Source organism: Pseudomonas kitaguniensis, from assembly GCF_009296165.1.
Taxonomy (GTDB): domain Bacteria; phylum Pseudomonadota; class Gammaproteobacteria; order Pseudomonadales; family Pseudomonadaceae; genus Aquipseudomonas; species Aquipseudomonas kitaguniensis.
In genome coordinates, this window is record NZ_VUAZ01000049.1 from 1 (window position 1) to 51,898 (window position 51,898).

Below are 51,898 nucleotides of genomic sequence, written 5' to 3' on the forward strand. Positions count from 1 at the left end.
GTTGGGTCAGTCAACTCATGTATCAACTGTAAAAACTGCTATCGGGAGCAAGCCCCCTCCCAACAAAAAGCAAAAAAAGCAGTCTGCCATGTATGCAAAACCCGCCCTTGATCTGCTTCAACCACTCAGGCCGGCTTCCGGTCCTTTCAAAAGTGACTCGCTGTAAGAGCGGAACCGATACAAACCATCACCCAGACAACGGATATGTACGAAAATCCAAAGAACACATCGAACCCGCTTGCTGCGCGAAAGCGCCACATCAAAGATCCAATCCAACCACTCAGCGTCCTGACAATAAACGGCAGCAATGTTAGCGTGCTTACCATTCTTCAGTAGTCGATGAGCCCGCCTGCCATGAAAAAGACCGTCCTCGCCTTCAGCCGCGTCACCCCGCAAATGATCGAACGCCTGCAACAGGATTTCGACGTCATCGCCCCGGACCCCAAGCGCGGCGACCTCAACGCTCAATTCAACGAAGCCCTGCCCCACGCCCACGGCCTGATCGGTGTAGGCCGCAAACTCGGCCGCGCGCAGCTCGAAGGCGCGAGCAAGCTTGAAGTGGTCTCCAGCGTCTCCGTAGGCTACGACAACTACGACGTAGCGTACTTTAACGAACGCGGGATCATGCTCACCAACACCCCCGATGTACTCACCGAAAGCACCGCCGACCTGGCCTTTGCCTTGCTGATGAGCAGCGCGCGCCGCGTGGCCGAGCTGGACGCCTGGACCAAGGCCGGCCAGTGGAAAGCCAGCGTCGGCGCGCCATTGTTCGGCTGCGATGTACACGGCAAGACCCTCGGTATCGTCGGCATGGGCAACATCGGCGCAGCCGTGGCCCGGCGTGGGCGACTGGGTTTCAACATGCCGATCCTGTACAGCGGTAACAGCCACAAACCCGCGCTGGAACAGGAACTGGGCGCGCAATTTCGCAGCCTCGACCAATTGCTGGCCGAGTCGGACTTCGTCTGCCTGGTGGTGCCGTTAAGCGAGAAGACTCGCCACCTGATCAGCACGCGCGAGCTGGGCCTGATGAAGCCCGGCGCAATCCTGATCAACATTTCGCGTGGCCCGGTCGTAGACGAACCGGCGCTGATCGAAGCCCTGCAAAGCCAACGCATTCGTGGCGTCGGACTAGATGTGTATGAGCAGGAGCCGCTGGCTGAGTCGCCACTGTTCCAACTGAGCAACGCCGTGACCTTGCCGCATATCGGCTCGGCCACCCATGAAACGCGTGAAGCCATGGCCAACCGCGCGTTGCAAAACCTGCGCAGCGCCCTGCTCGGCCAGCGCCCGCAGGACCTGGTGAACCCGCAGGTGTGGAAAGGCTGACACCACCACTTCCAGGCGAATGATCGTTCCCGTGCTCTGCGTGAGAACGATCAGTTGCGCTGGTGACAACGATCATCAAATCCGGTTAAAGCCTGGCGCTGACAAGTCGATAACCCTCTATAGATTGTCTTCCCTGATCCACAGAAGGTTTTTATGTCCACCACCAAAGCCCGCGCAGACTCACTCTCGCTTCTGCTGTTTACCTTGCGCAGCGGCAAGCTGATGGCCATCAATCTGTTGAAAGTCAGCGAAATTATCCCCTGCCCACCGCTGACCAAGCTGCCGGAGTCGCACCCTCACGTCAAAGGCATCGCCACCCTGCGCGGTGCGTCGCTGTCGGTGATCGACCTGAGCCGCGCGCTGGGCGAAATGCCCTTGGAAGACCCGAACGGCGGCTGCCTGATCGTCACCGATGTCAGCCGCTCCAAGCAGGGCTTGCACGTGCAAGCGGTGAGCAAAATTGTGCACTGCCTGACCACCGACATTCGCCCGCCGCCCTATGGCTCCGGCGGCAATCGCTCGTTTATCACCGGTGTTACTCAGGTTGAAGGCGGGCTGGTGCAGGTGCTGGACATCGAAAAGGTTATCCACGGTATCGCGCCGGCCCCGATTGAAGTGGCGCCGACCGACCTGACCATGGAAGAGGCCGAAGTGCTGGGCAACGCGCGAATTTTGGTAGTAGACGACAGCCAAGTGGCCTTGCAGCAATCGGTCCACACCTTGCGCAACCTCGGCCTGACGTGCCACACCGCCCGCAGCGCCAAGGAAGCGATTGACGTGCTGCTGGAATTGCAGGGCACTGTCGAGCAGATCAACGTGATGGTATCGGACATCGAAATGTCCGAAATGGACGGTTACGCCCTCACCCGCACCCTGCGCGAAACCCCGGATTTCCAGGAGCTTTACGTGCTGTTGCACACCTCCCTGGACAGCGCCATGAACAGCGAAAAAGCCCGCCTGGCCGGGGCCGACGCGGTGCTGACGAAGTTTTCCTCGCCCGAACTGACCAAATGCCTGGTGATTGCTGCGCAGACCGTGGCGCAAAAAGGCCTGTAAACAGTGGCGGAGTACTTTCAACTGTTGCGCCGCGACCTCACCGGCAGCCTGCCCGCGCCGCAGTGGCCGGCGGGTACTCGGCTGGCGCATTACCGCGACGAACTGGCCCCGGCGATTCATGCCGTGTTGCGCTTGGGCGAGGCGCAAGGCGGCGGCCGTGTCGCCAGCCTTGAGCAATGGCGCCAACGGTTCCTGACCGATGCCGAGTTCGACCCGACGCTGTGCCTGGTGGCCAGTCATGGCGACGGCATTCTTGGCGTCGCGCACTGCTGGACCAGCGCGTTTATCAAGAACCTGTGCATACACCCCGCCGCGCAGGGCCAAGGGCTGGGCCGCGCGTTGTTGCTGCAGGCTTTTGCGGTGTTCAAGCAGCGCGGCGAACCGTGGGTCGACCTCAAGGTGCGCGAAAGCAACGCGCGCGCCCGGCAACTGTACGAAAGCGCGGGCATGGTGTTTGTGCTGCGCGACCGGATGCCCGAGGCCTGACCGTCGCTGGCGCATAACTTGCTTGCCAAGTGTGTGAGCAGTGCGAAGAGGTAAAAACCCGTCACTGTTCAAGAGTGCCCTCTGACCTTGCCTGGTGACAGAACCTCCATGAACACTCATTTTTCCTGCGTGGGTTGCGGCAAATGCTGCACCGACCATCATGTGCCACTGACCCTCGAAGAGGCCCGCCAGTGGGCGGCGGACGGCGGTAACGTCATCGTTCTGGTGGAAGGTTTTCTGGGCACCGGCCTGGGCTTGCCCGTGCAACAACGCGAACACGCGCAGCGGCGCTCGGTGGTTGTGCCTTGCGGCAGCGCCGAGGCGTTTGTGGCGATTACCTTTGCCGCCTACAACACGGGGCGCTGCCGGAATCTTGACGAAGACAACCTGTGCCGCATCTATGAACGTCGCCCGCTGGTGTGCCGCATCTACCCGATGGAGATCAACCCGCACATCCCGCTCAGCCCTGCCGCCAAGGACTGCCCGCCGGAATCCTGGGAACAAGGCCCTGCGCTGATCGTCGGTGGGCAATTGGTGGACCTGGAGTTGGCTGACTTAATCAGCCGCTCACGCCAGGCCGACCGTGACGACGTGCACACCAAGGAGGCGGTGTGCGCCTTGCTGGGTATTCGCACCACGGCGCTCAAGGGCGACGGGTTTACCGCGTACCTGCCGGACATGCACGCGTTTGCGCAGGCAATCGAGTTGGCCGCTGACCAGCCGAGCGTGGCCAATGAGTGGGTGTTCCACGTCTCCGGGATGGACATCGCCGAACAATTGCTCGACGCCGGGGCGCAGCTTGCCACCGAGGTGCCGGCCAACTATGCGTTTATCTCGTTGCGCGCCGCTTAACCGGCGACGGGCCCAGGTAAGCCAGGGTAATGGCCGCGTATTTGCCAGTGTCTTTCAAGCGTTGCAGTGCCTTGTTCAGCGCCGCGGTCAGTTCAGGGGTGGCTTTGCGCGTAGCACTCGATGTTCAGGCCTGCGAGTTCACCTTGGGCGTCGTGGAATTTAAGGGGCGGTACATCCGCCTCGACCCCGAAGCGTATTTCGGGCCGCAGGTTATCGGCTGGGGGCGCAACCGCGCAGCCCGCACCGACCAGTAAAATCAGAAAAAACGTCGTCAGTGTCAGCAGTTGTCTTGCCGTAGTCATATACCCGTCCAATGCCAAAGTAGTGTGAGGCATGCGGGCCACGTAACGCATGGCCAAAACGCCGCAGACGTTTTAACAAGCACTGGCCGGTCTTTAACTGCGACTCGCCTGTTTAGTTCGTAGGCAAATTCCCAAAGTAGGGGTAGACGCGTTAGCGCCCTGGTGGCGTTTGCCGCCGTTAGCCATCGCTGGCTTCCAGTCGGTAGTGCGCAAGAATTCGCTGGTACTCGCCGCTGTGCATGAGTTGTTCCAGCGCATGGTTAAGTTGATCGCGCAGCTCGGTATCAGGCTTGCGCAGCGCAATCGCCACGCCGTCGCCAAGCAGATCAGCCGACACCGCCGGGCCCAGAAAGTCGAAATCCTGGCCTTCAGTGGTGTCGAGCAATGCCTGGCGGATTTCTACGGTGCCTTGCAACGTCGCATCGATATGGCCCGCCACCAGGCTGCGAGCCAGTTCATCGTTGAGCCAAAAGCTCTGGATACTCACGCCGGACGGCGCCCAGTGGGATTGAGCAAACGCTTCACGGTTGCTGCCCAGCAGCACGCCGACGCGCTTGCCTTTGAGCGAGCGCACGGTCGGCAGCAACCCTGATGTTTTGCGCGCCACCAAGCGGGTGGTGAACGGATAAAGATTATCGGTGAAATTCACCCGTTGGCGCCGCCTCGACGTGGCGGCTATGCCCATGATTGCATCGAACTGGCGGGCCTCCAGGGCTGCAAAATTTTCCACGACAACCTGATCGACCCAGGTACAGCGCACGTTGAGCTGTTGGCACAAGGCATTGCCCAAATCGATGTTCAAACCCACCAGCTGACCTTGCTGATTACGGCTTTGAAAAGGCGGGAATTGCGCGGCGACCGCGAAACGCAGGGCGCGCGGTGATTCTTCAGCTGTCGCAGGGGCGCAAAAAACAGCGGCCAGGACCAATAAGGCAGGCGCAACAGAGACCCGTACTAAGACCACAGCGAACATCCTTTTCCAGAAAGACCAGCGTCACCACGCCCCGGCCCCAAAAAACCGGGGCGAAGCCAATGTGATGCAAGCTTTCTAGAACCGACCGTAGCGCTACAAGCAGAATTATCAGCAAGCGTTGTAGGCAAATGCCGATACGGTGTACGGATTTTTAGCCTCAGCGTTTACCCATCGAACGGCGAGTACCCGGCGGAGCCATGCCTGGCGACTTGGTATGGCCGTTTTTAGCGCCATTTTTGTACCGGGGCTGGGCGGCATTTTTGGCCCCGGCCAATTCACCCGGTTTGAACGGAAACTTGAACGCCGGGATCTCGGCTTGTTCAACGCTTGCAGCGTCGGCCGGGTCGACGAGGTCGGTCGCTTCAACAGGCGGTTGTGTCGGGGAAGTCATAAGGGCTCCGGCGCAGCTATAGGTGTAAAACCGCGAGTATACCGGGGCCGGGGCTGCAAGCGGTAAGCTTCAAGCGACAGGTTAACAACGTTAGCTGTCACGGCTGTCAGTTAGCCGTCACGATCCTGACCGGCTTATAGCGCTATAAAGCACTCATACACATTCTAACTTGCGGCTTGCAGCTAGAAACCTGCAACCGCGCCTACGGCGTAATCCCATGCACATTCAACGCAAAACTGCCCTGATAGTGGGTGTCGTCGTGGTAGTGGCGATTGCAGCCTGGGCACTGACCCGGCCGGCCAAGACCAAACTGGCGGCGCCCACCGCGATTCCGGTACGCGTGGTCAGCGTTACGCAACAGGACGTGCCGCGGTTTGTCAGTGGTATCGGCTCGGTGCTGTCGATGCACAGTGTGGTGATTCGCCCGCAAGTCGATGGCATCCTCACCCAATTGCTGGTCAAGGAAGGCCAACAGGTCAAGGCCGGCGACCTGTTGGCGAGTATTGATGACCGTTCGATCCGCGCCAGCCTCGACCAGGCCAAGGCGCAACTCGGCGAAAGCCAGGCGCAACTGCAAGTGGCGCTGGTGAACCTCAAACGTTACAAGGAACTGAGCATCGACAACGGCGTGTCGAAGCAGACCTATGACCAGCAACAAGCGCTGGTCAACCAACTGAAGGCCACGGCGCAGGGCAATCAGGCGGCGATTGATTCGGCTCAGGTGCAGCTTTCCTACACGCAAATTCGCTCGCCGGTCACAGGTCGCGTCGGCATTCGCAATGTGGATGAAGGCAACTTCCTGCGCATGAGTGACGCCCAAGGCCTGTTTTCCGTGACGCAAATCGACCCGATCAGCGTCGAGTTTTCCTTGCCGCAACAGATGCTGCCGACCCTGCAAGGCCTGATCGCGGCGCCTGCCCAGGCCAGCGTCGATGCCTACCTGGGCGCCGACACCGACGGCCAGACCGGCGACTTGCTCGGTGAAGGCCACTTGAGCCTGATTGACAACCAGATCAGCTCCAGCACCGGCACCTTGCGCGCCAAGGCTGAGTTCACCAACGCCTCGCAGCGCCTGTGGCCGGGGCAACTGGTGACCATCAAGATTCAAACCGCCCTCGACAAAAATGCTTTGGTAGTGCCGCCGACCGTGGTGCAACGTGGCCTGGACACGCATTTTGTGTACCGGGTAAACGCTGACAAAGTTGAGGTGGTGCCGGTGCAGGTGGTCTACCAGAACAGCGACCTGAACATCATCAAGGGCGTGCAAGCCGGCGATGTGCTGGTCAGCGATGGCCAGTCGCGCCTCAAGGCCGGTGCCCAGGTCGAAGTGCTCAAGGAACCGCCGCAGGTAATTCAGACCGTCGATGCCAAGGTGCAACGATGAGCAGCCGCCTTTCGCCGTCCGCCTGGTGCGTTGACCACCCGGTCGCCACCCTGCTGCTGACCTTTGCCCTGGTGCTGTTGGGCGCCATTGCCTTCCCGCGCCTGGCCATCGCGCCTTTGCCGGAAGCGGAGTTCCCGACGATTCAGGTCAGCGCGCAATTGCCCGGCGCCAGCCCGGACACCATGGCGTCATCCGTGGCAACGCCGTTGGAGGTGCAATTCAGTGCCATCCCCGGCATGACGCAAATGACCTCCAGCAGCGCCTTGGGCTCCAGCCTGTTAACCCTGCAATTTACCCTGAGCAAAAGCATCGACACCGCAGCGCAGGAAGTGCAGGCCGCAATCAATACCGCGTCCGGCAAGTTACCCAGCGATATGCCGAGCCTGCCGACCTGGAAAAAGGTCAACCCGGCAGACAGCCCGGTGCTGATCCTCAGCGTCAGCTCAAGCAGCATGCCCAGCACCGAACTGAGCGACTACGTAGAAACCTTGCTGGCGCGCCAGATCAGCCAGATCGACGGTGTCGGCCAGATCAACATCACCGGCCAGCAGCGCCCGGCGATTCGCGTGCAGGCCTCGCCCGACAAACTTGCGGCCATCGGCCTGACCCTGGCTGACGTGCGCGTGGCCATCCAGCAATCCAGTTTGAACCTGGCCAAGGGCGCGATTTACGGTGAGAACAGCGTGTCGACGCTGTCGACCAACGACCAGTTGTTTCACCCGGATGAATACGCCCGGTTAATCGTTTCCTACAAAGACGGCGCACCGGTTCAACTGCGCGACATCGCCAAAGTCGTTAACGGTTCGGAAAACGCCTACGTGCAGGCCTGGTCCGGCGACACGCCGGGGGTCAACCTGGTGATTTCGCGCCAGCCCGGCGCCAACATCGTCGAGACCGTCGACCGTATTCAAGCCGAGCTGCCGCGCCTGCAAGGCATGTTGCCAGCCTCGGTGCAGGTCAGCGTGTTGACCGACCGCACCAAGACCATTCGCGCCTCTTTGCATGAAGTGGAAGTGACCCTGCTGATCGCCATCTTGCTGGTGGTGGCGGTGATGGCGCTGTTCCTGCGCCAGTTGTCGGCCACGCTGATTGTGTCCAGCGTGCTCGGCGTGTCGCTGATCGCCAGCTTCGCGCTGATGTATGTGATGGGCTTCAGCCTCAACAACCTCACGCTGGTCGCCATCGTGATCGCGGTGGGGTTTGTGGTGGACGATGCCATCGTGGTGGTGGAGAACATTCACCGCCACCTGGAGGCGGGTTTAAGCAAACGTGAGGCGGCGATCAAGGGCTCCAGCGAGATTGGTTTTACTGTGGTGTCGATCAGCTTCTCGCTGGTGGCGGCGTTTATTCCGCTGCTGTTCATGGGCGGCGTGGTCGGGCGGCTGTTCAAGGAGTTTGCGCTGACCGCCACCTCGACCATTTTGATTTCGGTGGTGGTCTCGCTGACGCTGGCGCCCACCCTGGCCGCGCTGTTCATGCGCGCGCCGACCCATCCTGTTCACGACAAACCGGGTTTCAGCGAACGCCTGCTGGCCGGTTATGCGCGCAACCTGCGCCGCGCGCTGGCGCATCAGCGCAGCATGCTGGCGATTTTTGCCGTGACCCTGGCACTGGCCGTGGTCGGCTACGTGTTTATCCCCAAAGGTTTCTTCCCGGTCCAGGACACCGGTTTTGTGCTGGGCACCAGCGAAGCGGCAGCGGATGTGTCGTACCCGGACATGGTCGCCAAGCACAAGGCGCTCGCCGAGATCGTCAAGGCCGACCCTGCGGTGGAGGCGTTTTCGCATTCGGTGGGCGTCACCGGCAGCAACCAGACCATCGCCAACGGCCGCTTCTGGATCGCCTTGAAAGACCGTGGTGATCGCGACGTGTCCGCCAGCCAATTCATCGACCGCATCCGCCCCCAACTGGCGAAGGTGCCAGGGATCGTGCTGTACCTGCGCGCCGGCCAGGACATCAACCTGAGCTCCGGCCCCAGCCGCGCTCAGTACCAATATGTGCTTAAAAGCAACGACGGCCCGACGCTGAACACCTGGACCCAGCGCCTGACCGAAAAATTGCGCGCCAACCCGGCCTTCCGCGACTTGTCCAACGACCTGCAACTGGGCGGCAGCATCACCCACATCAGCATCGACCGCCAAGCCGCCGCGCGCTTCGGCCTGACGGCGACCGACGTTGACCAGGCGCTGTACGACGCCTTCGGCCAGCGCCAGATCAACGAGTTCCAGACCGAGATCAACCAGTACCAAGTGGTGCTGGAACTCGACACTCAGCAACGCGGCCGTGCCGAGAGCCTGAACTACTTCTACCTGCGCTCACCGCTGACCAACGAAATGGTGCCGCTGTCGGCAGTCGCCAACGTCGACCCGCCAACCGTGGGGCCGTTGTCCATCAGCCATGACGGCATGTTCCCGGCGGCCAACCTGTCCTTCAACCTGGCGCCCGGCGTGGCGTTGGGCGATGCCGTGATCATGCTCAACCAGGCCAAGAACGAAATCGGCATGCCGGCCACTCTGATCGGCTCGTTCCAGGGCGCGGCGCAAGCGTTTCAGAGCTCATTGGCCAGCCAGCCGTGGCTGATTCTGGCCGCGCTGGTGGCTGTCTACATCATTCTGGGTGTGCTGTATGAGAGTTTTGTGCACCCGCTGACGATCATCTCGACCTTGCCCTCGGCGGGCTTGGGCGCGCTGATCATGCTCTGGCTGCTGGGCCAGGACTTTTCGATCATGGCGTTGATCGGGCTGGTGCTGCTGATCGGTATCGTCAAGAAAAACGGCATCCTGATGATCGACTTCGCCCTGGAAGCCCAGCGCGTGCGCGGGTTGCCGCCCGAGGAGGCGATTTATGAGGCATGCGTCACACGGTTTCGGCCGATCATCATGACCACCCTCGCAGCGTTGCTCGGTGCGGTGCCGCTGATGCTCGGTTCCGGGCCAGGCGCAGAACTGCGCCAGCCGCTGGGTATTGCCGTGGTCGGCGGCTTGCTGGTGAGCCAAGCGCTGACGCTGTTCACCACGCCGGTCATATACTTGTACCTGGAGAAGTTTTTCCACAGGCCCAAACCAGCGCTGGCGCTGACGACCACACATTGAGGCTGAGGCCCCGCCCTGGAGCAAAAGGCTCATGCGAGTCCTGATTATTGAAGATGAAGAAAAAACCGCGGACTACTTGCACCGCGGCCTGACGGAGCAAGGCTACACCGTCGACGTGGCGCGCGAAGGCGTCGAAGGCCTGCACCTGGCGCTGGAGAACGATTACGCAGTGATCGTGCTCGACGTGATGCTGCCCGGCCTCGATGGCTTCGGCGTGTTGCGCGCATTGCGCGCGCGCAAGCAGACGCCGGTGATCATGCTGACCGCCCGCGAGCGCGTGGAAGACCGCATTCGCGGCCTGCGCGAAGGCGCTGACGATTATTTGGGCAAGCCGTTTTCGTTCCTCGAACTGGTGGCGCGCCTGCAAGCGCTGACCCGCCGCAGCGGCGGCCACGAACCGGTGCAAGTCACCGTCGCCGACCTGTGGATCGACCTGATCAGCCGCAAGGCCAGTCGCAACGGCGTGCGCCTGGACCTCACCGCCAAAGAGTTCTCGCTGCTCAGCGTGTTGGCGCGGCGCCAGGGTGAAATTCTGTCGAAAACCTCGATTGCGGAAATGGTCTGGGACATCAATTTCGACAGCGACGCCAACGTGGTCGAAGTGGCGATCAAGCGCCTGCGCGCCAAACTCGACGGGCCGTTCGAAGAAAAACTGCTGCACACCATTCGCGGCATGGGCTACGTACTGGAAAGCCGCCTGCTGCAGAGCCGCGTGCTGGAGAACCACAGTGGCGGCTAACTCCATCGCGCTGCGCCTGAGCGGCATGTTCACGCTGGTGGCGCTGCTGATCTTCGTATTGATCGGCGGCGCACTCTATCAACAGGTCGACCGTGGCTTGGGGTTGTTGCCGGGCGCCGAGTTGGATGCGCGCTACAGCGTGCTTGAATCCTCGGTCAGCCGCTTCGGCACGCCGGAGCATTGGGTGAAGATCAAGGCCAAACTCAAGCTGTTGGGCGAGGAAGACAAGCGCATCCGCTTCTGGGTGGTGAGCAGCGATCCGAACTACGAATACGGCAACCCTGATGCGCAGATACGTGCGTTCGCCGAAGGCCCGACCGGCAAGCGCGATTTGCGCCTGCCGGAGCGTGAATACCCGTTCAAGGTCTTGGTGAGCCAGTTCCCGGCCAAAGACCAACGCCCGCCGCTGCGCTTTATGATCGCCATCGACACCGAAAACTTCCGCGCCACCCAGCACCAACTGCTGATCGCGTTGATCGGCCTGGCGTTTGTCGGCGTGGTGCTGGCGGCGCTACTGGGGTTTTGGGTCTCGCGTATCGGCCTCAAGCCGCTGAGCAAACTATCGGACGAGGCGCAGAAACTCGCGCCGCCAAAACTCTCCGGGCGCCTGCAATTGTCGCCGCTGCCGCCGGAGCTGAGCCAGTTTGTCAACTCGTTCAACGCCACGCTCGACCGCGTGGAGCAGGCCTACTCGCGCCTGGAGTCGTTCAATGCCGACGTGGCTCACGAACTGCGCTCGCCACTGACCAACTTGATCGGGCAGACCCAAGTGGCGCTGACCCGTGGCCGTTCGGCCGAGCATTATTTCGAGGTGCTGCAATCCAACCTTGAAGAGCTGGAACGCTTGCGTTCGATCATCAATGACATGCTGTTCCTGGCCAGCGCCGACCAGGGCAGCAAGGCGACCAAACTGACGCAAAGCTCGCTGGCCGATGAAGTGGCGACCACGCTCGACTACTTGGATTTCATCCTGGAAGACGCCCAAGTCAACGTGCGGGTAAACGGTGATGCCTTGGTGCACATCGAAAAAGCCCACTTGCGCCGTGCGCTGATTAATCTGCTGAGCAATGCGGTGCAGCACACCGCGCCGGGGCAGGTTATCGAGGTGAACATTGACGTGCGCGAACGTCAGGTGACGATTGGCGTGACCAACCCCGGCGAGCAGATTGCCAGCGAGCATTTGCCACGGCTGTTTGAGCGTTTTTATCGGGTGGATGCGTCGCGCAGTAACAGCGGGGCGAACCATGGGTTGGGGTTGGCGATTGTTAAAGCGATTGCGTTGATGCATGGCGGGGACGTGTTCGTGCGCAGTGAGAGCGGCGGTAATACCTTTGGCATTACCTTGCCGGTGTAGCTGAGCTGAATCACAGGGCCGAACTCAGTCAAAAATGCTCCCAGCATTGGCGCTGCATTCATCAGGTAGAGCCCCATTCCTTTCAGTCTGACTGTTGCGATTTGGGCAACAGTCATTATCTTGTTACACTCCGCCCCCGCCGCTCAACTGCTTGATTTTCAAGCAAGCATGAGCGCGACGGCAAAGACAGCTTCCGCTTGCTCGAATCCACATCGACTGAATCTTAGGGCTCTAACCTGGGATTCCGTCTCAAAGCCGCTGACTCAAGCGGCTTTTTTTTGCCGCAAAAAAAGGCCAGGCACACCCCCACGACATTGGCCGTTTTCGATTGATCAAAGGAGCTCCCCCAGTGAAGAACTCGCTGACGTTAACCCCACTATTCCTAGCGATCACAGCAATTATCGCCCCCCTCGCCCACGCAGCAGACGCCGCGCCGGCCGACGGTTTTATCGAAGGCTCACACCTGACGATCAACACCCGCAATTACTACATGAACCGTGACCGTCGCGACATTCATACCGATGACAGCAAAGAGTGGGGCCAGGGCTTTCTCGGCACGTTCACATCCGGCTACACCCAAGGCACAGTCGGCTTTGGCTTGGACCTCAACGCCATGCTCGGCCTGAAACTCGACGGCGGTGGCGGCACCGACGGCTCCAGCATCCTTCCCTACGGCAGTGGCAACGGTAAAGCACCGGGTTCGTTCTCGACCGCAGGCGGCACCTTGAAAATGCGTGCCCTGGACACCGAGTTGAAGGCTGGCGACCTGTTCCTGAATAACCCGGTGATCGCCGGCGGCATGACGCGCATGTTGCCGCAGACCTTTCGTGGCGTCAGCCTGACCAACCACAGCTTTGACGGCTGGATGTTCGAAGGCGGCCAGGCCAGCTTCACCAAGCTCTACAACCAGAGCGGCCACCGGCGCATCGGCACCAGCTACGGCGCGCTGCCGAACACTGCCGACAGCCAGCACCTGAACTGGGCTGGCGTGTCTTTCAGCGGCCTGCCGGGGCTGACCAGCAACCTGTATGCCTCCGAACTCAAGGACGTGTGGCACCAGTATTACTACGACTTGGATTACACCTACGCGCTGAACGACTGGGTAAGCCTCAACCCGGGCCTGCACTACTACCACACCCAGGACACCGGCCAATCGCTGCTGGGCAACATCGACAACAACACTTACAGCCTGCATTTCACCGTGGGCGTGGGCAACCACAGCGTCACCGCCGCCTACCAGCGGGTACACGGCGACACGCCGTTCGACTACATCACCCAAGGCGACAGCGTGTACCTGGACAACTCCCAGCAGTACTCGGATTTCAACGGCCCCAACGAGCGTTCGTGGAAACTCAAGTACGCCTACGACTTCGCCGGCCTCGGCGTGCCTGGGCTGACGTCTGCCGTGTCGTATATCAGCGGCAAGACCGACCTCACCAAAGTCGACCCCAACAGCCGTGGCTACAGCACGTGGTACAGCGCTGATGGCAAAGACGCCAAGCATTGGGAACGCGACATCGACGTGAAATACGTGGTGCAAGGCGGTAAGGCGAAGAACTTGGCGGTACGCCTGCAGTGGGCCGAAAACCGTGGGAGTAACGGCTATTCGGCGGTGGACCGGGATGTGGATGAATACCGGGTAATCGTGGACTATCCGATCAACGTGTTCTAAACCGCGGCGGTTTCTTGCAAAGCAGTGAATCAATTTTCGTCGCGTAGAACTAAACTGCCAGCATCTTCACTGCTGAAGTCTGCGCGATGAGTCAACGCCCTGCTCGTACACCGCCTGCACTCCCGGAAATTCTGCTGATTCTGGGCAGTGGCCTCACTGTCATCGTGATTGTGATTATCGTCGCGGCGTTGCTGATTCGTGAACACGCCAGCACCCTGCGGGCGGCCACGCGCTCAACCACCAATATTGCCCAACTGATCAACGCCGATGTGCTGCGTAACGTCGAGCTCTACGACCTTGCCCTTAAGGGACTGATCCAGGCAAAACAACGCGAAGACTTGTCGCAGGTGCCCGCCGACATCCAGCACTTGGTGCAATTTGACCTCTCTACGGCTGCGCCCTTCAAGGGCGAAGTGCTGTTGCTGGACGCGAATGGCGCGGTCGCCGCTGATTCATCTACCCTCAAGCCCACCTCGCGCAACTTTGCCAACCGCGATTATTTCCAGGTACACGCAAATGACGCGCAGGCGGGTTTGTTTATCAGCCGACCGTTCAAGATCCACTGCGATTGCGAGCAGGTCTGGCGCATCGCATTCAGTCGTCGCGTGTCTGGCCCCAACGGTGAATTCGCCGGCGTTGCAGTGGCGACCATGCGCCTGGCGTACTTCGACCAGCTATTCAGCAGCCTCACCATTGGCAACGGCAGCACCGTGAACCTGCTGAGCAGCAACGGCATTCTGTTGGCCCAGCAGCCGCTGCTCGAACGCGACATGATCAACAAGGACCTCAGTGATCGGCCGAACTTCAAGCGCATGCTGCGTGAAGGCAGCGGGAGCTTCCAAGCCATCTCGACCACCAGCGGCAAGGAACGTTTTTACACCTTCACCACGGTCGGGGAGCTGCCGCTGATAGTGGTGGTGGCGCTGTCCAGTGAAGACGTACTCGCGCCCTGGAAGCGCGCCACTTGGCTGACCAGCGGGGCCACCGGCGTACTCTGCGTTGGCCTGTTGTGGTTAACGTGGATGCTGCGCCTTGAGCTGCGCCGCCGCCATCGTGCCGAACAGGTGCTGTCAGAACTGGCAGCCACCGATGCCCTGACCGGCCTGGCCAACCGTCGCACCCTTGATGAACGCCTGCGCCTGGAATGGGACCGCGCACAGCGCTCGACTGAGCCAATGGCGCTGTTGATGATCGACGTGGACCACTTCAAAGCCTTCAACGACCGCCATGGTCACCACGGTGGCGACGAGGCATTGCGCACGGTTGCCCAGGTGATCGGCAGCAATATCCGCCGCCCCGCCGACCTGGCCGCGCGCTATGGCGGTGAGGAGTTCGCAGTGGTATTGCCGCATACCGACCTGACGGGTGCCTGGGTGATCGCCGAGCACATCCGCAGCAGTGTCGAGCTGTTGCCACTGGTGGCCGACGCTGAACGGCCGATTACCGTGAGTATCGGCATGAGCATCTGGGAGAAACACAGCCGCACGTCGTTGGAGGCGCTGCTGCTGAGTGCGGATCAGGCGCTGTATGAGGCTAAACGCAGCGGGCGCAATCGGATCGTCGACGCAACGACTGCGTGAATCAGGCACCCGCAACGTGTGGCGAGCCCCAGTGCATGAATTTTCGGCAATAAAAAAAGGCCACCCGAAGGCAGCCTTTTAAAACTAAAGAAAAGAGAGTTGTTACTTACACCGCCGCGACGGGACGCATGTAAGAGATCGGTGCGGTGCTGGCATCTTCGAAGGTCACGACTTCCCAAGCGTCTGTCTGAGCAATCAACTTGCGCAGCAGCTGGTTGTTAAGGGCATGGCCCGACTTGAAGCCTTTGAACTCGCCTATCAGGCTATTGCCCAGCAGGTAGAGGTCACCGATTGCATCGAGGATTTTATGCTTCACGAATTCGTCTTCGTAGCGAAGGCCGTCTTCGTTCAGTACACCATCCGCGTCGACCACAATGGCGTTTTCAACGCTGCCGCCGAGTGCGAGGTTGTGCTTGCGCAGGTACTCGATGTCACTCATGAAACCAAAGGTACGGGCGCGGCTAACTTCTTTTACAAACGAAGTGCTGGAAAAATCCACGCTTGCACTTTGCACGCGGTCACGGAATACCGGGTGATCGAAATCGATCTCAAAGCTCACTTTAAAGCCTTCGAACGGGACGAAGGTGGCGCGCTTGTCGCCGTCTTCTACTGTCACTTCCCGCAGAATGCGAATGAACTTCTTGGCTGCGTCCTGTTCTTCCAGGCCGGCAGATTGAATCAAGAATACGAAGGGTCCAGCGCTGCCATCCATGATCGGGACTTCGGACGCGGAGAGCTCGACGTAGGCGTTATCGATGCCCAGGCCAGCCATGGCCGAGAGCAAGTGCTCCACCGTGTCCACTTTGACGTCACCGTTGACCAACGTGGTCGACATCGTGGTTTCGCCAACATTTTCCGCGCGAGCAGGAATCTGCACCACAGGGTCCAGGTCGGCACGAACAAACACGATGCCGGTGTCGACAGGTGCAGGTTTGAGGGTCAGGTATACCTTCTCCCCGGAGTGCAGACCTACACCTGTGGCACGGATAATATTCTTCAGGGTGCGTTGTTTAATCATGGCTTGGACCGCTTGAGCGCAAATTGCGAACTGGTATCAACAAAGGCTGGCGATAATAGCAGACCAGACCTTTGCTGAACACCAATCACCTTCATAGCCCTGATACATTCCATCAATCGGCCTGACGACGCAGGAATGCCGGGATGTCCAGGTAATCCAAGTCATCTTGTGGATTCGGGCTACGCGAGGCCGCAGCACCGGCCTGAGCCTGGTTGCGCATCACGGTAGGGCGGTCCAGATCACGGTAGTTAACCGACGGCAGTTCCTGGCGCGAAGGCGCTGGAGCGGCAGCCGATTGGCTGGCGTGGCTGTTGTGGCCGGTGTGAACGGTATTGTCGATAACCTTCACAGGCTTCTCGATTTTTGCGCCCAGGCCGGTAGCAACCACGGTCACGTGCAGCTCGTCGCGCATGTCCGGGTCGATAACGGTGCCGACCTTGACCATGGCGTGCTCGGAAGCGAAGGCTTCGATGATGCTACCCACGTCGGAGTACTCACCCAGGGACAGGTCAGGGCCGGCGGTGATGTTCACCAGGATGCCGCGTGCACCTTGCAGGTTCACGTCTTCGAGCAACGGGTTGCGAATCGCAGCTTCGGTGGCTTCACGTGCACGGTTAGGACCGCTGGCGCAGCCAGTGCCCATCATCGCCATGCCCATTTCGCTCATGACGGTACGTACGTCGGCGAAGTCGACGTTGATCATGCCCGGGCGCTTGATGATGTCGGAGATACCGCGAACGGCACCGGCCAGTACATCGTCAGCCTTGGCGAAAGCCGACAGCAGGCTGGCGTCCTTACCCAGAATGGTCAGCAGCTTCTCGTTGGGAATGGTGATCAACGAGTCGACGCTTTCAGACAGCAGACGGATGCCTTCGTCGGCGATCTGCATACGCTTGCGGCCTTCGAACGGGAACGGACGCGTCACGACAGCAACGGTCAGAATCCCCATTTCCTTGGCCACTTCGGCAATGATCGGGGCTGCACCGGTACCGGTACCGCCGCCCATGCCGGTGGTGATGAACACCATGTTTGTGCCTTGCAGCACTTCAGCAATACGCTCGCGGTCTTCCAGCGCGGCTTGACGGCCGACTTCCGGGTTGGCGCCAGCGCCGAGGCCCTTGGTCACCGCAGTGCCCAATTGCAGGATGGTCCGCGCGCCGATGCTTTTCAGCGCTTGGGCATCAGTGTTGGCGCAGATGAATTCAACGCCTTCAATGTTGCTCTTGACCATATGGTTGACAGCGTTGCCGCCGCCACCGCCGACACCGATCACTTTGATGACCGGGCTTGCCGGGGATGTTGTCTACGAGTTCGAACATGTTCCCTCTCCTTTCGTTATCTCTAGTTTTTTCGCCTACTGCTTTTTGGTGTTGCGGTGTCGCGGTAAATCTTTAGAAATTGCCTTTGACCCAAGCCTGCAGCCTTTCGAACAACGGCGCTTTCGCTTCGTCGTCGCTGCGGTAGCTGTCACGGATGCTCGGGCCCGACAGGGAAATGCCGTCGGTCTGCTTTTGCAGCCCGTACAACAGCAAGCCCACGCCGGTCGAATAAATCGGGTTGCGCACCACATCGCCGAGGCCTTTGACGCCATGCGGAACGCCCAGGCGCACCGGCATGTGGAAGATTTCTTCGGCCAGTTCGACTGCGCCTTCCATCTTCGAGGTGCCACCGGTCAACACGATGCCGGCCGGGATCAAATCTTCGTAGCCGCTGCGGCGCAGTTCAGCCTGAATCAGCGTGAACAGCTCGTCGTAGCGTGGCTCGACCACTTCGGCCAATGCCTGGCGCGACAGCTCGCGCGGCGGACGATCGCCGACGCTTGGCACTTTGATGGTTTCACCGGCACCGGCGAGTTTGGCCAGGGCGCAGGCGTAGCGAATTTTGATTTCTTCGGCGTACTGGGTCGGGGTACGCAGCGCCATGGCGATGTCGTTGGTGACCTGGTCGCCGGCAATCGGGATCACCGCGGTGTGACGAATCGCACCCTCGGTGAAGATCGCGATGTCGGTGGTGCCGCCGCCGATGTCGACCAGGCACACGCCGAGTTCTTTTTCGTCGTCGGTCAGTACCGAGTAAGCCGAGGCCAACTGCTCAAGAATGATGTCGTCGATTTCGAGGCCGCAGCGACGCACACATTTTTCAATGTTTTGCGCAGCGTTGACGGCGCAGGTCACCACGTGAACCTTGGCTTCCAGGCGTACGCCCGACATGCCCAGCGGCTCGCGAACGCCTTCCTGGTTGTCGATCACGTAGTCCTGCGGCAGGGTGTGCAGCACGCGCTGGTCAGCCGGGATCGCCACGGCCTGGGCGGCGTCAAGCACGCGCTCAAGGTCGGCCGCGCTGACTTCGCGGTCGCGGATCGCCACGATGCCGTGGGAATTCAGGCTGCGGATATGGTTGCCGGCAACGCCGACGAACGCCGAGTGAATCCGGCAACCGGCCATCAGCTGCGCTTCTTCAATCGCGCGCTGGATCGATTGCACGGTGGACTCGATGTTCACCACCACGCCCTTCTTCAGGCCACGGGACGGATGCGTGCCAATACCGACGATTTCGATCGTGCCGTCTTCCCCGACCTCGCCCACCAGCGCCACCACCTTGGAGGTGCCGATATCGAGACCGACGATCATTTTGCCGCTTTGCACGTTTGCCATGGGTCCTGCCTCTTCTTAATTCTTCGCGACAGCGGGTTGCGCTGCCGTGGGCGCAGCCGGTTCACGCCAGCCGACGGCAAGGCCGTTGGCGTAACGCAGGTCGACGCTCGCAATGTTCGTAATCTGTTCTTTCAAGGTCTTGTCATAGATGGCAATAAAGCGGCGCATCTTTTCCACCAAGCGGTCGCGTCCCAGCAACAACTCGATACCCGGGCCGGAACTGCCTGCCCCGGTGGTCAAAAACCAGCTACCCCGTTCACGCAGTTCCAGGCGTGCAATGGAGAAGCCCAGCGGCCGCAGCATCTGGCTCAAGGCCTGGTACTGCTGCATCACTTGCTGTTGCGCCCGTTGCGGCCCGAACAACTGCGGCAGGTGCTCGTAGTTGGCCAGTTCACGCGGGGTGAACGCCTGGCCCTGGTTGTTCAACAGCGCCTCATCACCCCAACGGGCCACGGGCAGTTGTTCTTCCAGGCGGATCGTCACTTGGTCCGGCCATACGCGGCGGACTTCGGCGTGAGCGATCCACGGCATCTGTTCCAGCTCTGAGCGCATACCGGCCAGGTCGATGGTGAAGAAGCTCGCCGCCAGGTACGGGCCGATACGCTGCTGCACCGCTTGCTGGCTGATGTAACTCAAGTCGCCCTGCACGCTGATCTTGGTGATCGGGCGGTCGGCATACGGCAACAAACGCTGTGCGCCTTCGTAAGTACCGAAGCCCAACACCACCAGCAACACCGGCCAGAACAGCGCTTTGATAAAACCAAAGTTGGCTTTGGGCAGGCGCGCCGACATCGGCTCTTTAGCCACCATTCGGCTGGCACCCCGTGGCACCGGCTTGCGGCCGGGTGCTTGTGGGGGCTGATGACGAAGCGATGCGCCGTTCATGTTCTTAGCCTCTAGGCTCAATGCTTGCCGCTAGAATCGCCAGCACCAACTGCTGGAAATCCAGACCGGCTGCACGGGCTGCCATGGGTACCAGGCTGTGGTCGGTCATGCCGGGAGCAGTGTTGACTTCAAGGAACCAGAAATTCCCTTGCTCATCCTGCATCACGTCTGCCCGCGCCCAACCGGCGATACCCAGCGCCTCACAGGCTTTCGCCGTGAGGTCCATCAATTCCTGTTCCTTGTCTGCGTCGAGGCCACACGGAATCCGGTACTGAGTATCGGAAGCCACGTACTTGGCGTCGTAGTCATAAAAGGTATGGGGCGTGCCCAATGCGATAGGCGGCAATACCTGGCCACGCAGGGTGGCGATGGTGAACTCGGGACCTTGAATCCACTGTTCCACCAACACTTGCGAATCATAGGTACTTGCCGCTTTCCATGCGTCGATCAATTCGGCGGCCGAGTTCACTTTGGCCATGCCGATACTGGAGCCTTCATGGGCTGGTTTGACGATCAAAGGCAGGCCCAGTTCCTTGGCTGCAGAAATACAATCGCCTTCGCTGCACAGAACACTGTGACGCGGTGTAGGAATGCCCAAACTGTGCCACACCTGCTTGGTGCGCAGCTTGTCCATGGCCAGTGCCGAGGCAAGAATGCCGCTGCCGGTGTAAGGAATACCGGCGCACTCCAGCAAGCCCTGCATGCTGCCGTCTTCACCGCCACGGCCGTGCAGAATAATGAAGGCGCGGTCGATTTTTTCAGCTTGCAGGCGGGCGAGAAAATCATCGCCCACGTCGATACCGAACGCATCCACGCCGCCGCTCAGCAGTGCTTCAAGCACCGCATTGCCGGACTTGAGCGACACTTCGCGCTCAGCGCTCTTGCCGCCGAACAACACCGCCACGCGGCCGAAATCGGCAGGCGTGATAGTGGAAAACAGGCTGTCGTAATTCATGCTCATTTCGACGTCCCCTGCACAGCTGCGAACAACGGGCTCGCGAGCAATTTAGGCGCAAGGCCGCCGATGTCGCCGGCGCCCTGGCACAGCAGGATGTCACCGGCGCGCAGCAACGGCTTGACGATCGGCGCCAGGTCTACACCACGCTCGATGTAGATCGGGTCCAACTGACCACGCTGACGGATGCTGTTGCACAGCTTGCGGCTGTCGGCACCGGGGATTGGCTCTTCACCGGCCGGGTAGACTTCCATCAACAGCAGCACGTTGGCATCGGCCAATACATTGACGAAATCGTCATACAGGTCGCGCGTACGGCTGTAGCGGTGCGGCTGGTAAACCATCACCAGGCGGCGCTCCGGCCAGCCACCGCGTACGGCTTTGATCACCGCGGCGACTTCGGTTGGGTGGTGACCGTAATCGTCGACCAGCATCACGTCGCCGCCGTCTACCGGCAGTTGGCCGTAGACCTGGAAGCGACGGCCGACACCGGCGAAGCGCGACAGGCCTTCGACGATGGCTTCATCACTGACGCCTTCATCGGAAGCGATGCAGATGGTCGCCAGGGAGTTAAGTACGTTGTGGTTGCCCGGCATGTTCACCGACACATCCAACGGCTCGCGGTCTGGGCGCAGCACGGTGAAGTAGGTTTGCATGCCTGCCTGGCGCACATTGATCGCGCGCACGTCGGCGTCTTCGCTGAAGCCGTAAGTCACGGTCGGACGTTTCACCAGCGGCAGAATTTCGCGCACCACCGGGTCGTCCAGGCACACCACGGCCAAGCCATAGAACGGCAGGTTGTGCAGGAACTCGACGAAGGTTTTCTTCAACTTGTTGAAGTCACCGTCGTAGGTCGCCATGTGGTCTTCGTCGATGTTGGTGACCACCGCAACCATCGGCTGCAGGTGCAGGAAGCTCGCATCACTTTCATCGGCTTCGGCGATCAGGTAACGGCTGGTGCCAAGCTGGGCATTGGTGCCCGCGGCATTCAGACGGCCACCAATCACAAATGTCGGGTCCAGACCACCGGCGGCGAACACCGACGCGATCAGGCTGGTGGTGGTGGTTTTGCCGTGCGTACCGGCGACGGCGATGCCGTGGCGATAGCGCATCAGCTCGGCGAGCATTTCGGCACGCGGCACCACCGGAATACGCCGCTCAAGGGCAGTCGCGACTTCCGGGTTGGAGGTGTTCACGGCGCTTGAAACCACCAGTACATCAGCTTCGGCAGCGTTCTCGGCACGGTGGCCGATGAAGATGTGTGCGCCGAAGGTTTTCAGGCGGTCGGTGACCGGCGACTCTTTCAAGTCAGAGCCGGACACCTGGTAGCCGAGGTTCAGCAGTACTTCGGCAATCCCGCACATGCCCACACCGCCGATGCCGACGAAGTGGATGCGACGGATGCGGCGCATTTCCGGCTGTGGCATGGCTTTCTGATTCTCAACCATGGGCCACCTCCAGGCAAATATCGACCACGGTGCGGGTTGCGTCAGGTTTGGCCAGGCGGCTTGCGGTGCTCGCCATGCTGTTGAGTCGTTCCGGTTGCATCAAAACCTCGGTCAGGCGTGCCGCCAAATCAGCGGCGCCAGTCGTTCTTTGCGGCAGCAGGAAGGCAGCGCCCTCCCCGGCCAAATATTCGGCGTTGCGGGTCTGGTGATCGTCGATCGCGTGGGGCAAAGGCACCAGCAAGGACGGCAGACCGGCGGCGGCCAGTTCACTGACGGTCAGCGCGCCGGAGCGGCAAACCACCAGGTCGGCCCAGCCATAGGCTTGGGCCATGTCTTTGATGAAGGGCTGCACATTGGCCTCAACACCGGCTTCGCGATACCGCGTTGCGGTGACTTCAGCATGCTGCTTGCCAGCTGATGGAACACGTGCGGACGCACTTCCAGCGGGAGTTGCGCCAGCGCTTCAGGCAGCAATTTGTTCAAAGGCTCGGAGCCCAGGCTTCCGCCCAGGATCAACAAGTGCGCCTTGCGCCCGACCAGTGCTTCACGGGCGATGCCCATGAACAGTTCGGTACGCACCGGGTTACCGGTGGTGCGCAATTTGCCCGAGGCGCTAAAGGTCTTCGGAAACGCTTCACACACCCGCGCGGCCAACGGCACCAGCAAGCGGTTGGCGGTGCCAGCGACGGCGTTCTGTTCATGCACGATCACCGGCACGCCGGCGAGCTTGGCCGCCACGCCACCAGGGCCGGTCACGTAACCGCCAAAACCGAGCACGCACACCGGCTGCAATTGGCGAATCACTTTGCGCGCTTGCCACACGGCCTTGAGCAACACAAACGGCGCCTTGAGCAGGGACAATTTGCCCTTGCCACGCAGGCCGGTGACGTTGATCAGGTGCAGCGGCAAACCAGCGTTTGGCACCAACTCGTTTTCGATACCGCGCGGTGTGCCCAACCAGTGCACGCTGTAGCCACGGTTCTGGAATTCACGCGCGCACGCCAGGGCCGGGAACACATGGCCCCCGGTGCCGCCCGCCATGATCAGCACGTTAGCGCCCATGGGTCGGCTCCTCGGCGAAGTCGCTTTCGCTGAACTCCATCTCTTCGCTGCCCAAGTGGGTTCGACTCTCCCACTCGATGCGCAGCAACAAACCAAGGCACGCGCAGCAAATCACCAACGAACTGCCGCCGTAACTGAGGAACGGCAAGGTCAGGCCCTTGGTCGGCAGCAGGCCGACGTTCACACCGATGTTGATCAGGAACTGGCCGATCCACAGGAACGACAAGCCGTACGCCACGTACGCGGCGAAATACTGTTTGGCCTTCTCGGCCCACAAGCCGATGTACATGCCGCGTACACACACGAACACGAACAGCGCGACGGTGCACAGCGAACCGACTACGCCGAGCTCTTCGGCGAGTACCGAGAACACGAAGTCGGTGTGCGCTTCCGGCAGGTAAAACTGCTTCTGCACGCTGTTGCCCAACCCCACGCCCAACCATTCGCCGCGACCGAAAGCGATCAGCGCCTGGGTCAACTGGTAGCCGGAACCGAACTGGTCGGACCACGGGTCGGTAAAGGTAATCAGGCGGGCCATCCGGTAGGGTTGCGCCTGCACCAGCACCGTCACGGCGGCCACGGCCAACACCACCATCAAGGTGAAGCGGAACAGGCCCACGCCACCGAGAAACAGCATCGCTGCGGCCGCGCCCATCATCACGACGGTGGCACCGAAGTCGGGCTCCATCAGCAACAGGCCGGCCATTGGCAGCAGCACGATGAACGGTTTGAAAAAGCCCATCCAGCTTTCGCGGACTTCTTTCTGGCGGCGCACCAGGTAACCGGCGAGGTAGATCACCACGAACACCTTGGCGATTTCCGATGGCTGTACGTTGAACGCACCGAAGCCGATCCAGCGCATCGAACCGTTCACCTCGCGCCCGATGCCCGGCAGGATCACCATGATCAGCAGGCCGAACGCACCGATCAGCATCAACCAACCCAGGCGCTGCCAGGTGGCGATGGGAATCATCATGGTGACAATGCACGCACCGAGGCCAATCACCAGGTACACCAAGTGACGGATCATCATGTACAGGGTGTTGCCCGACTGCACGGCGGCCACTTCGGAGGACGCGAGGTGATCATCACCAGCCCAAGGCCAAGCAGCGCGAGGCAACCGGCAAGCATCGGGAAATCAAGGTCGATGCCACGCCCGGTGATGATCGGCGACGGGTACGGCTTGATGATATTTCTGAAATTCATGCCAAGGCCTCCACGGCGCGGGCGAACAGCTGGCCGCGCTCTTCGTAGTGCTTGAACATGTCGAAACTGGCGCACGCCGGCGACAGCAGCACCGCATCGCCGGGCTGAGCCAGGGCTTTGCAGTGGGCAATTGCATCGTCCAAAGAGGTCGAGCGAATTTGCGGCACGGCGTCGCCGAGGGCGGCAGCGATCAAATCGGCATCGCGGCCGATCAGCACCACAGCGCGGCAATGCGCAGCCACAGGACCTTTAAGGTCCTTGAAATCGGCGCCTTTGCCGTCGCCACCGGCGATCAGCACCAGCTTGCCGTCGATGTCGGCACCCAAGCCTTCGATGGCAGCCAATGCGGCGCCGACGTTGGTGGCTTTGGAGTCGTTGTAATAGCTGACGCCGTTGAGGTCGCGTACCCATTGGCAGCGATGCTCAAGCCCGCCGAACGTGCGCAAGCTGGACAGCATGGCATCGAACGGCAGGCCGACGGCATGCCCCAAAGCCAAAGCCGCGAGGGCGTTGGACTGGTTATGCGCGCCACGGATTTTCAGCTCGCGCACCGGCATCAGGTTCTGGAATTCGAAGGCCAGGTATTTCTCGCCGTTCTCTTCGCGAATGCCGAAGGCTTTGAAGTCGGGTTTGCTCAGGCCGAAGGTCCAGCACGGCAGGCCCTCGCCCATCAACGGACGGCTGAGGGCATCCTGACGGTTGACCACCACTTGCCGGGCGCCACGGAAGATCCGGTGCTTGGCCAGGTGATAAGCCGGCAGGCCGCTGTAGCGGTCCATGTGGTCTTCGCTGACGTTCAACACGGTGGCCACTTCAGCGCCGAGGTCATGGGTGGTTTCCAGTTGGAAACTCGACAGCTCCATCACGTACAGCTCGACGTCGTCACTCAGCAAGTCCAGCGCCGGTGTGCCGAGGTTGCCGCCCACCGCCACGCGCTTGCCGGCCGCAGCCGCCATGTCGCCAACCAGTGTGGTCACGGTGCTTTTCGCGTTTGAACCGCTGATGGCCACAATCGGCGCCTTCGCGTTACGCGCGAACAGCTCAATATCGCCGGAGAGCTTCACGCCACGCGCCGCTGCAGCTTGCAGAGCGGGTGTCGCCAGGGCCAGGCCAGGGCTCACGTAGAGCTCGTCGGCGCGGCACAGAAACTCGACGTCCAGTTCGCCACAACGCACTTCCACGTGCGGGTAGTCACGGCGCAGCGTGACCAGCTCCGGTGGATTTTCCCGCGTATCGGCCACGGCAAACGACGTGCCCCGGTTCGCCAGGAAGCGAACCAGGGACATGCCGCTCTTGCCGAGGCCGACAACGATGCGGAAGTGGTCTGAAGCGATCAGGGACACTCGTTTCTACCTCAGTTTCAGGGTGGCAAGGCCGACCAATACCAGAATCACGGTGATGATCCAGAAACGGACAATCACGCGCGGCTCAGGCCAGCCCTTGAGTTCAAAGTGGTGGTGAATCGGCGCCATGCGAAATACCCGGCGCCCGGTCAATTTGAAGGAGGCCACCTGGATGACCACCGACAGGGTTTCCATCACGAACACACCGCCCATGATGAACAGCACGATTTCCTGGCGGACGATCACCGCGATGGTGCCCAAGGCTGCGCCCAGCGCCAGTGCGCCGACGTCGCCCATGAAAACTTGCGCCGGGTAGGTGTTGAACCACAGGAACCCGAGGCCGGCACCGATCAGCGCGCCGCAGAACACAATCAGCTCACCCGCGCCCGGTACATATGGGATCAGCAGGTATTCGGCGAATTTCACGTTACCCGACAGGTAGCAGAAAATGCCCAGCGCACCGCCGACCATCACGGTCGGCATGATCGCCAAACCGTCGAGGCCGTCGGTCAGGTTGACCGCGTTGCTGGAGCCGACGATCACAAAGTAGGTCAGCACCACAAAACCAATGCCCAGCGGGATGCTGGCGTCCTTGAGCATCGGGATGATCAAGGTGGTCTCGACTGCGCTCGGCGCCGTCGTGTAAAGGAAGATCGCGGCGGCAAGGCCAAACACCGACTGCCAGAAATACTTCCAGCGGCTTGGCAGCCCTTTGGAGTTTTTCTCGATCACTTTGCGGTAGTCGTCCACCCAGCCGATGGCGCCGAACAACAGGGTCACCAGCAACACCGTCCAGACGTAACGGTTGTGCAAGTCAGCCCAGAGCAAGGTGCTGATGCCGATGGACGACAGGATCAGCGCGCCGCCCATGGTCGGGGTGCCGGATTTGGACAGGTGCGACTGCGGGCCGTCATTACGAACCGATTGACCAATTTGCAGGTTCTGCAGGGTGCGGATCATCCACGGCCCCAGGAACAGCGACAGAGACAGCGCGGTCAGCACACCCAGAATCCCGCGCAGGGTCAGGTACTGAAAGACCGCAAAGCCTTTGTGGAACTGTTGCAGATACTCAGCCAGCAGCAGCAGCATTAATGTTTCTCCGTACTTGAGCCACACAAAGCCGCGACGACGTTTTCCATCACCGCGCTGCGCGATCCCTTGATCAAAATAGTGGTGTGTGGGTCTTGCTCAGCCGCACTCAGCGCCTGAATCAACTCGGCTTGGGTCGCAAAATGCCGCGCACCCAGGCCGAATGCATCAACCGCGTGTGCCATGTTCGGGCCGACCGCATACAGGGCGTCGACCTTATCGCTGGCGTAGGCACCGACTTCGCGATGGCCTTGCTCAGCCCAATCGCCCAGCTCGCCGATGTCACCGAGTACCAAAACCTTGCGCCCGGCAAACGTTTTGAGCAGGTCAACAGCGGCATTAACCGAGGACGGGTTGGCGTTGTAGGTGTCGTCGATCACGCGCATGCCGTTGCTCGCCAGTTGCGCGACCGTGCGGCCCTTGACCGGCTGCACCGCGCCCAAGCCGGTGGCGATACCGAACAGCGACACACCCAGGGCGTGCGCAGCAGCAGCGGCGGCCAAGGCATTGGCGACGTTATGGTTGCCGAGCAAATTCAGTTGCACGTGTTCGTTACCTTGCGGGGTGTGCAAGGTAAAGGAGGGGCAACCACGCGCATCGACGGTGACAGCCGAGGCGTGAACATCAGCCGCCGCGTTGAGCACGGCAAACGTCAAGACCTTGCGCCCGGCGGCGCGTACACGCCAGGTTTCGAAAGCCTTGTCGTCGAGGTTCAATACGGCGGTGCCCGAAGCATCAAGGCCTTCAAGGATTTCGCCCTTGGCTTCGACGATTTTTTGCGGGCCGCCGAACTCGCCAACGTGCGCAGTACCGGCGTTGTTGATAATTGCTACGTGGGGCTTGGTCAGCGCCACGGTGTAGGCGATTTCGCCGACGCGCGAAGCACCCAGCTCGATAACCGCCGCCGTATGCTCCGGGGCCAGTTCGAGCAGGGTCAGCGGCGCGCCGAAATCATTGTTCAGGTTGCCACGGGTCGCCAATACCGGCCCACGCGTACGCAGAATACCGGCCAGCAATTCCTTGACCGTGGTTTTGCCGCTGGAGCCAGTGACTGCCGCAACCGGCTTGTTAAAGGCGGCGCGGTTCAGTGCACCGAGTTGCCCAAGGGCCAGGCGAGTGTCGGCGACCAACAATTGCGGCAAGGTCGAATCTGCCACTTCACGCTGCACCAATGCGGCGGCGGCACCTTTGGCGGCGACTTCATTCAGGTAGTCGTGACCATCGAAACGCGGGCCTGTCAGCGCGACAAATAATTGCCCCGGCTGGATGTTACGGCTGTCGATACTGACGCCGTCGAAGCTGCAATCGCTCGACACTACGCGGCCGACAGGGCCTGGGTCAGTTCGCTGAACTTCATCGCTTTAAGCATGGGCAAGCTCCCAGGCAGCCAGGGCGCGCTCGGCCTCGACCAGATCGGAGAAAGCCTGGCGTTCGCCGTTGATTTCCTGGTAGTCCTCGTGGCCTTTACCGGCCAGTACCACCACGTCATCGGCGCTGGCGCCGGCGATCAGTTGGGCAATGGCTGCGCCGCGACCGGCGACGAAGGTCACCTTGGACGCATCGTTAAAGCCTGCACGAATGTCGTCGAAAATCTGGCTTGGGGCTTCGCTGCGCGGGTTGTCGTCGGTCACCAGCACGCCATCGGCCAAACGCTCGACAATCTCGGCCATCAATGGGCGTTTGCCGCGATCACGGTCACCGCCGCAGCCGAACAGGCAAAGCAATTTGCCCTTGGCGTGAGGGCGCAGGGCTTCGAGGACTTTTTCCAGCGCGTCCGGGGTGTGCGCGTAATCGACCACCACCAGCGGCTGGGTGCCGCCACCCAAACGCTGCATGCGACCGACCGGGCCTTCGAGCTTGGGCAGCACACGCAGGATTTCATCCAGCGCGTAATCCAGGCCGAGCAGCGCGCCGATGGCGGCAAGCACGTTGCTCAGGTTGAAGCGCCCGAGCAAGGTGCTGCGCAAGTGATGCTCGCCTTGTGGCGTAACCAACGTGGCGCGCACGCCTTCGTCGTTAAATTGGGCTTCGCGGCAATACAGATAAGCGCTGGCGTCTTCCAGGCTGTAGCTGATCAGGCGCGCCTCGCTGTCTTCGGCCGCCAGCTGCGACCGAATGCGTCATCGAGGTTGACCACTCGGCACTTCAAATCATTCCAGGCAAACAGCTTGGCCTTGGCCGCGGCATAGGCCTGCAGGGTGCGTGGTAATCCAGGTGGTCGCGCGACAAGTTGGTCATCACCGCCACGTCAAAGGCCAAGGCCGTAACGCGCCCCTGGTCGAGGCCGTGGGAGGAGACTTCCATGGCGACCGCCTTGGCACCGGCCTTTTTCAGGTCGGCCAGGGTGGCTTGCACCGCAATCGGGTTGGGCGTGGTGTGCATGCCGCTTTGCAGCGCGCCATAAAAGCCGGTGCCCAGCGTGCCGACAATGCCGCAGTGCTGGCCCAGCAGGTCAAGCGCTTGCGCGACCAGTTGGGTCACACTGGTTTTGCCATTGGTGCCGGTCACGCCCACCAGGTTCAATTGACGGCTCGGGTCGCCATAAAAACGCCCGGCAATATCCGACAGTTGCGCCGCCAGGCCTTTGACCGGAATCAACGGCACGTCGGTGATCGGCAGCACGGTGGCGCCTTCCACTTCATACGCCACTGCCGCCGCACCGCGTTGCAACGCATCGGCGATGTGCGCACGGCCATCGAACTTGCCGCCAGGCACCGCCAGGAACAGGTCACCGGCGCGTACATTACGGCTGTCCAGGCTCAACTCGCGAATCAGCAGATCGCGGCCGGCATGTGCAAAAATCTTGTTCAAGCTAAGTGACATCAGCCGCGCCCTCCATTGGCTTTGGCAGCAGCGGCCGGTGGCCCGGCGTTCGCCTGTTGAGTCGGCGGCAGGTTGTCCGGCGTGATGTTCATCAGGCGCAGGGTGCCGGACATCACTTTGCTGAACACCGGCGCCGAGACCAGGCCACCGAAGTAGCCGGCCTTGCTCGGCTCATCAATCACGACCACGATGGCGTAGCGCGGGTCGCTCATCGGGCCGAAGCCTGCGAACAGCGAACGATAAGAGTTTTCGGCATAACCCTTGGTGCCCACCGAGGTTTTACGCGCGGTACCGGACTTGCCTGCCACGTGATACGCCGGCACCTGCGCACGGAAGACGCCGCGCGGTGCTTCGATCACTTGTTGCAGCATGCCTTGCATGGTCTTGGCGACGTTTTCCGGAATCACCTGGGTGGCTTTCGGCGCTTCGTCTACGTGGATCAGACTTAAAGGAACCATCCGACCGTTATTGGCCAATACAGAGAAAGCATGCGCCAGTTGGATCGCGGTCACCGACAGGCCGTAGCCATAGGACAGCGTGGCGGTCTCGGCTTTTTTCCAGTCGCGGTAGTTCGGCAGGTTGCCCACGCGCTCCCCCGGGAAGTCGAGACCGGTGGGTTGGCCCAAGCCGATTTTCTGCGCGAGGTGGTAAATGGTTTCGCCACCAATATCGAAGGCGACCTTACTCATGCCGACGTTACTGGAGTTGATCAAAATACCGGTCAAATCGAGCACCGGGCCTTCGGTACGCGATACGTCGCGAATGGTGTATTTGCCCAACTGCAGCGTGCCTGGGTACACCTCGACTTTGTCGCTCGGCTTCCAGCGCCCGGTTTCCAGAGCGGCACTCATGGAGATGGCTTTCATGGTCGAACCTGGCTCAAACACGTCGATCATTGCGCGGTTACGCATCATCGCCGGTTGCAGGTTGCGACGGTTGTTCGGGTTGTAGGTCGGCTGGTTGACCATGGCGAGGATCTCGCCGGTCTTCACGTCCATGATCACCAGGCTACCGGCCTTGGCACCGTTCTCGATGATCGCGTTACGCAGCTCGCGGTTGGCCAGGTACTGCAGGCGCAGGTCAATCGACAACGCCAAGGGCTTGCCGGCCTTGGCGTTTTTGGTGACTTGCACATCCTTGATCAGTCTGCCGCGCCGGTCCTTGATGACCTGCCGTTTGCCAGGCACACCCGCCAGCCATTCATCGTAGGCCAGCTCTACACCTTCGCGGCCATGGTCATCAATGTCGGTAAAGCCGACCATATGCGCGGTGGTTTCACCGGCGGGGTAGAAACGACGAAATTCCTCGATGCCATAGACACCGGGGACTTTAAGGTCGAGCACTTGTTGGCCCTGCTCAGGCGTGAGCCCGCGAACCAGGTAGATGAACTCTTTGTTGGCCTGGGCTTCCAGGCGCTCGGCCAAGGCTTTTGGGTCCTGGCCCAACGCGGAAGCCAGCTGTGGCCATTTTTCCTTGGCGGTTTGCAGTTCCTTGGCGTTGGCCCACAGCGTGGTCACCGGCGTGCTCACGGCCAGCGGTTCGCCGTTACGGTCGGTGATCAAACCGCGGTGCGCAGGAATCGGGATATGCCGCAGGCTACGCGCGTCGCCCTGACCGATCAGGAAGTCACGATCGATCACTTGCAGGTCAATGATGCGCCAGGCAATTGCGCCGACCATCAGCGCCAGCAGGCCGATCATCAGGCGGAAGCGCCACGGGTAGAGTGCACCCTCAAGTTTCATCATGGCGCCACCATGCGAACGTCGGCGGCGCTTGGAATGTGCATCTTCAACTGCTCAGTCGCCAGCACTTCAATGCGGCTATGCGCGGTCCAGGTGCTTTGTTCGAGAATCAGCCGACCCCATTCCGCTTGCGCTTTGTCACGCACGCTCAATTCCCCATAGAGGGTATTGAGCAGTTGGCGGTTGTAGTGGGCGCTGTAGGACACCGCAATCGCGGACACCAGCACGCCGACAAACAGCAGCAACATAAAGAAGCTGCCGCCCGGCAGGGGTTTGGCGAAAAGCTTGCTCACCGCAACTTCTCCGCGACACGCATGACAGCGCTGCGCGAACGTGGGTTGGCCTTGAGTTCAGCTTCAGAAGCGAACTGCGCCTTGCCATGGATTTTAATTTTCGGCACGAAGGCTTCAAACCGTACCGGCAGGTTGCGCGGCAGGTTATCCGACTCGCCCTTGACCAGGCGGCGCATGAACAGTTTGACGATGCGGTCTTCCAGGGAGTGGAAGCTGATCACTACCAGGCGACCGCCAACTTCGAGGGCTTCCAACGCGGCTTCGAGACCAGCCTCAAGATCGCCCAGTTCGTTGTTGACGTGAATGCGCAGGCCCTGAAACGCACGGGTCGCCGGGTTCTTGCCCTTTTCCCATGCCGGGTTGGCGACTTTCAGCACTTCGGCCAAGTCAGCGGTGCGTTCAAACGGCTGGATTTCGCGGCGCTCGACCACGGCACGTGCCATGCGGCCGGCGAAACGCTCTTCACCGTACTCTTTGAACACACGGGTAATTTCTTCGTGGGGCGCGGTGGCGATGAACTGGGCAGCACTGACGCCGCGCGTCGGGTCCATGCGCATGTCGAGCGGGCCGTCGTTCATGAAACTGAAGCCACGCTCCGGGTCATCGAGTTGCGGCGAGGACACGCCCAAGTCGAGCAAAACCCCGGCCACCTTGCCTGCCATGCCGCGCTCGGCGACTTCGGCACCCAGCTCGGCAAAGCTGCGCTGTACAACGACAAAGCGGCCGTCTTCGGCCGCTAGCGCTTGCCCGGTGGCAATCGCTTGAGGGTCTTTGTCAAACCCGAGGAGTTTGCCGTCTGGCCCGAGCTGGCTGAGTATCAACCGGCTGTGCCCGCCCCTGCCGAACGTGCCATCCAAATAGCAGCCATCCGCGCGTACGGCGAGAGCCTCAACGGCTTCGTCAAGCAGTACGGTGATGTGGTTAAAGCCGCTATCAATAGTCACAGGATCAAATCACGCAGTTCATCAGGCATAGCGCCCGGTTGTTGAATAGCCGCCAAGTCAGCTGCAGAAACAGCGTCCCAGGCACCTTCGTCCCACAATTGGAACTTGTTCAGTTGGCCGACCAGCATTGCGTGCTTGTCGAGCTTGGCGTACTCGCGCAAACGCGGCGGGACCAGGAAACGACCACTGCCATCGAGATCGAGGTCGACGGCATTACCAATCAGCAAGCGTTGCAGCCGGCGGTTTTCTTCACGCAATGAAGGCAGAGCGCGCAGTTTGGTTTCAATCAACTCCCACTCATCGAGCGGGTAAACACATAAACAAGGGTCAACGGCATCAATGGTGATGATTAATTGCCCGGAACTTCGCGAAATCAGCTCGTCACGATACCGGCTCGGCATAGCGAGACGGCCTTTTGCATCGAGACTGATAGCGTTAGCTCCGCGAAACACAGGTGCGTTTCTCCAAATTTTAGCGTTTTACGTTCAAAAAACCCACTTTGTGCCACTTTCCGCCACTTGCGCACACTATAGGAATGCGCCCACCACACCGTCAAGGCGCGGATTCAAGGAAAAGCCTTACAGAACGGAGATTTAGGAGCGTAAAAGGAGGAGAAACCAGAGTTCGACGATGTTTTTGACTCAACAACCGCAAATAGCTCATAGAGCTAGGGCTTAAAGTTAAAGTGATTTATTAAGAGTAAGATTTTTTTGGTATTACGAAGACGCATCTGCCAATGATTTGGCAGGGAGGGATTCTTGCGTTGCTACCGGATTTCTGACCGAGATTCGGGCAGAAGGAAAAAGGTGGAGAGTCGATCTGTAAGCCGGGTTCTGTCTTGAACAGTCATTCGTCTACGATGGCCATCACTGGACATCTTTAGCAACCTACCCGGTCCCAGCGCGGGCCACGCCTTGGGACCCTATTTGGTCTTGCTCCAAGTGGGGTTTACCTAGCCACGAACTGTTGCCAGTCGTGCGGTGCGCTCTTACCGCACCTTTTCACCCTTACCGGCACCGAAGTGCTTAGGCGGTTATTTTCTGTGGCACTTTCCGTAGGCTCACGCCTCCCAGGCATTACCTGGCACTTCGCCCTATGGAGCCCGGACTTTCCTCCCCCCCCTAATTTTCATAGAGGGCAGCGACTGTCCAATCGACTCTCCGCCGCAAAGGTTAACGGCACGACGGGCTTAGGACAAGTATTAAAAGTGCAGCAATGCCATCACGTTCAGACCAAATACCGTTTTAACCCCGGAACTATTCGACCTTCTGTTTATCAAGCGCCACTTGATACAGCACATTTTTTCGCACCCCGGTAATTTCCGCAGCCAGTGCAGCCGCCCGCTTCAGCGGCATCTCTTTAAGCAGCAAATCCAGAATCCGCATGGCCTCACTGCCTACCGCGTCTTCATTCTCTGGTGGCGTCCAGCCGGCCACCAACACCACACACTCACCACGCTGCTGGTTGCTATCGCCCTCGACAAAAGCGCGCAGCTCTTCCAGCGGCAAGCCCTTGAGAGTTTCGAAGGTTTTGGTCAACTCGCGGGCCAACAGCGCCAGGCGCTCGCCACCGAACACCAACTCCATGTCTTGCAGGCATTCGAGGATGCGGTGCGGCGCTTCGTAAAAGATCAGCGTGCGCGGTTCTTCCTTCAGGGCTTGAAGGCGCGCGCGCCGCCCAACGGCCTTGGCCGGCAGGAAACCCTCGAAGATAAACCGGTCCGATGGCAACCCTGCAGCAGATAAAGCAGCAATCAGCGCGCACGCTCCCGGAACAGGCACTACATTGATACCAGCCGCGCGCGCCTGGCGGACGAGGTGGTAGCCCGGGTCGGAAATCAACGGCGTGCCGGCATCGGAGATCAACGCCACATCATCACCGGCCAATAGACGGGTGATAAACCGGCTGCCTTCTTCGCGCTCGTTATGCTCGTGGCACGCGGCCAATGGCGTGCTGATACCAAAATGCTGCATTAAACGTTGGGAGTGCCGTGTGTCTTCCGCCGCGACCAATTTAACCTCGCGCAACACTTTAAGCGCCCGAGCACTGATGTCGTCCAGGTTGCCAATGGGCGTCGCCACCACAAATAGCGAGCCTGCAGTGGAATTCAAAGGACCTGGAGCAGTCAAAACGCACACCTCGATGGTTGGCAAAAGTGCCATTGTAGCGCGTAGGCGCCTTTAAAATATGCCCTCAACGCCATTGCCTTTTCAGCTGTCGATGTCCGTTTGCAACAATTGCACGACCTAAATCGACGGTTTAATGCCACTAACATCGCGCCTGGGCCAGTGCTTGGGTACACTTCCACGCTCACTTGATCGGTATCAGGAACACTTACATGATCGCTTGCCTACGGCTGCTCTCCGCCCTCTGCCTCGCTGCCTTATTGGCCGCGTGTTCCAGCTCGCCCTCATCCAGCCTTGGCGACCTCCCACGGACCCCGGATGCCAGTATCGAGCAACTGCTCGAACAGGCCACCGCCGCCAACACGCCGGAAAAGGCCGCGTTGCTGCGCCTGAGCGCGGCTGACCTGGCTTACCACCAGAACAACCCTGGCCGCTCGTCGCAGATTCTTGCGCAAGTGCCGTTGGGTGTCCTGAAGCCGGCCGCGCAAGTATTTGCCAGCACCCTGGCCGCCGAACTGGCCATGGCGCGCAACCAGCCCAAGGCCGCGTTGACGGCACTGAACCACGCCAGCCTGCAAAGCCTGAAGGAGCTGCCGACAGACCAGCAGATCCGCACCGGCACCGTGCATGCACGCGCTTATGAAGCCGATGGCCAAACCCTGGCTGCCGCTCGCGAGCGTGTCGCCATGGCCCCGCTGCTGAGTGGTGATGCCGCCAAAAGCAACCACGAAGCCATCTGGGCGCTGATTGCCGCCCTGCCTGCCGAACAGTTGCAAGCCAGCGGCAACCCGACACTCGACGGCTGGATCAGCCTGGCCCAAGCGGTCAAGGGCGCGGGCACGCTGGAGCAACAGCAAGCAGCCATCGACACGTGGCGTGCGCAAAACCCCGGCCACCCTGCAGCGGTGAATCTGCCGACCCCGCTGACCAAGCTCAAGGAGCTGGCGAGCCAACCGCTGAACAAGATTGCCCTGCTGCTGCCCCAGGACGGCCCGCTGGCCGGCGTTGCCAAAGCGCTGCGCGAAGGCTTCATGGCGGCACATTACCAGGCTGAACAAGCCGGGCAAAAACCACCGGTCATCGAGTTTTATGACACCTCGCGCCTGACCTCGCTGGATGACTTCTACGCCAAGGCCCAGGCCGCCGGTGTGCAACTGGTGATTGGCCCGCTCGAGAAGCCGCTGGTCAAACAACTCAGCGCACGCGCGCAACTGCCGATTACCACCCTGGCGCTGAACTACAGCGAAACCGATCAAAGCCCGCCGCAACTGTTCCAGTTCGGCTTGGCTGCTGAAGACGAAGCCCGCGAAGTCTCGCGCCGCGCCCGCGCCGATGGCCTGCACCGCGCCGCCGCCATGGTGCCCAAAGGCGAATGGGGCGAGCGGGTCTACAGGGCGTTCCGCCAGGATTGGGAAGCCAATGGCGGCACCGTCGTCGGCGTCGAGTACGTTGACCAGCCGGTTGCCCTCGCCCAACAAATTGCCGACCTGTTCCAACTGCGTAAAAGCGAAGGTCGCGCCAAGAGCCTGCAAAACACCGTCGGTGCCGACGTAGCGGCGCAGCCGTCGCGCCGCCAGGACATCGAGTTCATCTTCATGGCGGTTACGCCGCAACTGGCCCAACAGATCAAGCCGACGCTGAACTTCCAGTACGCCGGTGATGTGCCTGTGTACGCGACCTCCCACGTGTTCAGCGCGAGCGGTGACAAGAACCAGTACCTGGACATGACTAACGTGATGTTCTGCGAAACCCCGTGGCTGCTCAACACCACTGACCCGCTGCGCAACCAAGTGACCGCCCAATGGCCACAAGCCAACGGCAGCCTCGGCCGCCTGTACGCGATGGGCGTTGATGCCTATCGCCTGGCGCCGCGCCTGGGCCAGCTCAAAGCATTGCCGGACACGCGCGTTGACGGTCTTTCGGGCAGCCTGGGCGTCAGCGCCAACCAGCGCGTTGATCGCCAGATGCCATGGGCCAAATTCGTCAGCGGCGAAATCCAGCGCCTGCCGGACACCCCGCGCTGATGCCCGAGCGGTCCAGTGCTCAAAGCGGCAAGGATGCCGAACTTCAAGCCCTCAACTATCTGCAACAACAGGGTCTGCGCCTTCTGGCGCAGAACTGGTTGTGTAAACGCGGTGAGCTTGATCTGGTCATGCTTGACGGCGATACAGTAGTATTCGTCGAAGTCCGCTATAGAAAACACACACAATGGGGTGGCGCGCTCGCCAGTATCGACGGGCGCAAGCGTCAGAAGCTGATACTCGCCGCGCAGTTTTACCTGCTCAAAGAGCATCGCTGGGCTGACTCCCCCTGCCGTTTCGATGTGGTTGCCATAGAAAGCACACCGTCTGGCCCGGCTGATCCGAACTGGCTGAAAAATGCCTTCGACAGCTGATTCACCGGACATTTTCACCCCACACTTTTGCTCTTTGCATTGCGGGCTGCACATGACTGTGCCAAACAGCCGCGCTACTTAAGGTCACACAGATGGACATGCAATCCCGAATTCGCCAGCTTTTCCAGGCCAGCATCGACACCAAGCAACAGGCGATGGACGTACTTGCACCGCACATCGAGCAAGCCAGTCAGGTCATGGTCAATGCCTTGCTCAACGAGGGCAAAATGCTCTCGTGCGGCAATGGCGGTTCGGCTGGTGATGCCCAGCATTTCTCTTCCGAGCTGCTCAACCGCTTCGAGCGCGAGCGCCCAAGCCTGCCGGCCATCGCCTTGACCACCGACTCGTCGACGATCACCTCGATCGCCAACGACTACAGCTACAACGAAATTTTCTCCAAGCAGATCCGCGCGCTGGGCCAACCCGGCGACGTGCTGCTGGCGATCTCCACCAGCGGCAACTCGGCAAACATTATTCAAGCGATCCAGGCCGCACATGATCGCGAAATGATTGTCGTAGCATTGACTGGGCGCGACGGCGGCGGCATGGCCTCGTTGCTGCTGCCCGAGGACGTAGAGATTCGCGTCCCGGCCAATGTCACTGCACGCATTCAGGAAGTCCACCTGCTGGCGATCCACTGCCTGTGCGATCTGATCGACAGCCAACTGTTCGGGAGTGAAGAATGACCGTTAACCGCCTAAGCCTTTTGGCCATTACGCTGTGCCTTGCCATCAGCGGCTGCAGCACGGCAATCACCGCGACACGTGACACCCCCATCCAGGACGACAAGGGCACACGTACATTCGGCAGCAAAATTGACGACTCGCTGATCGAAACCAAGGTCGAAGTAAACGTCGCCAAGGCGGCTACCGACCTCGGCAACGGCGCATCGCGTATCGTCGTGACCAGCTTCAACGGCGTTGTACTGCTCGCCGGCCAAACGCCGCGTGCCGACCTCAAAGCTCAAGCCGAGCAAGCCGCCTCCACCGTGCAACGGGTGAAGAAGGTCCATAACGAACTGCAGGTGATGGACCCGATCACGCTGTTGGCCATCAGCAACGACGCCTTGCTGACCACCAAGATCAAGGCGCAAATGCTCACCGACAGTGCGATTCCCGGCTCGCGGATTAAAATCGTCACCGACAACGGCATTGTCTACATGATGGGCCTGCTGACCCAGGCAGAAGCCACTCGCGCCTCCAACTTGGTACAAGGCGTGTCTGGTGTGCAAAAGATCGTGAAGGTCTTCGAATACATCGACTGATGTAATCGACAGCCACAAAAAAGGGCGCCGTGCATTGAATGCACGGCGCCCTTTTTAGTGGCCAGCGTTTACTGGTACTGCTGGTACGGGTTGCCCTGGAACTGGTTGTTCTGCTGTGGCGCCTGTTGCTGCTGCTGAGCAGGCTGGCCATATTGCTGGCCAGGGATCGGGCCGAGGTTAACCTCTACGCGACGGTTCTGCGCACGGCCATTCACGTCGGCGTTGCTGGCAATCGGGTTATCCGGGCCGGCACCGCGTGCGCTCAAGTTGGTCGGGCTCACGCCTTGTGAGGTCAGGTAGTTGGCCACGCTTTGCGCACGGCGTTGGGACAGGTCCATGTTCAACTGGCGGCTGCCGGTGCTGTCGGTGTAGCCAACGATCTGGATGGTGTTCTGGTTGAACTGCTTGAGCGAGCCCGCCAGGTTGTTCAGCGGCGTGTAGAAGCTGCTGGAAATCGCATCGGAGTTGGTCGCGAAGGTGATGTTACCCGGCATGATCAGCTTGATCTGATCGCCCTGGCGCTGCACCTCAACGCCGGTGTTGGCCATGCTCTCACGCAGTTTCTTTTCTTGCTGGTCGGCGTAGTAGCCATAGCCTGCGCCACCCAGACCTGCGACGGCGGCGCCAATCAGAGCGCCCTTGCCACGGTTGTTATGGTCGATTGCGGCACCCGCCAAACCACCGGCCAATGCAGCCAGGCCGCCGTACTTGGCGGTTTTGCTCATACCGCCTTGCGTTTCGTTATTTGCTTGCCCTTGGCTGCCATCATAAGGATTAGGTGAAGCGCAGCCGGACAAAAGGGCTACGGCGGTGGCAACAACAAGAAGACGACGTGGCGTGAACATGAGGAAAGCTCCTACTTTTGCATTCTGTGGTGCAGAGGACATCGGCAATGGGCCTGTGCCGAGTTTTGAACGCGACAAACGGTAAAAATTCCGTGGAGACTTTCTGAGCATCGACAAACAATTGGCCACACTTACCGGCAGTGAAAACGTAGCAGACGCAGGCTGAACGCGACCTGTGTTTTTACAAAGCGAACTGATTCAAGATTCTTCCAGGACTCGCGACCGATAACTGCCTGGTGGGCAACCAAACCAGCGATTACAGGCTTTGTGAAAGCTACTCGAGTCACGAAATTTCAGCCTCTGCGCGATCGCCGTCACAGTCGAGTTCTGCAGCCTCAGCAACTCGCCCGCCAACTGACGGCGACACTCATCAAATAATTCACGAAAACCCGTCGACTCGTCATCAAGGCGATTTTGCAGCGTGCGACTCCCAAGGTTGAGTTCCCGCGCAACGATCTCCAGCGACACGTCTTTGCTGAGTGTCAGCCCTATATAAATATGATTGCGTACCGCGGGTGCCAGTTTGACCTGGCGCCTCGCAAGTTCTTCACTTGCGTGGCTCATGTGATGGATACGCAGTGCTGCATTCGCCGTAGCCAGCGGTTTTTTAGCGGTCTCAGACGCAAAGGTGATTTTATTGATCGGGCAGCCAAACGACAGGTTTTTACCAAATACTGCTTCTAGCCGCGCAAGGTCGCGTGGTTCGTCATAACTGAACGAGGCGGAATCGGGCAATGGCCTATCCCAAGGTTCAAGCCAATGCGTCAGCCCCATAAATGTCGACATGCAGCAGTCGATGTAGTGCCTCGCCACCCCCAAGGACTCAATGCCCAGAAAGTTAACGCTGATCACTCCCGATTCGTCTCGCGCAACCAGCGGGGTTCTATCAGACGATAACACCGAAAAGTGCGAGGCAGTCTTCATCGCCTCACCCAGCGTGGCACTGGACATGATTGCGTAAAAATGCGAACTAAGTTGGCCTGGATGGAACATCGCGTAAGACGCCAACCCGACCTCTACATCACCCGCCTCTGCGGCAACAGCCTCAATAAATGTTGAGGCCGTTAGAATCGCCAACATTGATTGGTTCTGGATCTTTTCCATGAGTTCAGCATGAAAAACGGTTAGCGCCAACGAAGGGTTTGGTACACAGTTAATCAAGCGAAGAACCACGTGTGCGCATGAGGCGGCAAGCATTGGCATAACAGGGCACTCAGGTCCTATACATTTACTCAGCATGCCAAAGCCAAATGACCGTGCCAAGTTTTCTTTTATCGGTTATTTGACCGAACACACTGAGACAGAAGAAATCAAGGCCGCACCGGCACACAGTGTTTATTCTCAAGACTTCTGTTTGCACATAACATTTTTATGTCACTAACAGCATGAAGAATCTTTTATTTGGTTAGCATGCCAGCGCTCTGCGGACATGGACATTTTAATAGTGGGCAACGCTATACAATAACCATGCGCAAAAAAACGGCTGCCCAAGCGACACCTATCGCTTGGGCACTCGCGTTAGACGCTACTTCTATACCTTGAAGTGACTGACCATCTTTTGCAGTTGGCCGCCCAGCCGCGCCAACTCAATGCTTGAAGCGGCCGTTTCCTCACTCGCGGCGGCGGTCTGCTCGGACACATCGCGAACATTTACAATACTGCGGCTAATATCTTCGGCGACAGCGCTCTGCTGCTCAGCGGCGGCGGCGATCTGTTGGTTCATCAATTCGATGTTGGACACCGTTGTTGTGATGCTATGCAGCGACGTGCCAGCTTTACGGGTGAGGTCTACGCTGCTGAGCGTGAGTGCCCGACTGCTCAGCATGATCGTGGCGACCTGGCGAGTACCGTTCTGTAGCCCTGCAATGAGTGTTTCGATCTCTTCAGTCGATTGCTGAGTTCGCTGTGCCAAGCCTCGCACCTCGTCAGCGACCACAGCGAAACCGCGGCCTGCTTCGCCCGCTCGTGCGGCCTCAATAGCGGCGTTGAGGGCGAGCAGGTTGGTCTGCTCGGCAACGGCCTTGATAACATCCATGACCTTGCCAATTTTAGCGCTCTCCGCCTCCAATTGGTTCATCGCATCGGTTGAGCGATCCACCTCAGCCGCAAGGGTCTCAATCTGGGCGATCGCATCACTGACGACTTTATCGCCGGCACGCGCTTCGGCATCAGCGGTGGATGCCGCACGCGACGCTTGTTCGGCATTACGTGCGACCTCCTGGACCGTTGCCGACATCTCATTCATTGCGGTGGCCACCTGGTCTGTTTCGACTTTCTGGCTGTTAACGCCCGCGCTGGTTTGCTCCGTCACCGCAGAAAGTTCTTCCGCGGCGCTCGCAATCTGCACGACGCTGTCGCGAATCCCGCCAATCAGGTCTCGCAAGGTATCGCCCATGTGCTGGATACCCTGTTGCAACTGACCCAGTTCGTCCTGGCGAGACACGGCCGCGGAAGGGGAAAGGTCCCCGGAGGTTATGCGCCTGACGACCACCAGCGTCTCGCTCAGAGGCCTCGTTATCTGCCGGGTGATGACGATGGCTGCAATCACTCCGATCAGCATGGCGAGCAGCGTACAGCCCAATTGCACACTGCGAGCCTGAGCGCTCTCGGCATCGCGCTGGGTCAGTTGGAATTGATAGAGTTGCTCACTCAGCTCGACGATGCTTTGCCCTTGGCCTGTCATCTCGGCGCGCGCACTGGCAATGTTGTCGCTGGCAGACTTAAAGGTCTGCAGCGATGTTTGGTAATTCGAAAGAGACTTTACGATCTGCCCGACTGTGTTGGCCTCTGCTTCGCCCAACACCGATTGCACCTCGCCAAACCCCTTGATTGCGACCTCCACCGACCGCATGGCCAACTGCGCAGCCTCTGGCGTCAATACAGAGGTGTACCCGCGTACTTCGTAGCGTGCTTGCATCAGGTTTTCTTTCGCTTGAGTAATCACCTGATAGTTACCCATGGTCTTTTCAGTGACCGGCGTGACCTTGCTGGCATCGGCTTGAAGCTGATCAATCAAACGGACCGACGCCTCCGCGTTTACGTTCATCTGCACCCGCATCGCGCCACTCGATGTGTAAGCGCTACGCATGGAATTGAGCGATTTTTGGTAGTCTGCGATCACCGCGCTGAGTTTATTCAGTACTCGAATATTTTCGGGACTCTTGAGCGTTCCGAGTAAAAACTCTTGATAGGTTTTAAAGTCGTCCAACGCCACCTGGACGTTAGCCGCTACCTTCTCGTCTCCCTTCGCGATCATGTATTGCAGGCGCGCTACGCGAAGGATAGAAACCTTGAAGTTTAACTTGGTAATGTCACTCATCCAATTGCTACGGTCAATCAGACTGTTCAAGCTGGACCAACTGGTCACTGCCAGAATCCCGGTCAATACCAAGACAACCCCAAATCCAAGGGCCAGTTTTTTACTGACGGAAATATTGGCGAACCCGCTACTCATTAACAATCTCCAAAATATTTACGCAAAAAGGTTCGTGTAGTGACAGGGCACTAAACCCCAATAGGTTGTGGCTTTATGCTATCGGCGAGGCGTGAAAAAAATTTAAATTTAAACGGTGATCGGGGATAAAAAAATGCGTTTATTTAAACACTATTGTCCTCAGGCGAATTCAGAGGACAGTTTGGAATGACAGGACATTAAGCGATAAAAAAGTACGCTCATTACCGAACAGCTCGATGCCTGTTTCAATAAAAGTTACTCATCATGAATACATTGATACCGCAGGTCGTATTTCGCATAACGAAGGACCCGAAAACACCGTTGCCGGAGAGAGCTGTTCTCGCAAAACAGGCATAAAAAAATCCGATGCCAGGCCTTGGCATCGGATTTTTAAGGAAGCCCAGCGCGTGCTCAACTGCTCAAGTAACTGCAGTTACAGCGCCCGCCGGACTTTTTTCAGGTCAGGCCGCTTTACAGCGCCATGTCCTGAGCCGGTTTGCTCTCCTGCGGAGCAGCCGGCTTGGCCGGAGCAGGGATCGCATTTGAGTAGGCCGTCACGTCGATCACTGGCGGCTTGCTCAGTTGCAGAACCTCAGCGGTGTAGTCCCACTCTTGCTGAACGCGCGCTGGCGACTCATTAAGCTTGGTACCGTAGCTCGGCACGATCTGGTGCATCTTCTCCTGCCAGGCAGGCGTCGCGACCTTGTCCTTGAAGACCTTTTCCAACACATCGATCATGATCGGTGGAGCGGTCGAGGCACCTGGCGAAGCGCCCAGCAGGCCAGCGATGGTGCGGTCCTGGGAATACACAACCTCGGTACCCAGCTTCAACACACCGCCTTTATCGGCATCACGCTTGATGATCTGTACGCGCTGGCCGGCTTGCCACAAGCGCCAGTCTTCTTTTTTGGCGTGCGGGAAGTACTCTTTCAGTGCGTTGAAGCGGTCGTCATCCGACATCATCAACTGACCGGCCAGGTATTCGATCAGCGGGTACTGCTCAACACCGACTTTGGTCATTGGCCACACGTTATGCGGCGTGGTGGTCGACAACAGGTCGAAGTAAGAACCATTTTTGAGGAACTTGGTGGAGAACGTCGCGAATGGCCCGAACAGAATCATTCGCTTGCCATCCAGTACGCGGGTGTCCAGGTGCGGTACCGACATGGGCGGTGCACCGGTCGAAGCGATGCCGTAAGCCTTGGCCATGTGCTGCATGGCGATGTCCTGGTTTTCAGTCACCAGGAACGAGCCACCTACCGGGAAGCCGGCATAATCGCGGGCTTCAGGGATGTCGGCTTTTTGCAGCAGCTTCAATGCACCGCCGCCTGCGCCGATGAACACGAATTTCGCATCCGTGGCGTGGGTGGTGCCGTCTTTCAGGTTTTTGTATTCAACGTGCCAGCCGCCGTCCTTGTTGCGAGTAATTTCTTCCACTTCGCTGGACAACTTGAGGCTGAAGTTAGGCTTGGTTTGCAGGGCAGCAACGTACTGGCGAGTGACTTCACCCCAGTTCGCGTCGGTGCCGATCGGCGTCCAGGTAGCCGCGATTTTCTGCTTGGGGTCACGCCCTTCCATCATCAGCGGAACCCATTGTTTGATCTGCGCCTGATCTTCGCTGTATTGCATGCCGGCGAACAGCGGGCTGCGCTGCAGTGCCTCGTAGCGCTCTTTCAGGAACTTGACGTTATCGTCGCCCCACATGAAGCTCATGTGCGGGGTGGTGTTGATGAAGGAATGCGGGTTTTTCAACACGCCCGACTTGACCTGCCAGGCCATGAACTGACGAGTAACCTGGAAGGCCTCGTTGATCTCGATCGCTTTGGCGATTTCGATCTTGCCGTCTTTGCCATAAGGGGTGTAGTTGGACTCGGCCAGCGCAGAGTGGCCCGTACCGGCGTTGTTCCAGCCGTTGGAGCTTTCTTCGGCAACGCCATCGAGGCGCTCAACCATTTCCATGGTCCAGCCTGGCTCGAGTTCGTTAAGCCAAACACCGAGGGTGGCACTCATGATGCCGCCGCCAACCAGCAACACGTCGACTTTTTTGGTCTCTGCCGCATGAGCCTGCATAAGGCCCATAGACAAGGCCAGGCCCAACAGGGCCTTGTTCGCTTTCTTCAACATACTGTGATTTCCAGGATAGAAGGTCATCCGCCTGCCCGCCGCAAACGTACGGTTTTACGGCTCACGGCTTGCCACAAACGCGGGCAATCGCAGACCTGGCGGGATGAACATACAGGCCGATAAACTGCATCGACCTAACTCTCATGCCCCCTGCGCTGACTTCTTGTAGGTTGTCTTCAGCTGCTTGAGAAACTATGAATACTTGGCCCTGCTTCCAGGCGTTTAACCTTAAGAAACTGAAGCGAGGATAAAATTTGCGCTCACATTAGCGGCTCCGCCATGGCAATACAATGCTAGGGTGCGTCTATTTGCCACTCTCGACGGCCGGGAGGGAACGATTTGGCTTTTTGCTGTTCCCTCCACCGCATACGGCTAATCACGGATGATTGACGTTGCCCCTGCTGCGCAAGGGGTAAGGCCTGTGATGCAGCAACGGGTAAGCTACTCACCCGCGATTAAACCAAGAGCAACATCCAGCACCGCCGCGCGTCGCGTTTGGAGCACGAGTTATGCCGAGTAAACGGGTCATCTGCGAACACTGCGACTGCGTGTACGAAAAAGTCACGCTCGCCAAACATCAAAAGGCCGTGTGCACACGCTGCTCAAGCGTACTGCAGCGTTACAACGGCCTGTCGGTGCAACAACGGCTCGCCCTGACCGTGACCGCCGCCGTGCTGTGGGCCTTCGCCAACTTTTACCCGGTAATGAGCATCAGCCTGCAAGGTTTGAAAAGCAGCGCGACCTTATGGGATTCAGTCGTGGCGCTGAGCTTGGGGCCGATCACCTTTATTGCTTTGGTGGCGGCCATTTCCATCATCATCGCGCCCGTGTTTCAACTGCTGTTGCTGATATGGGTGCTAAGTTTCGCCCTGTCCGGCAAACGCTCACCGGCGTTCAAGCTGTGCATGCGCTGGCTAGAGGCACTCAGGCCGTGGAGCATGCTCGAAGTTTGCCTGCTGGCCGCCATGGTCGCAGTGTTCAAGCTGGCCGGCATGCTTGATGTGGCGCCCGGCACTGGGTTGTTTGCGTTGGGCGCCCTCAGCCTGTTGCTGATCCGTATCGCCGGGCGCGATGTGCGCGACTTGTGGGACAGCGTATGAAGCCGCCGCCAACTGCCCGCGAACTCAACCTGTGCCTGTGTCACACCTGTGGCCAGGCCTGCGACATGAGCACCGAGCCCACCGAGTGCGAGCGCTGCGGCGCGCCCTTGCACCGGCGCAAGGTGCGTTCACTGACACGCACCTGGGCCTTCATGCTCACCGCACTCGCGTTTTATGTTCCGGCGAATTTATTACCGGTGATGAACACCAACATGCTCGGTTCAGGCGCGGACAGCACTATCATGAGCGGCGTGCTGGAGTTCTGGCAGCATGGCGCCTGGGACATTGCCCTGATTATTTTCATCGCCAGCATTGCGGTGCCCGGCATCAAGTTTGTGTCGTTGACGCTGCTGCTGGTTACCGTGCAGCGCAACAGCCTGTGGGCACGCAGGCAACGCTCGAAGCTGTTTCGGTTTATCGAACTGATTGGCTACTGGTCAATGCTCGATGTGATCGTGGTAGCGCTGGTGGCCGCACTGGTGAAGTTCCAGGCGCTGGGCACCATCGAGCCGCGCCTGGGCATTCTGTTTTTTGGCTTGGTGGTCGTGTTTACAATGCTCGCAGCCATGAGTTTCGACCCACGGCTGATCTGGGAAAACCCACACAACGAGGAAACCTCGGATGACCTTACACAAGGCTGACACCCCCGCCGGGTCGCCTGCGATCAAGACGCAGCGTTTCAGCGTTTCGCTGGTATGGATCGTGCCGATTGTTGCGGTATTGGTGGGGCTGTCGCTGGTCATTCACAGCATGCTTCAACAAGGCCCGACCATCGTCCTCAACTTCAAGACCGGCAGCGGCCTGACCGCCAACAAAACCGAGGTCAAATACCGCAATGTGGTGATCGGCCAAGTCTCCGACGTGGCCTTGAGTGATGACCAGAAAAGCGTCAATGCCACCATCAAACTGGTCAAGCAGGCCGAGAGCTTCACCCGCGAAGACTCGAAGTTCTGGGTGGTCAGGCCGCGCATTGGCGCGGGTGGCGTGTCCGGCATCGATACCTTGCTTTCGGGTGACTACATCGGCGCGGACATTGGCCAGTCCGATACGCGCTCGCACCAATTCAAGGGCCTCGAAAACCCGCCGCCGATCACCTACGGCGAACCGGGCAAACGCTTCACCCTGCATACCCAAAGCCTCGGCTCGCTGGATATTGGCTCGCCGGTCTACTACCGGAAAATCCCGGTCGGCCAGGTCGTGGCCTACGAACTGGATAACGAAGGCAAAGGCGTGAATATCGACGTGTTTGTGCATGCGCCGAACGATGTGTATGTCACCGACAACACGCGTTTCTGGAACGCCAGCGGCATAGACTTGAGTGTCGGCGCGAATGGCTTCGCACTCAAAACCGAATCGTTGTCCTCAATGCTCGCCGGTGGAATCGCCTTTGTGGCGCCGCCTTACAGCCCCAACGACAAGCCGGCCGACGAAAATCATGCCTATGAACTGTTTGACGATCAGCAAAGCGCCCTCGCCCCCCCTAACGGTGAGGGGCAATACATGGTCCTGCGGTTTGATCAGGCATTGCGTGGGCTGAAAGTCGGTGCGCCGGTGGAATTCCTCGGCGTCGAGTTCGGCAAGGTGGTGTCGATCAACATGGATTTCGATGCTAAAAAACGCAGCTTTCCGATCAACGTCGGCATCGTGATCTACCCGCAACTGCTCGGGCAGGCGCACACCAAGCTGCTTAAAGCCATGGACCATAACATCGACGATGAGGCGAGCGGCGTGCGCCTGATCGGCACGTTTATCGAAAACGGCCTGCGCGCCCAAGCCCGCAGCGGCAACCTGCTGACCGGCCAACTCTACATCGCTTTGGACTTCTACCCGAAGGCCGAAAAAGTCAGGTTTGACGCGAGCCAGCGCCCGGTCAGCATCCCGACCATCCCCGGTAACCTGGAACAGTTGCAGGAGAAACTCGAAGGCATCGTCAACAAGATCAGCCAGCTACCGATTGACCGGATTGCCGGCAACCTCGACAGCAACCTGGTCGAATTGCGCAAGGGCCTGACCCAGTTCAACGCCAAGACCTTGCCCGCCGTGCAAAACACGTTGGGTGACGTGAGCAAGACGTTGCAGTCGGCCAATTCCACCCTGGCCGAAGACTCGCCGCAGCGTGAGCAACTGACCCAAACCCTGGATGAACTTGGCCGCATGTCGCGCTCCTTGCGCGAGCTGTCGGATTATTTGGGCAGGCACCCGGAATCGCTGATTCGCGGTCGCCCTGAAAATGCCGCGCCACTGGACCTGCAGGCGCCACCACGCAAATGACTATTGGAGCAGCCATGACGTTTCCGTTGAAGATCACGCTGATGACTGCGTTGCTGCTACTTGCGGCGTGCAGCAGTGAGCCGATTGCATTTCACACGCTGACCCCGGCGCACTGGAGTAACGCAACGCGCGCCGACGCGGGTGGTATTCGCATTGAAAGCATCAGCGTGCCGCCGCAAGTCGACCGCCCGCAGATCGTGATTCGCCAAGGCAACAGTGGCGTGGCGATTCTTGAGACGCAATGGTGGGCCGCCAGCCTGGCGGATGAGCTGAAAAGTGCGTTGGTCGATCAGTTCGCCAACAGCGATGCCCGCCAAGCCGTATCGCTGCGCCTTGAAGTGCAACGTTTTGACTCGGTGCCTGGCCAATACGCGCTGCTCGACGTGCGCTGGCGCTTGCGGCAAACCAGCGGCGGTGATCGCCCGATGCTGACCTGCCGCAGCACCTTGCAGTCGCCGGCAGGCCCGAGCATTGACGACGTGGTGGCGGCGCACCAGAACAACCTCAAGCGCTTCGCCACGCTGATCAGCCAAGTGCTCGACAAGCCGCTCAACGCGTGCCCGGCGGCGCAATAAACGGCTGCAGGTTCAGGCCAGCAAACCCATCGACTTGGCCCGCGCCACCGCCTGGGTACGACGCTCCACGCCCAGCTTGCTGTTGATGTGGCTGGCGTGGGTTTTCACCGTGTGCAGTGAAATGAACAACTGGTTGCTGATTTCCTGGTTTGAACAGCCTTGGGCGATCAGTTGCAGTACCGCCAGTTCGCGGGCGCTGAGGGTTTCGTGGTTGGGCGCCACCTCAACCACCGCGACAACCGGCAACAGCGCCAGCAAACTTTGGCTCAATACGCCATTGGGGTCTTTGCCCAACTGTTCGCGCATCCAAACCGGGTGAGTTTCCAACAGGCGCTGAAACGGTTGCAGCGCGCCACCGGCGCCAGCTTCAAGGGCCTGAGCGACGGTCGCTCGCGCCTTGGTTTCCTGGCCGCACGCCAAGAGTAAATGCGCCTGCTGAGTCAGCGCCATCAGGGCAATCATCTGGCGCCCGCTGCTTTGCGCCTGTTGCGCCAGCGTTTCGAGGCGTTGCAGCGCGGCGGCAGGCTGATGGCGAATAGCATCGAGTGCCGCGTGTTGCAGCCCGATATGTTGCGCCAAGTGTGGATGAAACTCCGGCGCGGCCGCCGCGTGTTCGCCGTTGTAGGTCTGCCCCAGCCGAGTCAGCCAGGCGTCGGCGAGGTCGGTACGGCCTTGGGCCAGCCACAATTCGCATTTGATCAGGGTGATCATCGCCAGGTAGTAGATCGGCGGCACATCCCAGATATGCATCAAGCGCTCGGCCTCGGCGAGTTCGGCAAAGGCCTTGGGGAAATCCCCACGCCGCCCTTCGAAGTTGGCGATCACGCAGTGCCCGATCAACACGCTGATGTCCCGGCAGGCGCGGGCTTCGCTGAGGCCGGCGCGCAGGCGCGCGAGTCCGGCTTCAGGCTGACAGCGCAGCAACAGCAGATAACCTTCGTAGAGCGACAACCGCGCGCGTACGGCGTACAGCCGCTGCGGCGCCACGCCGTGCAGGCGTTGCAGGCCCTGACGCACCTCGTCGAGCGAGCGCAGGATTTCGCCACGCGCCTGCAACACACGTGCACGGTCGTAGTGGGCCAGGGCTTCAAACAGCGGGTTGCCGACGCGTTGCGCCAGCTCCAGCGATTCGCGGTTCAACCTGCGCGCGCGCCACAGGTCGGCATCGACGATGGCCAGGTTGGACAGGGTCGACAGGCACATCAGGCGCTGGCCGTAGCGCTTCTGCGGCAGGCTTTCCAACGCCTCGCTGCAATAGCGCTGGGTCAACTCGCGGTCCCCTCGGCCCCGCGCGATAATCCCGCTCAGCGCCAGCCATTGCGCCAGCATCGATTTTTGCGCAGTCGCCGACGGTGCCGGCAGGTAACGACTGAGGTAGCCGGATAATTCTTCGGCAGCATCCAGTTGGCAGGCCAGCCCCAGCGCCCAGCTGTAAAGCACGATCAACCGCGGCGTGCTGACCAGCAGGCTTTCGGGCAAGTCCATTTTCCAGCGCAGCAGCATGCCGACATTCTGCTCAGCCAACAATTGCTCTTCCGACAGGTTTTGCACCAGGTTTGCCGCCACGTCGAGGTGGCCGGCGCGCAACGCCTGCTCCACCGCTTCATCGATCAAGCCCTGCGCGTTGAACCAGCGGCAAGCACGCAGGTGCAGGCTGGCAATCGACAACGTGGCATTGCTGGCGCGGCGGGTGAGCAGCAAGTCGGAAAACAGGTGGTGATAACGGAACCAGTGGCCCTGCTCGTCCAGCGGCACCAAAAAAACTTGATGGGCTTGCAAATAACCGAGGATTTGCGCGCTGTCGTGGGCTTCGCGCACGGCGTCGCAGAGTTCGCTGCAAAAACGATCCTGCGGAGCGGTGTCGTACAAGAACGCTTGAACCTCGACCGGCAGGCAGTCGATCACTTCTTCCAGCAGGTAATCGCGAATCAGCCCTTCGCCACCGTTCAAGTGCTGCGGCAACGCGCCTTCATTGCCGGCTTCGGAGACGGCCAGCAGCCAGAAACGCAACCCGGCCACCCAGCCCTCACTGCGACGGATCAAGTTGTCCAGTGCCTCGCCGCGCAACGAGCTGCTGTGCCGGTCCAGTAACGCCAGGGACTCGTCGTGTGTCAGGCGCAGGTCTTGTTCGCTCAGCTCCAGCAAGTGCCGCGACAGCCGCAGCCGCGCCAGATGCCAGTCCGGGCGCTGGCGGCTGGTAACCAAGACCACCAGCCCGTCCGGCAAATGATTGAGAAAAAACTGCAGGCAGCGATCCAGCACCGCGCCTTGGGCCAAATGGTAGTCATCGAGCACCAACAATAAAGGCGCACGCTTGGACAGGTGCACCGTCAGCTCATCGAGCAGGCCGTCGAGCCATTCTTCAAAGGCAAAGGGTTGGTGACGCTGGCGCATTTTCAGCAAGCCCAAGGACTGATTGCCGAGTTGCGGGAAGTAGTGTTGCAAGCCTTCAAGCAGGCGCTCAAGGAAACGGCCGGGGTCGTTATCGCGAGCGCTCAGGCCCAGCCACAAGCTTTGCCAATGCGCCGGCAGGCCTTGGCAGAACTCCACCGCTAACGAGCTTTTGCCGAACCCGGCCGGGGCGCTGACCAGTAACAGTCGCCCTTGCAAACCGGCACTCAGCCGTTCGCACAGGCGCGGGCGCAGCACGTAGCCGTCAGGCAGCGGAGGCCTGTAAAAGCGCGCTTCCGGGGTCGGAATCACAGCGTTTGCAGGCCCCTGGATTCGGGACAGATCAGTCATCGCCGGGCTCTTGTAGAAGGCTGTCGTCGGCATTGCAGATGTCCGCAGACTAGCGGTAAACGCGGCGGGGTTGTAGGGCTTTGCAAAAATTGGCTGAAAAAGAACTGCGACAAAAAATGTGGGAGATTCGATGGCTGAACGGTAGGCGCACAAAACCGTTTTGAAAGCGGGACGCAGAGCGTGGGAGCGATCATCTCCCCAGTAGCCAGTAGAATGCATTAAAACTGTGCGGGCTTGCTCGCGATTGCGGTATATCAGATAAGTACTTTTCAACTGACACAGCGCAATCGCGAGCAAGCCCGCTCCCACAAAAGCGCTGTTGATCTGCTT

The 51,898-nt window shown here is 59.8% G+C and carries 38 protein-coding genes, 1 other RNA gene and 6 pseudogenes; 19 read left to right on the top strand and 26 right to left on the bottom strand.

Annotated features, from left to right (window positions below; all coding sequences use genetic code 11):
• The first annotated feature begins 354 nt into the window (after positions 1–354).
• The 5 genes from F0169_RS09215 (at position 355) to F0169_RS27355 (ending at position 3,977) form a co-directional block, all read left to right on the top strand.
• Positions 355–1,329, top strand: a complete 975-nt coding sequence (locus F0169_RS09215) for a 2-hydroxyacid dehydrogenase (protein ID WP_152746316.1) — start codon at positions 355–357, stop codon at positions 1,327–1,329.
• Between the two features lie 153 nt (positions 1,330–1,482).
• The gene (locus F0169_RS09220; RefSeq protein ID WP_058414250.1) at positions 1,483–2,385 is read left to right on the top strand and encodes a chemotaxis protein CheV; all 903 of its coding nucleotides are present in this window, start codon (positions 1,483–1,485) and stop codon (positions 2,383–2,385) included.
• Between the two features lie 3 nt (positions 2,386–2,388).
• Positions 2,389–2,871 carry a GNAT family N-acetyltransferase gene (locus F0169_RS09225; protein ID WP_172979380.1) on the top strand — a complete coding sequence of 161 codons (483 nt, stop codon included), beginning with the start codon at positions 2,389–2,391 and terminating at the stop codon, positions 2,869–2,871.
• A gap of 108 nt (positions 2,872–2,979) precedes the next feature.
• Positions 2,980–3,723, top strand: coding sequence for a YkgJ family cysteine cluster protein (locus F0169_RS09230; RefSeq protein ID WP_152746317.1), 744 nt, complete (start codon positions 2,980–2,982; stop codon positions 3,721–3,723).
• 29 nt (positions 3,724–3,752) lie between these two features.
• Positions 3,753–3,977 carry a hypothetical protein gene (locus F0169_RS27355; protein WP_172979381.1) on the top strand — a complete coding sequence of 75 codons (225 nt, stop codon included), beginning with the start codon at positions 3,753–3,755 and terminating at the stop codon, positions 3,975–3,977.
• A 226-nt stretch (positions 3,978–4,203) separates the two neighbouring features.
• Here F0169_RS27355 and F0169_RS09240 read toward each other — a convergent pair whose 3' ends face one another.
• Both F0169_RS09240 and F0169_RS09245 read right to left on the bottom strand, forming a co-directional pair.
• Entirely contained in the window at positions 4,204–4,998 is a 795-nt protein-coding gene (locus F0169_RS09240; protein ID WP_082649072.1) for a transporter substrate-binding domain-containing protein, read from the bottom strand.
• A gap of 157 nt (positions 4,999–5,155) precedes the next feature.
• The gene (locus F0169_RS09245; protein WP_152746319.1) at positions 5,156–5,389 is read right to left on the bottom strand and encodes a hypothetical protein; all 234 of its coding nucleotides are present in this window, start codon (positions 5,387–5,389) and stop codon (positions 5,156–5,158) included.
• A 217-nt stretch (positions 5,390–5,606) separates the two neighbouring features.
• Between F0169_RS09245 and F0169_RS09250 the strand changes: the two genes are divergently transcribed.
• The 6 genes from F0169_RS09250 (at position 5,607) to F0169_RS09275 (ending at position 15,210) form a co-directional block, all read left to right on the top strand.
• Positions 5,607–6,773, top strand: coding sequence for an efflux RND transporter periplasmic adaptor subunit (locus tag F0169_RS09250; RefSeq protein WP_152746320.1), 1,167 nt, complete (start codon positions 5,607–5,609; stop codon positions 6,771–6,773).
• Complete coding sequence (locus F0169_RS09255) at positions 6,770–9,865, top strand: multidrug efflux RND transporter permease subunit (RefSeq protein ID WP_152746321.1); 3,096 nt, start codon at positions 6,770–6,772, stop codon at positions 9,863–9,865. Before F0169_RS09250 ends, F0169_RS09255 begins: the two co-directional genes overlap by 4 nt.
• A 31-nt stretch (positions 9,866–9,896) precedes the next feature.
• A complete protein-coding gene (locus tag F0169_RS09260; protein WP_152746322.1) occupies positions 9,897–10,604 on the top strand; it encodes a heavy metal response regulator transcription factor in 708 nt (235 codons plus the stop codon).
• Positions 10,594–11,958 (top strand): heavy metal sensor histidine kinase, encoded by a 1,365-nt coding sequence (locus tag F0169_RS09265; RefSeq protein ID WP_172979382.1) that lies wholly within the window; start codon positions 10,594–10,596, stop codon positions 11,956–11,958. The genes F0169_RS09260 and F0169_RS09265 overlap by 11 nt, the downstream gene beginning before the upstream one ends.
• A gap of 349 nt (positions 11,959–12,307) precedes the next feature.
• Positions 12,308–13,630, top strand: coding sequence for an OprD family porin (locus F0169_RS09270; protein ID WP_058414259.1), 1,323 nt, complete (start codon positions 12,308–12,310; stop codon positions 13,628–13,630).
• Between the two features lie 86 nt (positions 13,631–13,716).
• The gene (locus F0169_RS09275) at positions 13,717–15,210 is read left to right on the top strand and encodes a sensor domain-containing diguanylate cyclase (RefSeq protein ID WP_152746324.1); all 1,494 of its coding nucleotides are present in this window, start codon (positions 13,717–13,719) and stop codon (positions 15,208–15,210) included.
• A gap of 106 nt (positions 15,211–15,316) precedes the next feature.
• Here the strand turns inward: F0169_RS09275 and lpxC are convergent, their stop codons facing one another.
• The 18 genes and pseudogenes from lpxC to rsmI form a co-directional block, all read right to left on the bottom strand.
• Positions 15,317–16,228 carry a UDP-3-O-acyl-N-acetylglucosamine deacetylase gene (gene lpxC / locus F0169_RS09280; RefSeq protein ID WP_058414261.1) on the bottom strand — a complete coding sequence of 304 codons (912 nt, stop codon included), beginning with the start codon at positions 16,226–16,228 and terminating at the stop codon, positions 15,317–15,319.
• A gap of 112 nt (positions 16,229–16,340) precedes the next feature.
• Positions 16,341–17,547, bottom strand: a pseudogene (gene ftsZ / locus F0169_RS09285) (cell division protein FtsZ).
• Positions 17,548–17,619: 72 nt separating this feature from the next.
• Positions 17,620–18,882, bottom strand: a complete 1,263-nt coding sequence (gene ftsA, locus F0169_RS09290) for a cell division protein FtsA (RefSeq protein ID WP_057724626.1) — start codon at positions 18,880–18,882, stop codon at positions 17,620–17,622.
• Between the two features lie 15 nt (positions 18,883–18,897).
• On the bottom strand, positions 18,898–19,767 hold the full coding sequence (locus tag F0169_RS09295) for a cell division protein FtsQ/DivIB (RefSeq protein ID WP_058414263.1): 870 nt from the start codon (positions 19,765–19,767) through the stop codon (positions 18,898–18,900).
• 4 nt (positions 19,768–19,771) lie between these two features.
• Positions 19,772–20,728, bottom strand: a complete 957-nt coding sequence (locus F0169_RS09300; protein WP_152746325.1) for a D-alanine--D-alanine ligase — start codon at positions 20,726–20,728, stop codon at positions 19,772–19,774.
• Positions 20,725–22,170, bottom strand: coding sequence for a UDP-N-acetylmuramate--L-alanine ligase (murC, locus tag F0169_RS09305; RefSeq protein WP_099240300.1), 1,446 nt, complete (start codon positions 22,168–22,170; stop codon positions 20,725–20,727). Before murC ends, F0169_RS09300 begins: the two co-directional genes overlap by 4 nt.
• Positions 22,163–23,232: pseudogene (murG, locus tag F0169_RS09310) on the bottom strand (undecaprenyldiphospho-muramoylpentapeptide beta-N-acetylglucosaminyltransferase). Before murG ends, murC begins: the two are co-directional and overlap by 8 nt.
• A pseudogene (gene ftsW, locus F0169_RS09315) lies at positions 23,222–24,438 on the bottom strand (putative lipid II flippase FtsW). The pseudogenes murG and ftsW overlap by 11 nt, the downstream one beginning before the upstream one ends.
• Positions 24,435–25,781 (bottom strand): UDP-N-acetylmuramoyl-L-alanine--D-glutamate ligase, encoded by a 1,347-nt coding sequence (murD, locus tag F0169_RS09320; protein WP_172979383.1) that lies wholly within the window; start codon positions 25,779–25,781, stop codon positions 24,435–24,437. Before murD ends, ftsW begins: the two are co-directional and overlap by 4 nt.
• A gap of 6 nt (positions 25,782–25,787) precedes the next feature.
• Complete coding sequence (mraY, locus tag F0169_RS09325) at positions 25,788–26,870, bottom strand: phospho-N-acetylmuramoyl-pentapeptide-transferase (protein WP_058414269.1); 1,083 nt, start codon at positions 26,868–26,870, stop codon at positions 25,788–25,790.
• Positions 26,870–28,239: pseudogene (locus F0169_RS09330) on the bottom strand (UDP-N-acetylmuramoyl-tripeptide--D-alanyl-D-alanine ligase). The gene mraY and the pseudogene F0169_RS09330 overlap by 1 nt, the downstream one beginning before the upstream one ends.
• Positions 28,232–29,693 (bottom strand): annotated as a pseudogene (locus F0169_RS09335) (UDP-N-acetylmuramoyl-L-alanyl-D-glutamate--2,6-diaminopimelate ligase). Before F0169_RS09335 ends, F0169_RS09330 begins: the two co-directional pseudogenes overlap by 8 nt.
• Positions 29,693–31,435 (bottom strand): peptidoglycan D,D-transpeptidase FtsI family protein, encoded by a 1,743-nt coding sequence (locus F0169_RS09340; RefSeq protein ID WP_162839879.1) that lies wholly within the window; start codon positions 31,433–31,435, stop codon positions 29,693–29,695. Before F0169_RS09340 ends, F0169_RS09335 begins: the two are co-directional and overlap by 1 nt.
• Entirely contained in the window at positions 31,435–31,728 is a 294-nt protein-coding gene (gene ftsL / locus F0169_RS09345) for a cell division protein FtsL (protein ID WP_058414273.1), read from the bottom strand. Before ftsL ends, F0169_RS09340 begins: the two co-directional genes overlap by 1 nt.
• Complete coding sequence (gene rsmH / locus F0169_RS09350; protein ID WP_058414274.1) at positions 31,725–32,672, bottom strand: 16S rRNA (cytosine(1402)-N(4))-methyltransferase RsmH; 948 nt, start codon at positions 32,670–32,672, stop codon at positions 31,725–31,727. Before rsmH ends, ftsL begins: the two co-directional genes overlap by 4 nt.
• Complete coding sequence (mraZ, locus tag F0169_RS09355) at positions 32,669–33,124, bottom strand: division/cell wall cluster transcriptional repressor MraZ (RefSeq protein ID WP_172979384.1); 456 nt, start codon at positions 33,122–33,124, stop codon at positions 32,669–32,671. Before mraZ ends, rsmH begins: the two co-directional genes overlap by 4 nt.
• A gap of 354 nt (positions 33,125–33,478) precedes the next feature.
• An RNA gene (gene rnpB / locus F0169_RS09360) (RNase P RNA component class A) lies at positions 33,479–33,832 on the bottom strand.
• A 96-nt stretch (positions 33,833–33,928) separates the two neighbouring features.
• On the bottom strand, positions 33,929–34,834 hold the full coding sequence (gene rsmI, locus F0169_RS09365; protein ID WP_161936713.1) for a 16S rRNA (cytidine(1402)-2'-O)-methyltransferase: 906 nt from the start codon (positions 34,832–34,834) through the stop codon (positions 33,929–33,931).
• 176 nt (positions 34,835–35,010) lie between these two features.
• Between rsmI and F0169_RS09370 the strand changes: the two genes are divergently transcribed.
• The 4 genes from F0169_RS09370 to F0169_RS09385 all read left to right on the top strand — a co-directional run bounded on the left by F0169_RS09370 (position 35,011) and on the right by F0169_RS09385 (position 38,457).
• A complete protein-coding gene (locus F0169_RS09370) occupies positions 35,011–36,822 on the top strand; it encodes a penicillin-binding protein activator (protein ID WP_152746326.1) in 1,812 nt (603 codons plus the stop codon).
• Complete coding sequence (locus tag F0169_RS09375; RefSeq protein ID WP_152746338.1) at positions 36,822–37,193, top strand: YraN family protein; 372 nt, start codon at positions 36,822–36,824, stop codon at positions 37,191–37,193. Before F0169_RS09370 ends, F0169_RS09375 begins: the two co-directional genes overlap by 1 nt.
• 92 nt (positions 37,194–37,285) lie before the next feature.
• Complete coding sequence (locus F0169_RS09380; protein ID WP_007904374.1) at positions 37,286–37,879, top strand: phosphoheptose isomerase; 594 nt, start codon at positions 37,286–37,288, stop codon at positions 37,877–37,879.
• Positions 37,876–38,457: a BON domain-containing protein gene (locus tag F0169_RS09385; protein WP_058414278.1), complete on the top strand. Its 582-nt coding sequence runs from the start codon at positions 37,876–37,878 to the stop codon at positions 38,455–38,457. Before F0169_RS09380 ends, F0169_RS09385 begins: the two co-directional genes overlap by 4 nt.
• A gap of 68 nt (positions 38,458–38,525) precedes the next feature.
• On the opposite strand, the gene F0169_RS09390 is transcribed toward F0169_RS09385, so the two are convergent.
• From F0169_RS09390 to mqo, 5 genes and pseudogenes are all read right to left on the bottom strand, one after another.
• Complete coding sequence (locus F0169_RS09390) at positions 38,526–39,302, bottom strand: YiaD family glycine zipper/OmpA-like lipoprotein (protein ID WP_058414279.1); 777 nt, start codon at positions 39,300–39,302, stop codon at positions 38,526–38,528.
• A 198-nt stretch (positions 39,303–39,500) separates the two neighbouring features.
• Positions 39,501–40,406: an AraC family transcriptional regulator gene (locus F0169_RS09395; RefSeq protein ID WP_172979385.1), complete on the bottom strand. Its 906-nt coding sequence runs from the start codon at positions 40,404–40,406 to the stop codon at positions 39,501–39,503.
• Positions 40,407–40,833: 427 nt separating this feature from the next.
• Positions 40,834–41,697 carry a methyl-accepting chemotaxis protein gene (locus F0169_RS28365; protein WP_421556791.1) on the bottom strand — a complete coding sequence of 288 codons (864 nt, stop codon included), beginning with the start codon at positions 41,695–41,697 and terminating at the stop codon, positions 40,834–40,836.
• Positions 41,689–42,756, bottom strand: a pseudogene (locus F0169_RS28370) (methyl-accepting chemotaxis protein); the annotation flags it as partial. The pseudogene F0169_RS28370 and the gene F0169_RS28365, both read right to left, overlap by 9 nt.
• A gap of 471 nt (positions 42,757–43,227) precedes the next feature.
• Positions 43,228–44,880 (bottom strand): malate dehydrogenase (quinone), encoded by a 1,653-nt coding sequence (mqo, locus tag F0169_RS09405; RefSeq protein ID WP_152746329.1) that lies wholly within the window; start codon positions 44,878–44,880, stop codon positions 43,228–43,230.
• Positions 44,881–45,389: 509 nt separating this feature from the next.
• On the opposite strand from mqo, the gene F0169_RS09410 reads away from it, so the two are divergent.
• Genes F0169_RS09410 through F0169_RS09425 form a run of 4 tightly spaced genes read left to right on the top strand, consistent with a single transcriptional unit; the run spans position 45,390 to position 48,826 of the window.
• The gene (locus F0169_RS09410; RefSeq protein ID WP_058414283.1) at positions 45,390–45,980 is read left to right on the top strand and encodes a paraquat-inducible protein A; all 591 of its coding nucleotides are present in this window, start codon (positions 45,390–45,392) and stop codon (positions 45,978–45,980) included.
• Positions 45,977–46,621, top strand: coding sequence for a paraquat-inducible protein A (locus F0169_RS09415; protein WP_152746330.1), 645 nt, complete (start codon positions 45,977–45,979; stop codon positions 46,619–46,621). The genes F0169_RS09410 and F0169_RS09415 overlap by 4 nt, the downstream gene beginning before the upstream one ends.
• Positions 46,602–48,251 carry a PqiB family protein gene (locus tag F0169_RS09420; protein ID WP_058414285.1) on the top strand — a complete coding sequence of 550 codons (1,650 nt, stop codon included), beginning with the start codon at positions 46,602–46,604 and terminating at the stop codon, positions 48,249–48,251. The genes F0169_RS09415 and F0169_RS09420 overlap by 20 nt, the downstream gene beginning before the upstream one ends.
• A 14-nt stretch (positions 48,252–48,265) precedes the next feature.
• A complete protein-coding gene (locus F0169_RS09425; RefSeq protein ID WP_152746331.1) occupies positions 48,266–48,826 on the top strand; it encodes a PqiC family protein in 561 nt (186 codons plus the stop codon).
• 12 nt (positions 48,827–48,838) lie between these two features.
• Here F0169_RS09425 and F0169_RS09430 read toward each other — a convergent pair whose 3' ends face one another.
• Entirely contained in the window at positions 48,839–51,568 is a 2,730-nt protein-coding gene (locus F0169_RS09430) for a winged helix-turn-helix domain-containing protein (RefSeq protein WP_152746332.1), read from the bottom strand.
• Positions 51,569–51,898: the final 330 nt, after the last annotated feature.

Bases quoted from the DNA above. Each gene is read 5' to 3' on its own strand.
- F0169_RS09215 (WP_152746316.1), top strand. From the start codon at position 355: ATGAAAAAGACCGTCCTCGCCTTCAGCCGCGTCACCCCGCAAATGATC.
- F0169_RS09220 (WP_058414250.1), top strand. From the start codon at position 1,483: ATGTCCACCACCAAAGCCCGCGCAGACTCACTCTCGCTTCTGCTGTTT.
- F0169_RS09230 (WP_152746317.1), top strand. From the start codon at position 2,980: ATGAACACTCATTTTTCCTGCGTGGGTTGCGGCAAATGCTGCACCGAC.
- F0169_RS27355 (WP_172979381.1), top strand. From the start codon at position 3,753: ATGGCCGCGTATTTGCCAGTGTCTTTCAAGCGTTGCAGTGCCTTGTTC.
- F0169_RS09240 (WP_082649072.1), bottom strand. From the start codon at position 4,998: ATGTTCGCTGTGGTCTTAGTACGGGTCTCTGTTGCGCCTGCCTTATTG.
- F0169_RS09245 (WP_152746319.1), bottom strand. From the start codon at position 5,389: ATGACTTCCCCGACACAACCGCCTGTTGAAGCGACCGACCTCGTCGAC.
- F0169_RS09250 (WP_152746320.1), top strand. From the start codon at position 5,607: ATGCACATTCAACGCAAAACTGCCCTGATAGTGGGTGTCGTCGTGGTA.
- F0169_RS09255 (WP_152746321.1), top strand. From the start codon at position 6,770: ATGAGCAGCCGCCTTTCGCCGTCCGCCTGGTGCGTTGACCACCCGGTC.
- F0169_RS09260 (WP_152746322.1), top strand. From the start codon at position 9,897: ATGCGAGTCCTGATTATTGAAGATGAAGAAAAAACCGCGGACTACTTG.
- F0169_RS09275 (WP_152746324.1), top strand. From the start codon at position 13,717: ATGAGTCAACGCCCTGCTCGTACACCGCCTGCACTCCCGGAAATTCTG.
- lpxC (WP_058414261.1), bottom strand. From the start codon at position 16,228: ATGATTAAACAACGCACCCTGAAGAATATTATCCGTGCCACAGGTGTA.
- ftsA (WP_057724626.1), bottom strand. From the start codon at position 18,882: ATGGCAAACGTGCAAAGCGGCAAAATGATCGTCGGTCTCGATATCGGC.
- F0169_RS09295 (WP_058414263.1), bottom strand. From the start codon at position 19,767: ATGAACGGCGCATCGCTTCGTCATCAGCCCCCACAAGCACCCGGCCGC.
- F0169_RS09300 (WP_152746325.1), bottom strand. From the start codon at position 20,728: ATGAGCATGAATTACGACAGCCTGTTTTCCACTATCACGCCTGCCGAT.
- murC (WP_099240300.1), bottom strand. From the start codon at position 22,170: ATGGTTGAGAATCAGAAAGCCATGCCACAGCCGGAAATGCGCCGCATC.
- mraY (WP_058414269.1), bottom strand. From the start codon at position 26,870: ATGCTGCTGCTGCTGGCTGAGTATCTGCAACAGTTCCACAAAGGCTTT.
- F0169_RS09340 (WP_162839879.1), bottom strand. From the start codon at position 31,435: ATGAAACTTGAGGGTGCACTCTACCCGTGGCGCTTCCGCCTGATGATC.
- rsmI (WP_161936713.1), bottom strand. From the start codon at position 34,834: ATGGCACTTTTGCCAACCATCGAGGTGTGCGTTTTGACTGCTCCAGGT.
- F0169_RS09370 (WP_152746326.1), top strand. From the start codon at position 35,011: ATGATCGCTTGCCTACGGCTGCTCTCCGCCCTCTGCCTCGCTGCCTTA.
- F0169_RS09375 (WP_152746338.1), top strand. From the start codon at position 36,822: ATGCCCGAGCGGTCCAGTGCTCAAAGCGGCAAGGATGCCGAACTTCAA.
- F0169_RS09380 (WP_007904374.1), top strand. From the start codon at position 37,286: ATGGACATGCAATCCCGAATTCGCCAGCTTTTCCAGGCCAGCATCGAC.
- F0169_RS09385 (WP_058414278.1), top strand. From the start codon at position 37,876: ATGACCGTTAACCGCCTAAGCCTTTTGGCCATTACGCTGTGCCTTGCC.
- F0169_RS09390 (WP_058414279.1), bottom strand. From the start codon at position 39,302: ATGTTCACGCCACGTCGTCTTCTTGTTGTTGCCACCGCCGTAGCCCTT.
- F0169_RS09395 (WP_172979385.1), bottom strand. From the start codon at position 40,406: ATGGAAAAGATCCAGAACCAATCAATGTTGGCGATTCTAACGGCCTCA.
- F0169_RS28365 (WP_421556791.1), bottom strand. From the start codon at position 41,697: ATGGGCGATACCTTGCGAGACCTGATTGGCGGGATTCGCGACAGCGTC.
- mqo (WP_152746329.1), bottom strand. From the start codon at position 44,880: ATGTTGAAGAAAGCGAACAAGGCCCTGTTGGGCCTGGCCTTGTCTATG.
- F0169_RS09410 (WP_058414283.1), top strand. From the start codon at position 45,390: ATGCCGAGTAAACGGGTCATCTGCGAACACTGCGACTGCGTGTACGAA.
- F0169_RS09415 (WP_152746330.1), top strand. From the start codon at position 45,977: ATGAAGCCGCCGCCAACTGCCCGCGAACTCAACCTGTGCCTGTGTCAC.
- F0169_RS09420 (WP_058414285.1), top strand. From the start codon at position 46,602: ATGACCTTACACAAGGCTGACACCCCCGCCGGGTCGCCTGCGATCAAG.
- F0169_RS09425 (WP_152746331.1), top strand. From the start codon at position 48,266: ATGACGTTTCCGTTGAAGATCACGCTGATGACTGCGTTGCTGCTACTT.
- F0169_RS09430 (WP_152746332.1), bottom strand. From the start codon at position 51,568: ATGACTGATCTGTCCCGAATCCAGGGGCCTGCAAACGCTGTGATTCCG.